Raw genomic sequence first — 56,405 nt, forward strand, 5'->3', positions numbered from 1 at the left:
GCGGGCTGGTCGACTCGTAGGCGATGTAGGACGTCCGGGTGTGGTCGGTCCAGCCGCCGAAGAGCACGACGTGGGAGCCGTTCTGCGGGTTGTCCGGGTTGTGGAACAGCAGCATGTCGCCGGGCTGGAGTTCCGCCTTGGCGATGCGGGTGCCGAAGGTGTGGAGAGAGCCTGTCCACTCGTTCTGCGGCAGGCTCCAGGCCATCGAGACGAAGCCCGAGCAGTCCTGCCGGTAACCGTCCGACCAGTAGGAGGTCATGCTGTACGGCACCTTCGCGTCGACCCATTTCTGGGCGCGCCTGATGATCTCCTCCCGGGTGATCTCGGGCGTCTTCCCCGCGTCCGACGGCTTGACCGGCGTCCCGGCCGGGCCGTGCAGCGGGGCCGTCCCGCCCTGGGGGGTCCCGGGCTCGTCACCTGCGGGAACGCCCGGCCGCAGGGGAGCGTGGACGGCGGCGACGGCGGGCGCGACCTGCCCGGCGCCGAGAGCGGCGGAGGTCATGGCGGCGAGGGCGAGGGCGCGACGGGCGGCGGGGTGGGCAAAGCGGCGGTGGGGGGCGGAACGCGGGAGCAGGCGGCGCCAGTGGGCACATCCGGGGCAGTCGCAGTCGCTCGCGGGATCGATTTCCTCGAATACCGGGGTCTCCATGCGATTCCCCTCACACTCCAGACGAGAATTTCCGGGCCTATGCACGTTGATCAGTTTCACAACTGTGTTCCGGGCGCGCATGTTGACGGTCCGAATGATGTACGGCCCCCCGCCCCGGGCCCGGCGGGCCGCCCCGTGGTGGTCGGGAGCACTCGCGAAGGTCATGTAGAGTTAACGATGTCAGCAGGCGCCGCTAGCTCAGTTGGTTAGAGCAGCTGACTCTTAATCAGCGGGTCCGGGGTTCGAGTCCCTGGCGGCGCACTCGACAAGCGAGGCCCCTCACATCGGTGAGGGGCCTTCTTCATGGGCGGAGGCAGGGTCCTCCCCGGTTATGGCCGGTTACCCTCTGGCCATGGCAGCGCGTGACCTCCAGGAGAGGATCAAGAAGCTCATCGTCGACCGCCGGCTTGCCTCCGGGGCGCCGCTGCCGACCGAGCCCGAGCTGATGGCGTTCCTCGGGGCCGGCCGGAACTCGGTCCGGGAGGCGCTGAAGGCGCTCCAGGCGATGGGGATCGTCGAGATACGGCACGGCTTCGGCACCTATGTCGGCCGGATGTCCTTCGCCCCGATGGTCGAGGGTCTCGCCTTCCGCACGGTCGCCGGGCACCACCGGGGCGAGGACAGCCTGCTCCAGCTCCTCGAACTGCGGGAGGCGATGGAGACGGGACTGGTGTCCCGGCTCGCGGGACGGCTCCCGGAATCCGACCTCGTCGCGCTGGAAGCGCTCGTGGACGGCATGGACCAGCGGGCCGCGCGGGGGGCCGGCCTCGCCGAGACCGACCGGGCCTTTCACGCCACCCTCTACCGGGGGCTGGACAACGTGCTCCTGAGTGAGGTGCTGGAGGCGTTCTGGGACGCCTTCCACCGGGTGAGCAGGGACCTCGTCGAGGTGCCGCGCGATCCGCGGATCACCAGCCGGCAGCACCGGGAGATCCTGGACGCGGTCCGCTCCGGAGATTCACGACGCGCCGAGCAGGCGATCAGAGACCACTTCCACCACATTCGTACGCGACTGCACTCAAGCGCCCCGACCGACGCCAACTTGCGTCCGAATGAGCCCGTATAACGGGTAAATACCGTGTATCCCGTCTTGCGATCATGCGGAACGGCGTAGAACCCTGGTCTCAAGCGGCTGCGGATACGCGCCAATTGGGGGGATAGGAACCGGTTGCCGGTGATGCGGGGAGGGGGCCCCGTTCATGAGGCGATGCCGAGGGGGCAGCCACGCGACCGGACGCGCGCCTGTGCGGGCCCAGGGGGGACCCGGGCAGGTGAAGGGACCGACAGACACGCGGTGCCGACCCGCGTGTGGGGGGATGACTCATGACGTCGACGCCGACGGGCGCACGGCAGAACTCCGACCCGTCACAGACCACCCGGCTCCGGGCGGGCTCGCACCGGACCGGCCACACGGGGACGTTCCGCCGGCTCAGGAGGAACCTGCCGCGCTACGACTACGAGCACTACAGCCGGCTGGCCGGCCCCCTCACCGAGCCCGATCCCGGTGTGCCGTACCGGGTGAGGTACCGCTCGCTGATCTCCCAGGAGCCGCACCGCGTGCGGGTGGCCCTGATGCTGGCCGCCGCTCCCCTGCTCTCGCTGGTGCTGCTGATCTGGCTGCTGCAACCCGCGCACTGGACCGAACGTGACCATCCGGCCCACGACTTCCTGCCCGCGCTCGACGTCGTGATGCTCGTGGCGATCGGACTGATCGAGTTCTTCCGCTGCATGAACGTGCTGTCCAACGCACACGCCACGCTCGTCGCCCGCGACCCGGTCCCGGTGGTGCCCGAGGCCGGCACGAGGGTCGCCTTCCTCACCTCCTTCGTGCCCGGCAAGGAACCGCTGGAGATGGTGACGAGGACCCTCCAGGCGGCCGTGCGGATCCGCCACCGGGGCCTGATGCATGTCTGGCTGCTCGACGAGGGCGACGACCCCGAGGTCAAGGAGGTCTGCGCCCGCCTCGGTGTGCACCACTTCTCCCGCAAGGGCGTCGCGAGGTGGAACCAGGCCAAGGGCCCGCACCGTGCGAGGACCAAGCACGGCAACTACAACGCCTGGCTCGACGCGCACGGCGACGCCTACGACTTCTTCGCGTCCGTCGACACCGACCACGTACCGCTGCCGAACTACCTGGAGCGGATGCTCGGCTTCTTCCGCGACCCGGACGTCGGCTTCGTGATCGGCCCGCAGGTCTACGGCAACTACGACACGTTCGTCACCAAGGCCGCCGAGTCGCAGCAGTTCCTCTTCCACGCGCTGATCCAGCGGGCCGGCAACCGCTACGGCGCCCCGATGTTCGTCGGCACCTCCAACGCCGTACGGATCAGGGCCCTCCAGCAGATCGGCGGGCTGTACGACTCGATCACCGAGGACATGGCGACCGGCTTCGAGATCCACCGGCACCGCAACCCCGCCACAGGCCGGAAGTGGCGCTCGGTCTACACCCCGGACGTGCTCGCGGTCGGTGAGGGCCCGAGCGCCTGGACGGACTTCTTCACCCAGCAGATGCGCTGGTCACGCGGGACCTACGAGACGATCCTCAAGCAGTACTGGAAGGGCTGGTACTCGCTGCCGCCGGCCAAGCTCTTCAACTACACGATGATGATCATCTTCTACCCGATGTCGGCCCTGAACTGGATACTCGCGGCGCTGAGCTGCGCGCTGTTCCTGGGGCTCGGCGCCTCCGGCGTGAACATCGACCCGGCGGTCTGGCTGATGCTCTACGGCAACGCCTCCGCCCTCCAGATCGGCCTGTACGTCTGGAACCGCCGCCACAACGTCTCGCCGCACGAACCGGAGGGCTCCGGCGGAGTGGCCGGCATGGTGATGTCCGCGCTGTCGGCGCCGCTGTACGCGAAGGCGCTGTGCGACGCGGCGCTGCGGCGCAGAAGCAGGTTCGTGGTCACGCCCAAGGGCGACTCGGCGAGCCCGGACCGCTGGTTCGGGACCTTCCGCTACCACTGGTACTTCATCCTGGTCTTCGGCGCCTCGATCGCCGCCGGCCACCACTTCGGGCACTCCCACCCGGCGATGATCACCTGGGCGTCGTTCGCGATGCTGGTCACCGCCACGCCGGTGTTCGCCTGGCGCTGGGAGCTGCGGAAGGCGAAGCGGCGGCCCGCGGCAGGCGCCCCCGAGCCGCAGGACGCGGTGCCCGCCCCGACGCCGGCGCACGGTGTGCCCGCGCCCACGCCGGTCCACGGAGTCGCCCGGTGAACGAGCGCGCCGGCCGCCGCCGCGTCCGCCGGCTAGCGATCGGTACGGCGGTGGTCCTCGCGGTGGCCGGGATGAACGGGCCGTGGCTCTATCGGGTCGGGAGCGAGAAGTACCACCGGTACCGGATCGACAGACCCGGGTACAAGGCGGAGAACGGCCGCTGGGAGATCGTGGAATTCCCCGAGGAGTACCGCCAGAACACCATTCACGCGGCGCTGCTGCACACCGGCAAGGTGCTGCTGGTGGCGGGTTCGGGCAACGACCAGGACAACTTCGACGCGAAGAGGTTCGACACCCGGCTCTGGGACCCGGTCAGGGGCACGGTGAAGAAGATCCCGACGCCCGCCGACCTGTTCTGCACCGGGCACACGCAGCTGGCGAACGGCAATCTGCTGATCGCAGGGGGCACCAAGCGCTACGAGAAGCTCGAGGGCGACGTGAAGAAGGCCGGTGGCCTGATGATCGTCTACAACGAGAACCCGGACAAGCCGATCACACTGCCCGCCGGTACCTGGTTCACCGGCAAGGAGAACGGCAGGACCTTCGTCTCCAAGGACCCGGTGCTGGTGCCGCGCGCGAAGAAGGTCTTCGACGAGGCGACCGGGCGGTTCCTGCGCAACGACCCGGGATTCGGGCGGATCTACGTCGAGGCCGCGAGGGAGGGCGCGAAGTACGAGACCGGCACCCAGGACAACTACCGCGTCCGGGGGCTGACCGGGCCCGACGCCCGGAACACGTACGGCATCGCGCAGAAGCTGGCGCTGGACAAGAAGGACTTCCAGGGGATCCGGGACGCCTACGAGTTCGACCCCGTCGCGGAGAAGTACGTGAAGGTCGATCCGATGAAGGAGGCCCGCTGGTATCCGACGCTCACCACCCTGGGCGACGGCAGGATCCTCAGCGTCTCCGGGCTGGACGACATCGGGCAGCTGGTGCCGGGCAAGAACGAGGTCTTCGACCCCGGGACCAAGGAGTGGAGCTACACCCCGAAGGAACGCCAGTTCCCCACGTATCCGGCGCTGTTCCTGATGCAGAACGGCAAGATCTTCTACTCCGGGGCGAACGCGGGGTACGGGCCGGACGACGTGGGCCGGGATCCGGGCATCTGGGACGTGGAGACGAACAGGTTCACCGAGGTGCCCGGCATGAGCGACGCGAACATGCTGGAGACCGCGAGCACCGTGTTGCTGCCGCCCGCCCAGGACGAGCGGTACATGGTGATCGGGGGCGGTGGGGTCGGGGAGTCCGGGCTGGCGAGCGAGCGGACGCGGATCGCCGATCTGAAGGCGGCCCGCCCCCGGTTCGTCGACGGGCCGTCGCTGGACAAGGGCACCCGCTATCCGCAGGCCTCGATCCTCCCGGACGACAGCGTGCTCGTCTCCGGGGGCTCGCGGGACTATCGCGGGCGCGACGGCTCCAACATCCTTCAGGCGCGGCTCTACGACCCGTCGACGAACGAACTCGACCGGGTGGCCGACCCGCTGGTGGGTCGGAACTACCACGCCGGGTCGATTCTGCTGCCCGACGGTCGGGTGATGTTCTTCGGGTCGGACTCGCTGTTCGGGGACGCGGCGAACACCAGGCCCGGGGAGTTCGAGCAGCGGGTCGAGATCTATTCGCCGCCCTATCTGTACCGGGGGTACCGGCCCTCGCTCGGTGGCGGGCCGCGGACCGTCGCGCGTGGGGGGTCGGCGACGTTCACCTCGCGGGACGCGTCGTCGGTGAGGCGGGTGCGGTTGATCCGGCCGAGTGCCTCGACACATGTGACGGACGTGGATCAGCGCTCGATCGCGCTGGACTTCTCCGTGTCCGGGGACGAGGTGACGGTGACGGTGCCGGGCAACAGGAACCTGGTGCAGTCGGGGTGGTACATGCTCTTCGTCACCGACACCGAGGGGACGCCCAGTGAGGCGCGGTGGGTGAGGGTGCCCTAGCTCGTCCGCGGCGTCGAAGCACGTGCCAGTCGCAGGGCGTACGCCGGCCACCAGGCGCCCGCCTTCGGGCCGCCCTTGCATTCGCCGTCGGATTCCCCGGGGCGCTTGATCCAGAGGTAGGCGTCCACCGAGGGGTCGGCCGTCTTCGTGGTCGGGGTTTCGCCCAGCCCCCTGCCCGGCGGGTTGCACCAGCGTTCGTCCGGGTCGCCCTGTGTGTAGGGGCCGTTGCCGTTGCGGCTGGTGTCGATGACGAAGTGCTTGCCGCCGACCTTGGCGGACAGTTCCTTGCCGTAGGCGACGGAGTCCGCGGTGGAGTAGAAGTTGGAGACGTTGACCGAGAACCCGTCGGCCTCGGCGACGCCCGCCCTGTTCAGCGGTTCGAAGATCTGGTCGGGGTGGCCCCAGCCGGCGTTGCCGGCGTCCAGGTAGACCTTGGTGTTCCGCTGGGACTTGAGCTTGCCGACGGCGTACGTCAGCAGGGCGTACCGCTCCTCGTGGAACTCGCCCGGCGTGCAGCCGTCCACCAGGTGCAGCAGCGCGTCGGGTTCCAGGATCACCGTCGCCGAGCGGTCGCCGATGCCCCGGGCCACGCCGTCGATCCAGGCGCGGTAGGCGTTGCCGTCCGCGGCGCCGCCTTGCGAGTACTGGCCGCAGTCGCGGTGCGGGATGTTGTAGAGGACGAGCAGGGCCGTGCGGTCGGCCCTGGTGGCGGCCTCGGTGAAGCCGCGCGCCTCCTGCTCCGGGTTCTCCGGGCCGATCCACTCACCGGTCGGCTGCTGAGCGATCTTCCGGATCTCGTCGGCCTCGGCACTCCTGCCGTCCCGCGCGTAGTCGGCGACCTGCTCGGCCGCGTTCCCGTGCGGGTTGACCCAGAACGGCGAGGTCTCCTTGGGCTGTTGGGTGATCGCGGCACCGGTGGCGCCGTCGCCGCCGTCCGTGCCGCCGTCGTCCTGGTCGCCGGACGCGCAACCCGCGATGAGCAGTGCCGCCCCCAGCACCACCGCGGTCGCACGCACTCCGGCCGCCCCCCTGCTGCCGTACATCCAACTCCCCCTTGGGTGCACCGGTCTGCAAGGCTCAATCCTGACATACGCCGCGTTGCTCCCACGAGGTCGCCTTCGGGCCTGGCCGCGAGCTGTTACAGAGCGGTTCCGGTGAGGTACGCCGAGACGACCACGTTCGCCGTGTAGCTGCCGGTGGCCCGGTCGAAGGTGCCGCCGCAGGTGATGAGCCGCAGCTCGGCACGCCCCGGCTGCCGTGCGCCGTAGGCCTGGTGGGCGTCGAAGTGGTCCCGGCCGAGGACCGTGACGTCCTCCACGGTGAACTCGGCGACCCTGCCGTCGTCCCGGACGACCCGGACGGTCTGGCCGGGGCGCAGGGCGCCGAGTCCGTGGAAGACGGCGGGGCGCGTCCCGGTGTCGGCGTGACCCACCATCAGCGCGGTGCCGGCCGTGCCCGGCTCGGCGCCGGCGCCGTACCAGCCGACGACTCCCGGCTGGTCGTACGGCGGCGGGTCGGGCGCCCCGTCCGCGTCGAGCCCGCGGGTCACGACCGGCGCCTGGACGCCGAGGCCGGGGATGTCGAGGCGCTGGGGCCGCGCGCCCTTCAGGGGCTCGGCCGCGGGCGGCAGGGCGGCGATGGGCGGGCGGCCCGCCGCCGCCATGTCGCCTGTGGCGGGCGTGGTGAATCCGTGCCGTACGTCGGTCACCTCACGGCCCCACAGCCACAGCCCGAGCAGCAGCAGCGCCCAGACCACGCCCGTGGCCAGCCGTCCGGTGCCGGTGACACCTTCCCGGGAGGACATGACCGGTCAACCCGTCCTGCGGTTGCGGCGGCTGCGCAGCCCCATGACGGCGACACCGGCCACCCCGGCCAGGACCAGTCCGGTGACGGCGTGCGCCGCGTTGGGGCCGGTCTGCCGGGCGTCCTCGGCGGCGAGCTCCGCGGTGCCGCCGCCCCCCGCCTTGACGGGGGCGACCGGTGAGGCGTGACCGGACGGGGGTGCGACGTCCGGCGGGGAGGCCGCGGCGCCGGCGAGGGTGAGCGGGGCGGTGATCGCCTTGGGCCCGTTCTCGCCTTCGCAGGTGACCTTGACCTCGTAGGAGTGCTCTCGGCCCAGCGCGGAGCGGATGCGGGTCTCGCCGGTCAGCGTCCCGCCCGAGCCGCTGAGCCGGGCGTCGCTGACGAAGGCCGCCGAGGTGGCGGCACCCGACCTGCCCGTGCAGCCGGTCACCCGAAGCCCCAGATCGCTGCCGGGGGACGGGACGGAGGGGCTGACCGAGACACCGTCGTCCGCCGCGTGTGCCGCCGGAGTGAGGGGTGCGGCGGCAGCCAGGACGACCGTACAGAGAGTGAGTCGCAGTGAACCCATCGTGAACCTCCAGACTCCTGGAGACTCCCCCGCACGATCCGCCCCCGCATCCTCAGCGGGGGCGGGGCTCCTCCGTCCGGGTGGTTTTCACCCCGAAACGACCGGCAGATGGTTTGGCGCGGCTACACCCGCTCCACGAGGTCGGCGATCGAGTCGACGATCTTCGACGGCCGGTACGGGAAGTCCTCGACCTGCTCGGGCCGGGTCAGGCCGGTGAGGACCAGGAAGGTCTGCATGCCGGCCTCCATGCCCGCCAGCACGTCGGTGTCCATCCGGTCGCCGATCATGGCGCTCGTCTCGGAGTGGGCGCCGATCGCGTTGAGACCCGTGCGCATCATCAGGGGGTTCGGCTTGCCCGCGAAGTAGGGCTTGCGGCCGGTGGCCTGGGTGATCAGCGCGGCGACGGCGCCGGTCGCGGGGAGCGGGCCCTCGGTGGAGGGGCCGGTCTCGTCCGGGTTGGTGCAGATGAATCGGGCGCCGCCCAGGATGAGCCGGACGGCCTTGGTCATGGCTTCGAAGGAGTACGTGCGGGTCTCGCCGAGGACGACGTAGTCCGGCTCGTGGTCGGTGAGGATGTACCCGATGTCGTGCAGCGCGGTGGTCAGGCCCGCCTCGCCGATCACATAGGCCGAGCCGCCCGGCCGCTGGTCGTCCAGGAACTTCGCCGTGGCCAGCGCGGACGTCCAGATGTTCTCGATCGGCACGTCCAGGCCCATCCGGCGGAGCCGGGCGTGCAGGTCGCGCGGGGTGTACATGGAGTTGTTGGTGAGTACCAGGAAGGGCTTGCCGGACTCCCGCAGCTTCTTGATGAAGGAGTCGGCGCCGGGGATCGGGACGCCCTCGTGGATCAGCACTCCGTCCATGTCGGTGAGCCATGAGTCGATGGGCTTGCGTTCTGCCATGTGCGTCGATCACTCCTGGCGTGGTGCGAAAAGGCGGGGGCGCCGGAACCGCGGCGTACCGACGCCCCCAGCGTAGTCAGGACTGGGTGATCCTGACCCCGTCGATCACCCAGTACCAGTTGTTGCCCGCGGTGTAACGGAAACGGACGCGGGCCGTCGTGGACAGGTTTGGGGTACCGGGCGATGCTGTTCGGTGGTGCGGGTCGGCTCAGCTGCCGGTCGCCGACTTCCAGGAGTCGACGTACTTCGTCAGGTTCTCGCCGATGTCGTTCCAGTCGGGCTCGAAGATCTCGACGCCGTCCATGAGCTTGGTGAGGGCGATCGCGTTGGCGTCGGTGGCCTTGACGTCCTGGCGGGCCGCGAAGCCGCCGCCGATCTCGCTGACCTGCGCCTGCGCCTTCTGGCTCAGCATGTAGTCGAGGAGCTTCCTGCCGTTCTCGCTGTGCGGGGCGTCGGTGACCAGGCCGCCGGCGTAGGGCAGCGCGAAGGAGGTGGGCTTGCCGCCCTCGCGGGCCGGGAACCAGATGCCGAGGTTGGGCATGGACTTGGACTGGGCGAAGTTCATCTGCACATCGCCGTTGGCGACGAGCAGTTCGCCCTTGTCGACCTTGGGCGCGAGCTTGCCGGTGGAGGCGGACGGGCCGACGTTGTTGGCCTGGAGCTTGCCGAGGTAGTCCATGGCGGCCTGCTCGCCGCCGAAGTCGTGCATGGCCTTGATGAGCACGGCGGTGCCGTCGCCGGCGACTCCGGGCGTGGAGTACTGGAGCTTGTTCTTGTACTTGGCGTCGAGCAGTTCCTCCCACGTGGTGGGGGCCTGCTTCAGCTCCTTCTTGTTGTGGATGAACCCGAAGTAGTTGTTGACGACCGACGTCCACGTGGCGTCGGCCGACTTGTCGGCGCCGCTCACTTGGTCGGAGCCCTTCGGGGCGTACTTCTGGAGCAGGCCCTTGCTGTCGGCCTGCTGGATGAACGGCGGGAGGGTGACGAGCACGTCGGCCTGCGGGTTGCGCTTCTCGCGGACGGCGCGCTGCACCATCTCGCCGGAGCCGCCCTCGACGTACTCGACCTTGATGCCGGTCTCCTTCTCGAAGTCCTTGAAGATCTGGTCGTACCAGCCGTCGCCGTTCTCGCCCTTGAGGCCGTCGGCGCTGTAGACGGTGACGATCTTCTCGTCGGAGGCGGCGGAGCTGCCGCCGCAGGCGGACAGGGAGGCGGCGAGGGCGAGGCTGCCGAGCACGGCGGCGATCGGCTTGAGCTGCTTTCCGGGCATGGCGAGGTGAACTCCTTGCATGAGTGACAGGGCGGGTCGCGGGGTTATCGGTAGGACGCTTTGGTGCGGATCCTGGAGACGGCGAGCAGGACCAGCAGGGTCGCCGCCATCAGGACCACGGCGATCGCGGACCCGGCGAACAGGGCGCCGCGGTCGGTGGCCGCGTAGACGAGGACCGGAAGCGGGGTCCAGTCGGGCGGATAGAGCATCATCGTGGCGCTCAGCTCGCCCATGGACAGGGCGAAGCAGAGGCCGGCGGCGGCGGTCAGGGAGGGCAGCAGCAGGGGGATCCTGACGCGCCACAGGACGTACGAGGGCCGGGCGCCGAGGGAGGCGGCGGCCTGCTCGTACGCCGGGTCGAGGCGGACGATCGCCGCGGACACCGACTGGTAGGCGAACGCGGTGACCAGGACGGTGTGGGCGGCGATCACGATCCAGCGGGTGCCGTTGAGCAGGAACGGCGGCTGGGAGAAGGCGACCAGGATCGCCAGGCCCACGACCACCGAGGGCACGGCGACCGGCAGCACGAACAGGGCGTCCATCACTTTGCGGTACCGCTTGTCCAGGGCGGCGGCGGCCAGCGCCGCCCAGGTGCCGGCGACGAGGGCGAGCACGCTCGCGGTGACCGCCGTCAGCAGGCTGGTGGTGAGGGCCCTCAGGGCCTCGCCGCGGGTGGCGGCGGAGTAGTGCCCGGTGGTGAAGCCGGAGGGCAGGACGCTCGACCAGTTCGTGGCGAAGGAGGCGCCGAGGACGACGAGCAGCGGCAGGGCGAACAGCGGCAGGAAGAGGAGGAGGAAGACCGCCCACACGGTCCACTTCGCCTTGCGGCTATGCACCAGCACGACGGCTCACCACCCGGTACAGGCCGTACAGGCCCACGGAGATCAGGACGTTGACGACGGCGACCACGCACGCGCCCGGGTAGTCGGACTCCAGGATCGCCTTGCTGTAGACGAGCATCGGCAGGGTCGTGACGCCCTTCGCCCCGGTGAACAGCACGATCCCGAACTCGTTGAGGCAGAGCACGAGGACGAGGCTGCCGCCCGCGGCGAGCGCCGGGAGCGCCTCCGGCAGGATGATCCGCCGGATGATCCGCGGCGCCCGGGCGCCCAGCGAACTCGCCGCCTCCAGCTGGGCGGTGTCCAGCTGGGAGAAGGCCGCGAGCAGGGGGCGGATCACGAAGGGCGTGAAGTAGGTGATCTCCGCGAGGAGCACCCCCCAGGGCGTGGTGAGGAACTGGAAGGGTCCCTGCGCCGAGCCCGTCACGTCGGTCCACAGTCCGTTGGCCATGCCGACCGAGCCGTAGATGAACAGCAGGGCGAGCGTGATCAGGAAGGACGGGAAGGACAGGAAGACGTCGATGAACTTCGACACCGCACGGGCGCCGGGGAACGGCACGAACGCGATGACCAGCGCGAGGACGAAGCCGAGGACCAGGCATCCGGCGGTGGCCGCGACGGCCAGCCAGACGGTGGTCCACAGGGCCTCGCGGAAGGCCTCCGAGGCGAAGACGTCGGCGTAGGGCTGCACGGAGGTGCCGCCGGTGTCCGGCTGGAGGGACTGCTGGACGACCAGGGCGAGCGGGTAGAGGAAGAACAGCGCCAGCAGGGCGACGGGGGGCAGGGCCCAGATCCAGGCAGCCGCCTTGCGGGGGCCGGCCCCGGTCCCGGCCGCCGAGGTCCTGATCGCCGCGCTAGCCATGGCCGCTCACCCCCGCCGGCAGCAGCACCGCGTCCTCGGGTGCGAAGTGCAGGGCGACGGTGTCCCCGAGGCCCGGCGGGTCCCGCAGCTCCCGCAGGTCCGCCAGCACCCGGTGGCCGTCGACCTCGACGTACAGCCGGTGCGTGGCGCCGCGCCACTGGATCTCGACGACGGTCCCGGCCAGCTGGTTGGGCCCGGAGCCGAGCCCGACCAGGTGGGGGCGTACGCAGAGCGTGGCCCGCGCGCCCGGCGCCGCGGAGGCGGTGTCGAGCTTGAGCTCGGTGCCCCCGAAGGCCACGCCGCCCTGTCCCACCGTGACCGGCAGCAGGTTGGCGTTGCCCACGAAGGACGCGGTGAACTCGTCGGCGGGCGCCCGGTACAGCTCGCGCGGGGTGCCGCACGCCTGGAGCCGCGCCTTGTCCATCACGGCGATCCGGTCGGCCAGCGTCAGCGCCTCGACCTGGTCGTGGGTGACGTACAGGATCGACACGTCGGGCAGTTCCCGGTGCAGCCGGGCGAGTTCGGCGAGCATGCCGGAGCGCAGCTGGGCGTCGAGGGCGGACAGCGGCTCGTCCAGCAGCAGGACGTCGGGCCGGATGGCCAGCGCCCGCGCGATGGCGACGCGCTGCTGCTGGCCACCGGACAGCTCGCGCGGGTAGCGGCGGGCGTATGCCGCCATCCCGGTCATCTCCAGCGCCTCGGCGACCCGGCCGCCGATCGCGGACCTGGCGGCCTTGCGGGCCTTCAGCCCGAAGGCGACGTTGTCCTCGACCCGCATGTGCGGGAACAGGGCGTACTGCTGGACGACCATCCCGATGCCCCGCCGGTACGGCGGCAGGCCGGTCACGTCCCGCTCGCCGAGGAAGACCCGCCCGGAGACCGGCTGCACGAACCCGGCGACCGCGCGCAGCGCGGTGGTCTTGCCGGAGCCGGACGGCCCGAGCAGCGCCATCACCTCGCCGGGGGCGACGGTGAGGTTCAGGGAGTCGAGGACGACGTTGCCGTCGTAGGCGACGGTGACCGAGTCGAAGCGGATGCCGCTGCTCACGTGAGCACTCCCGGAAGGTCCGCCACGCTGTCCAGGACCTGGCCGGCCCCGGCCGCCCGCAGCGCGCCGGCGTCGTGCGCTCCGGTCAGGACCCCGGCGACGAGGCCCGCTCCGGCGCGGACGCCGCTGAGCATGTCGTACGAGGTGTCGCCGACGACCGCGACCTGCTGGACGTGCTCGGCGGCCTTGGTCCGCAGGAAGGCTTGGAGCACCATGTCCGGGAAGGGCCGCCCGCGCCCGCCCGCGTCGGCGGGGCACAGGGTGAGCGGGACCAGGTCCTGCCAGCCCAGCGCGGCGAGGACGGCGTCCTGGGTGACCCGGGCGAAGCCGGTGGTCAGGACGACGGTGCGGCCGCCGGCCTGGAGCTCCTCGACGGCCTCGCGGGCGCCGGGGACGGGGGCGATGTGCCCGCCGTCGACCAGCTCGCCGTACGCCTTCTCGAAGGCGGTGTTGGCACGCCGGGCGAGGTCCTCGGTGCCGAACAGGTGGCGGAAGACGGAGATCTTGGACTCGCCCATGGTGGCCCGCACGTAGGCGAGCTTGCCGGCGTGGCCGGGGGTGCCGGGCTCGACACCCAGCTCACGGGCGGCGGTGTCGAAGGCGCGCTCGACGAGGCCGCCGTCGGCGACGGTGGTGCCGGCCATGTCGAGGACGACGAGGCGTATGTCGGTGGTCGGGTTCGTCATGGTGTTCACCAGTCAAGTTCGTTCGCGGTGGTTTCGGCGATCGCGGGCGAGCAGGTCATGCCGCGCCCACCGGGCCCGGTCACCAGCCACACGCCGTCGCGCACCTGCTGCCGGTGCACGACCCGGGTGGTGTCGGTGCACTGGGCGTACACCCCGGCCCAGCGGCGCCGGATCTTCGGCAGCGGGCGCCCGAGCAGGGACTCGACGACACCGGTGAGGTGGTCGTAGGGGTCCTCGAGGGTGTCGAAGGCGAAGGGGTGCTCGTACTCGTGGGTGTCGCCGATGGTGAGGCCGCCGTCGGCGCGCTGCACCATGAGCAGTTGCATACGGTGCTCCGCCGCCGTCTCCGGCTGCGGCTGCCCGGCGTTGAGTTCGTCGAGGGCGGCGCCGCGGTAGGCGGGGTAGTAGCGGAAACTGTCGGCGTCGGCGATCGAGGTGGTGAGCGGCTCGCCGAGCGGCTCGGTCTGCATCATCTGCAGCCGGACCCGGCGGACCGGCAGGCCGGGTCCGGCCAGCTCGCGGACCAGCCCGCCGAGCCAGGCGCCGGTGCAGAGCACGACCACGTCGCCCTGGTGGACGTCGCCGTGGTCGTCGCGGACGGCGTTGGTCCCTATGACGTCACGGACCTCGCGGCCGGGCAGGAACTTGTAGCGCGAGGACTTCAGCAGCTCCTGACGCAGGGCGAGCTGCGCGGTGCGGGGCTCGACGGCCGCGTCGCGCTCGCAGTACAGGGCCGCGGTGAACGCGCCGCGCAGGGCGGGGTTCAGGGCGCGGGCCTCGCCGGGGGTCAGCAGCTTGTAACCGCGGGCCGCGGCGTCCGGGCGGGCCACGGCGGCCTCGGCGACGGCGAGTTCCAGGTCGCCGCGGACCGGGGTCAGGGAACCGTTCGGGCGGAAGCCGAGGGCCGGGACGCGGCCGCCGATCTCCTCCCAGAGCTCACGGGCCCGCAGGGCGGTCTGAAGTTCCTCGCCCCCCGCGCGGCCACTCACCCAGATCTGGCCGAAATTACGCAGGGACGCGCCGCGAGCCTCCGCCTCGCGCTCGATCTGTACGACCTCATGGCCACGGTTCACTGCATGCCAGGCGTGCATGGTGCCCACCACGCCGGCTCCGACGACTATCACTCTCACGTCCGCCACGCTCCTCGCGCTCGGGGAACCGGAAGGGTCCGGCTGACAACGAGAGCGTGAACGAGCCATCAAGTTTGGGCTAGACCCGTTATCTGTTCGTGATAATTCGAGAGGTCATCCGGACGGGGCGGTTCAGCCCCTCAGATGCGTCGTGAAGGAGAACCGGTCGCCCCGGTACAGGGACCGCACGCGCTCCAGCGGCTCCCCTTCCGTGTCCCTGGACACCCGGTGGATCAGCAGCATCGGCAGCGCGGGCGGCGTACCGATGAGCAGCGCCTCGCGCGGCGTGGCCAGCACCGTCTCGATGCGCTCGTCGGCGTCGCCGAAGCCGATGCCCTGGTCCTTGAGCCAGGCGTAGAACGAGGAGTCCGGGTCGAAGTCCACGTCGAGCCGGGGCACCCGGGCCACCGCGACGTACGTGCTCTCCAGGCCGACCCTCTCGTCGTCGGCGAGCAGCAGGCGCTCCAGGTGCCAGACGGCCTCGCCGCGCCGCAGCCCGGTCTCGGCGGCGAGACCGTCCGGGCAGGGGAAGCGGTCGAGGGTGACGAGGTTTCGCCCCGGGGTGCGGCCCTGGCGCCGTACCCCTTCGGTGTAGCTGGCCAGGGACAGCGGCTGCTCCAGCTTGGGTCCCGCGACGACGGTGCCCCGCCCCTGCCGGCGCAGCTTGCCCTCCAGCACCAGCTCGCGGATCGCCTGCCGCACGGTCTCGCGGGCGACCTCGTACCGCTCGGAGAGATCACGCTCGGTGGGCAGCAGCCCGCCCTCCCCCAGGTCCTCGATCAGCCGGTCGAGCCGCGCCTTGACCGCGTAGTACTTGGGGATGCGGCCGTGCTCCGGGATGCCGTAGCGGACGGGGGCGCCGGGGGCCTGGTCGTTCGGGTAGTCCACGCAGGGATCGTCGCACGGGCGGCACCCGGGCTCAGCGGCGCCTCCGCACCATCACCAGGGCTCCACCGGTGACGATCAGCAGGAAGGAGGTCGCGGCGAGAGCGCCACGGGGCGTGGTGAGGCCGGTGCGGGCGAGTTCGTCGGCGAAGGAGAGACCGCTGTCGGGGGCGGTGGACGCCGCCGCGGAGGGGTCGTCCCCGTCCGGCTCGGCGCTGCCCTCCGTCTCCGTAGCCGACTCCGCCCGCACCCGGAACCGGTAGTCGTTCGACTGCCCGACCCAGTCGCCGTCGTCCTCGCGCCGCTGCACGACGGCCGCGTTTGCGGTGACGTCGTTCGCCACGGCGTCGGAGGTGAACGCCAGCCGTACCCGCACGGTGAGGGTCTGCCCCGGCTGCACGGCGAAGCCCGCGAACCCCTCGCCGAAGACCCCGACCAGCTCGTCCCGGTCGGTCCGCTCGAACCGCACCGCGCGGGGACGCGCCCCCTCGTAGAACTCCAGCCGCGGCTGCGAGGGCTTCAGCGCCCGCTCGCCGTCGACGAGGACGACGACCGGGTGGATGCCGGTGCAGGCGCTGCGGGTGGTGTTGCCCAGCTCGATGGACCAGGTCCCGAACCCGCCCCCGGCGTCGTAGGACCCCGGCCCGCCGACGATGCGCGTGGTGATCGGGAACTGCCGGTCGTCCGCTGCGGCGCACTGGGGCGCGGGGGCCGCGCGCAGGGCGCGCGCGGCGGGCTTGTGCGCCGGCGGGACGGACGGTGTGCGCACCGGCGGCACGGAGGCGGGGAGCGTGTGCACCGGCGATACCTCCGTGCGAACCGCGTGCACGGGCGAGGCGGCTCCACCGAGGAGGGTGGCGGCTGCGGCAAGGCAGAGGGAGACGGGCGTGCACAGTCGCATGTCTCCATTGCGCGCCACCCGCCTGCGGCTCGGCGAGAACACCGCGCCGTACGGCCCAACAGGTCCGCCCGATCGGGCAGATCGGCCACCGCGCCCCTGCGGCTACGACGGCGTCGGCAGCGTGAGGATCTCGGCTCCGTCCTCGGTGATGGCGATCGTGTGCTCGCTGTGTGCCGTCCGGCAGCCCGTCGCGCTGCGCAGCGTCCATCCGTCGGCGTCGACGACGAGCTCGGCGGTGTCGGCCATGACCCACGGCTCCAGCGCCAGCAGCAGTCCGGGGCGGAGTGTGTAGCCACGGCCGGGTCGCCCGGTGTTCGCGACGTGCGGGTCCTGGTGCATCGTCGACCCGATGCCATGGCCCCCGAATTCGGTGTTGATCCGGTACCCGGCTTTTCCGAGCACCGTGCCGATGGCGTGGGAGATGTCGCCGACACGGGCTCCGGGGCGGGCGGCGGCGATCCCTGCGGCCAGTGCGCGCTCGGTCGCCTCGATCATCGCGATGCTCTCCGGGGGCCGCGCATCGCCCACGACGAAGCTGATGGCGGCGTCCGCCGCGGTGCCGCGCCTGGAGACGGCGAGGTCGAGGGTGAGCAGGTCGCCGTCGGCGAGCGTGTGGTCGTAGGGGCGTGCGTGAAGCACCGCGTCGTTGACTGCCGTGCAGATGTGGTGGCCGAACGGGCCGCGTCCGAAGGACGGCGCGTAGTCGACGTAGCAGGACGAGGCCCCCGCCTCGGCGATCATGGCCTTGGCCCACCGGTCGATGTCCAGGAGGTTCGTGCCGGCCACGCACCGGCCCTTCAGTGCCTGCAGGATGTCTCCGACCAGGGCGCCGGTGTCCTTCGCCCGGGCCAGCGGGGAGGGGTTCAGGATCTCGATCATGTGCCACTTTCCTCGCGGAACCAACAACTATACCGGTAAAACTATACCGGTATTTGAATGGCGTCCGTGCGCCGGCGGCGGGGCCGTCGGCGGTCCGCTCCGCAGGCCGGGACGGTGGCGGTGGCGGCTCCGTGAGGGCCGGTGCGTGGCCGGGAGGGGTGAGGCCGGCGACGGCCTTGGGCGCAGCCGGCCTGCCGAGGGCGCGCCGGCCGGCCCCTCACATCCCACCCCGCCCGAACAACGGCGCCAGCAGCAGCTGTGCCGCGCCCTCGGCGACCACGCGCCGCCCGCCCCCCGCGATCCGGACCGGCACCGCGTCCTCCCCGGTCCGCTGGGCGCGTTCGTCCAGGACTCCGGCGACGCCGCGGACGAACAGCTCCGGCTCGGCCGCGACGACGCGGCCGCCGAGCAGCACGAAGTCCACGTCGAGGAGTGCGACCAGGTTGCTCGCGCCGACCCCCAGGACGCGCGCCGCCTCCGCCACGTCCCCGCGTGCCACGGCGTCGAGACACAGCGCCTCGAGGCAGCCGCGGTTGCCGCACCCGCACACCGGCCCGTCCAGCTGCACGACCTGGTGCCCGAACTCCCCCGCCAGGGTCCGCGCCCCGCGGTGCACCGCGCCCCCGATCACCAGCCCGCACCCGAGGCCCGCCGCGAAGTGCAGGTACGCGAAGGATCCGCCCCCACCCGCCACGGCCAGCCGCAGGGCGGCGGCGTTGGTGTCCTTGTCGACGACCACCGGCAGCCCCAGCCGCCGCCCCAGCACCTCGCGCAGCGGAAAGCCGTCCCACTCCGGGAACCCGGTGACCCGGTGCAGCACCCCGTGGACATGGTCCAGCGGACCGGGCAGGGCGATTCCGGCCCCGAGCAGCGAGCACACCCAGGCGGCCCCGGCACCGCCGAGAACCTCCGTGACGAGCCCGGCCACGTCCCCCACGACGACCTCCGCCCCCGCCCCGAGGTCCATCTCCGTGCGCCGCTCCTCCACCACCGTGCCGGCCAGGTCGACCAGCACCACGCGCAGTTCGTCCCGGTCCAGGTGCACCCCCACGGCATGCCCGGCGCCCGGCACCAGCCGCAGCACCGTCCGCGGCTTGCCTCCGGTGGACACGAGGCGCCCCGCCTCCGTCAGCAGCCCCTCGTCCCGCAGCCGGGCGGTGATCTTGCTGACGGCCTGGGGTGTCAGTCCGGTCCGCTCGGCGAGCTCCAGCCGGCTGACCCCCTCCGTCCCTGCCCTGCGCAGGAGTTCGAGGACGAGCGCGGCGTTGTGACTGCGCACCGCCGGCAGGTTCGCCCCCAGTCGCACATCGGGCCGCGCGCCCCGCCCCGCGCCCGCTCCATTGGTGGTGTTCGGCCTGTTCACGTTCCTATTGTCCCCTCCGCTTGCACTTTGGCAACAGCGTTGCGAAAGTGGATGCATGACTGGCACACCCCCTGGCCCGCCCCTCCGCGCCGGCCTCGTCGGCTACGGCCTCGCGGGCTCCGTCTTCCACGCCCCGCTGATCGCCTCCACCGAGGGCCTCGCCCTGGACACGGTGGTCACCTCGAACCCGGAGCGGCAGCAGCAGGCCCGCGCCGAGCACCCGGGCGTGCGGGTCGCCGCCAGCCCGGACGAGCTCTTCGCGCGCGCCGGCGAACTGGACCTCATCGTCATCGCGTCCCCGAACCGGACGCACGTCCCCCTCGCCACCGAAGCCCTGAAGTCCGGCCTGCCGGTGGTCGTCGACAAGCCCGTCGCCGGCACCGCGGCCGAGGCCCGCGAGCTGGCCGCCCTCGCCGACGAGCGCGGCCTGCTCCTGTCCGTCTTCCAGAACCGCCGCTGGGACAACGACTTCCTGACGCTGCGCCACCTCCTGGCCGAGGGTGAGCTGGGCGACGTATGGCGCTTCGAGTCACGCTTCGAGCGGTGGCGTCCGCAACCCAAGGGCGGCTGGCGGGAGTCGGGGGACCCCGCGGAGATCGGAGGTCTGCTCTACGACCTGGGCAGCCACGTCGTCGACCAGGCCCTGGTCCTCTTCGGCCCGGCCACCTCCGTCCACGCCGAGGCCGACATCCGCCGCCCGGGCGCCGAGACGGACGACGACACCTTCATCGCGCTCACCCACGCGAACGGCGTCCGCTCCCACCTCTACGTCTCCGCGACCACCGCCCAACTCGGCCCGCGCTTCCGGGTGCTGGGCTCGCGGGCTGGTTACGTCAAGTACGGCCTCGACCCGCAGGAGGCGGCGCTGCGTGACGGCCGGCGTCCCGGCACGACCGCCGACTGGGGCACGGAACCCGAGTCCCTGTGGGGCCGCGTCGGCTCCGGCGAGTCCCCGCTGAGCGGTGGCGGCCGACCCGTGCGCACGCTGCCAGGCGACTACCCCGCCTACTACGCGCGGATCGCCGCCGCCCTGCGCGACGGCGCCCCCAACCCGGTGACCGCCCTGGAGGCGGCCGCCGCCCTCGACGTACTGGAAGCGGCCCGCCGTTCGGCCCGCGACGGAGTGACGGTGACCCTGTGACACACAGCCGCGCGAGCGCGACGACCCCGAAGCTCACCCCCGAACTCACGCCCACCGTCGAGGAGCTGGAAGCCCAGGAACGCCGCCTGGTGTTCCGGCGTTTCACCTTCGACGACGCCTGGGCGCTCGGCTCCCTGCTGGTGGAGCTGGCGCGGGAACGGCAGGCGCCGGTCGCCATCGACATCCACCGCGCCGGCCAGCAGCTCTTCCACGCCGCCCTGCCCGGCTCCACCCCGGACAACGACGCCTGGATCGCCCGCAAGCGCCGCGTGGTGGAGCGGTACGGATCCGCGTCGTACCTGGTGGGCGCCCGCTTCCGCGCCAAGGGCACGACGTTCGAGGAGTCCTCCCGGCTGGACCCGGACACCTACGCGGCGCACGGCGGCTCCTTCCCGATCACCGTGGAGGGCGTGGGCGTGATCGGCTCGGTGACGGTGTCCGGCTTGCCGCAGCTCCAGGACCACCGCATCGTGGTGGAGGCGCTGGAGCACCTTCTGGGCGATCAGGCCTGAGTCCGCGGGATTATCCCGAGCGGCCCTCCGGTTGGCCCAGCTGTCACGGCCGTCACGGCAACCGGAGGGATCGCACCATGGACGTGGACAACCCCGCAGCCTCGCTGAAGGAACGGGTGGGACGGTACGGCATCTGGAGCGTCGGCCTGCGCGCGGAGGACCCCTCCCGGCGCGGCGAACTGACGGACGCCGCCGCCGAACTGGAGGACCTCGGCTACGGCGCCGTGTGGCTCGGCGGCAACAGCGCCGCCCGGCACGCGGCCCTCCTCGTGGGCGCCACGTCGCGGATCACCGTCGGGACCAGCATCCAGAGCATCTGGCAGTACGAGGCGAAGGACAGCGCGGCGGCCTTCGCGGACCTCGAGGCCGCCCACCCCGGCCGCTTCGTCCTGGGTCTCGGCGTCAGCCACGCGAAGCTCGCGGAACAGTACCGGCGCCCCTATTCGGCCCTCGTCACCTACCTCGACGCGCTGGACGCGGCCGGCGTACCCGCCGAGCGCCGCCTGCTGGCCGCGCTCGGCCCGAAGACCCTGGAACTGTCCCGGGACCGCGCGGCCGGCGCGATCCCCTACCTGGTCACACCGGAACACACGGCGTACGCCCGCGAGATCCTCGGCGAGGCCCCGCTGCTCGCTCCCGAGCTGAAGGTCGTCCTGGAGCGGGACCCGGACCGGGCCCGCGGTGTGGCCCGGGACTACCTGGCCATGTATCTGGCGCTCCCGAACTACACGAACAACTTCCTGCGCCACGGCTTCACGGAGCCGGACCTGGCGGACGGGGGAAGCGACCGCCTGATCGACGCGGTGTTCGCGTGGGGCGACGAGAACAGCATCCGGGAGCGCGTCGCGGCGTTCCACGCGGCGGGCGCGGACCACGTGGCACTCCAGGTGGTCGAAGCCGGGCCCAGGGAGACGCTCCCGCGGGAGGGCTGGCGGAGGCTGGCCGGCCTGCTGGCGTAAGGCGCGGGCTCCGGCGGCCGGGGGGCGGCGACCCAGCCGGGGGGCGCCGCCCCGGCGAGGGTCCCCCGGACGGTGCGTCACCCCCGCATGAGGGTGCGCCACCGCCGGCGCAAGGGTGCGCCCCCACCGCGCAAGGGTGCGCCCCCGCCCTCAGGCGTCCTTCAGCTCCTGCCGCTGCCGCCCCAGCCCTTCGATCTCCAGCTCGACCACGTCCCCGGCCCGCAGATACGGCTTGGGCTCGGGCTGCCCCATCGCGACACCCGCGGGCGTACCGGTGTTGATCACATCGCCCGGATACAGAGTCATGAACTGACTCACGTACCGCACGACCTCCCCCACGGAGAAGATCTGCTCCGCGGTCGTCCCGTCCTGCTTCAGCTCCCCGTTGACCCACAGCCGCAGCGACAGCTTCTGGGGATCGGGGACCTCGTCCGCCGTCACCAGCCACGGGCCCAGCGGGTTGAACGTCTCGCAGTTCTTGCCCTTGTCCCAGGTGCCGCCCCGCTCGATCTGGAACTCCCGCTCGGACACGTCGTGCGCCACCGCGTACCCGGCGACATGCGCGAGCGCCTCCCCGGCCGACTCCACATAGCGGGCCGTACGGCCGATGACGACCGCCAGCTCCACCTCCCAGTCGGTCTTCCGGGACGCCCGCGGCACGAGCACCGTGTCGTTCGGGCCCACGACCGTGTCCGCGGCCTTGAAGAAGACCACCGGCTCGGCGGGCGGCTCGGCGCCGGTCTCCCGGGCGTGGTCGTGGTAGTTCAGGCCGATGCACACGATCTTGCCGATGCGCCCCAGCGGCGGCCCGATCCGCAGCCCCGCCGCGTCCAGCGCGGGCAGCTCCCCGGCGTCGGCGGCCGCACGGATCCGGTCGAGCGCCGCGTCGTCGGCGAGCAGCGCACCGTCGATGTCCGGCACGAGTCCGGACAGGTCCCGCAGCACGCCTGTGGCGTCGAGCAGCGCGGGCTGTTCCGCCCCGGCCGTTCCGACTCGCAGCAGCTTCATGGTCACAATCTCCCTCGATCGTGGGGCGCCCGCCGACGTGTGCAGCCATCGGAGGACTGGTCGATCCTCCAAGGTGGCGGTCCAGTCCGCAATACCCCGTTCACGTACTGGACCGTAGGGAGGGCGCCCTCACCGGTACAGCACGGCCCGCTCCACCGCGCTCCACGTCGTGCTGGTGACCACGTAGAGTGCGGCCGCCAGCGGCACCACCGCCACGGTGACCAGCGTGAAGAAGGACATGAACGGCATGACCCTGGTGACGGCGCCCAGGCCCGGCAGCTGCTCACCCTCGTCCGGCACGGGACGGCCGGCGGCCATCGTCCGCCGCGTACGGCGGTAGGTGAACACCGCGACGACCGCGACGAGCGCGAACAGCGTGACGTAGACCAGGCCCGCCGCCCCGAACACCCCGCCGTCGCCCAGCGCGTCCAGCCACCGGTCCCCCAGCGGCGCACCGAGCAGCTGATGGCCGAGCAGGGCGTTGGCCTCGCCGCCGATCGTGGGGTTGGAGAACAGGTGGTAGAGCAGGAAGAACGCGGGCAACTGCAGCAGACCGGGCAGGCAGCCGGCCAGCGGCGACACCTTCTCCTTCGCGTGCAGCTCCAGGACGGCCTGCTGAAGGCGCTCGGGGTTCTTCCGGTACTTCTTGCGCAGCTCGGCGATCTTCGGCTGCAACTCGGTGCGCGCCTTCTGCCCGCGCGCGGACGCCCGGGACAGCGGCAGCACCAGCAGCCGTACGAACGCGGTGAACAGGACGATCGCGGCGGCGGCCGCGGAGGCGTGGAACAGCGGCTGGAGCAACTCGGCGAGCTGCCCGACCAGGTCGGCGAAAACGGACATGGGTGAGCCCTCCGTCAGGGGTCTCGTCGTGCCGGAACAGGGAATGGCGGCATGACGACCCGCGCGGGGTCACGCTGTGGTGCGGGTGGGTGGTGCGGCGTGCCCTACGCGACGGTCGTCAGGAGGGCGTGTCCGGGCGCTCGGGGACGGGTGCGCCCCTTGGCGTCGGGGTCGCACTGCGGCAGGAAGGCCGTACGGCGGTCCCGGTCGCGGATGGCGGTGCGCACCCGCGTGGGGAGCACGGCGGGCGCGCAGCGTGCGGCGAGCAGCGTGCACACGGCGAGCGCCGACCCGGCCGCGGCGGTCGCGGCGAGCGCGACGGTGGCGGAGAGGGAGCCGACGTCCAGCAGCGCCAGGTCGAGGAAGAGGATCAGGAGCAGGACGGCGGGGCGCGGCCTCGCGCACTTCCGGATCATCCCGGCTCCCCTCCCTCGCGCTGTCGCCGCTGTTCGCGTGTCCGTTCGTTTATACCTCACCGCGGGCGCATGGACAGGAGCGTTCCCCACACGACCAGGCGGTACTTGGACGTGTACTCGGGCGTGCAGGTGGTCAGGGTGATGTAGTACCCGGGACCGCGGTAGCCCCGGCCGGGGTGGACGAGGCTGCGCGGCACGGGCCGTATCACCGCGGTGTCGCGGGCGGAGGTCTGCGGGAGGGTCTGGTCGACGGCGTACGTGTACACCGCGGACCGTGTCTCCACGACGATCCGGTCGCCGTCGCCGAGCCGGTCGAGGTGGCGGAAGGGCTCGCCGTGGGTGTTGCGGTGCCCGGCGAGCGCGAAGTTCCCGGCCCGTCCCGGCTGTCCGGTGCCGGGGTAGTGACCGGCGTACCCCTTGTTCAGTACGTCGGGCTTGCCGATGCCTTCGGCGACGGGGACGCGGAGGTTCAGGCGGGGGACGGCGAGGATCGCGTAGGCGTGGGAGGGCACGGGTCCCGCGGGGACGTGCGGCTGGGCCGGGGCCCGCCCGCGGGCCGGGGGTTCTCCGGCCTCGGCACCGGCACCGGCACCGGCCGGGTCACTCTCCCGACCCCGCCCGGGCGTGCCGCCTCCCCACTCCCGCTCCAGCGCCGCCACCTCCCGCTCGGCTCCCTGCCGGGCCTGCCGGTTGGTCCACCACAGCTGGTGGACCACGAGAAGCAGTACGACGACCCCGGCGGTGACCAGGACCTCCGCACCCGTCCACAGCGCACGCCGGCGCCGGGCGCTGCGCCGCCTGCCGGTGTGCTGCACGACGGGCACGCGCATGGGCGGACGCCTCCTCCACCGTCGTACGGGACGGGCCGCCCGCACGATAAGCGGCGGGGCGTGAGGTCTCCAGACCCGTGGCGGGCCTTTCGCCCACGGTATCCGGGCGGCTCAGACGACGGGCTCCCCGATCCCGAGCAGGTTCCCCTCACTGTCCCGGAACCATGCGGCACGCTCCCCGCGCGCTCCCTTGCTCGGGTAATGCCCCTCCACCTCGGCGATCCCGTCCGGCGACGTCCGCAGCCCCGGCAGGTCGACGACCTCGAACACGACACCGCGCCGCTTCAGAGCCGCAACGACGCTCTCGACGTCGTCGACCTGCCAGCCCATCTGCGTGAAGGTGCCCGGCGAGGCCCCCGCCGACTCGAACAGGGCGAATTCCACGCCCCCGCACCGGTACAGCAGCCCACCCGGCCGCTCGTCGACGGGGTCGAGCCCGAGCTTGTCCGAGTAGAAACGGCGGGCCCGCTCGAGGTCCTGGGCGGGCAGCCGAGTGGCCGGGCGGCCCCCGGCGAGGCCGGTGTCCCTGTCATCCATACCTTCACTGTGCCGCAGCCGGGCGGCGAGGTCCTGCGGGCGGCCGGGGACCAGACTCTCCTTTGTCACCGCTCGGCAGTACGGTGTCCCCCATGCGCCCCGACACGCCTGCCGAAAACGTCGACCACACCACCGAGGCGGCCCGCCTGGAGCGAACCGCCGGCCTGTACCCCGAGGACGCCGAAGCCCTGCTGCTGCGGGCCGCGGCCCACCTCGAACTGTCCGGCGACCGCCCCGCCGCGACCGCGCTCTACGACCGCCTGCTCACCTCCGGGGACAGCCTGGAGTACCCGTACCTGGTCCGGGCCCTGAAGGCCTCGAACCTCTGGGAGTACGGCCACGAGGCCGAGGCCCGGGCGATCATCGACGGCATCCGCACGGCGGCCCCGCGGGACGCGGCCCCCTGGGTGATCGTCGCCGAGGCCCTCGAAGCGCACGACGAGCTGGAGACGGCGCAGGAGGTCTTCACCGAGGCCACCCGCCTCCTCACGACGGACGGCGCGCGTCCCCCGCAGCCCGTCCATCCCCTCTTCTTCGGCCGCCACCGGGTACGCCGCATGCTGGGCCTCGCCCACGACGAGTGGGACACCCTGGCCGACACGCTCCACTCGATGCCGGTCTCCCTGGACGAACTCCACGACCCGAAGCGCGTGTGGTCCCTGGGCTCGGACAACCCGGCGGAGCTGGAGGCGGAGATCTCCCGCCTCCGCGCCGAACTGGGCGCCTACCGGGAGGCCCTGTCCCGCCCCTTCCCCGTGGCGGTCCTGCACTGGCCGGCGGGCGAACTGACCGAACTCCTCTCGGCGTACCCCGCCCTGTCCGCGGAGTACCCGTCCCACGAGGAACACCTGTCGACCATAGAGACGTCCCTGCGGGAACTGTCCGCCTCCGGCACACCCAACCTGGGCGTGGTCACCGGCACGGTCCCCTCCTACGAGGCCTTCGCGGCATCGGAGGGCACGACCCCGGACGACGCGACCCTGCTTCCCCAGTACGCGACGACCCTGGCGGCGCGGGGACGGGCGGTGGCCTGGCCACCGGAGACGGGGGCGGGTTGCTGGTGCGAGTCGGGGCGGGCGTATGGGGAGTGTCACGGCGCGGAAGGCTGAGAGCTGAGGACGCTGAGGACAGGAAACCCGCAACGGCGGAGCTGAACGGGACCACAAAGCTCATCCCCTCTCGCGGCCCCTCACCCCACCCACCGGCACCCGGCGACGGTGAGCACCCCAGCCCCGCCGGTCCCCGCCACCCCGCCCCTGGGCCGCCCGGCCGCATGCATCCCCGCGGTGGAGGGGCGAGTGTCAAGAGTGGAGCGAAGCGGAATCGGCGAAGCCGACGCCCGAAGGGCGCTCTTGACCCTCGCCCCGGAACCGCCGCCCTCAAAACAACCGGGCGGCCATGGGCACCTTGCGGCCAACGCTCATTCCAACGCCCTGGAACGGTTACAGGACCAACGTCACCGAGACGCCGGCAGAATGAATCCGTGCCAGATGCCGTCCCCTCCTCACCCGCCGTCTCCATCCGCATGAGTCGCCAAGGTCGCCGCGACACGGCACCCGAGGTCGCGGTACGGCGGCTACTGCACGCATCCGGGCTGCGCTACCGCGTGAACGCGCCAGTTCCCGGCATGAGCCGTCGCACGATCGACATCGTCTTCCCGAAGGCCAAGATCGCGGTCTTCCTCGACGGCTGCTTCTGGCACGGCTGCCCACAGCACGCCACCCGACCCAAGTCGAACGCCGACTGGTGGCGCACAAAGCTCGAGAAGAACATGGCCCGCGACCGCGAGACCACGGGGCACCTCACCGAGGAGGGGTGGACGGTACTGCGGTTTTGGGAACACGAGGCGGCCGAGACTGTGGCACTGAGCATCGCAGCGGCGGTGCAGCGAAAGAGGGCCGAGCCGGCGCGGGGAAATCGATGAGCGGGCTGACCTTCGTGGACGTGTGCTCGGGCGCGGGCGGGCTCGCCCTGGGACTGGAGCAGGCCGGCTTCGAGCCGAGGTTGCTGCTCGACCAGGACGACGACGCCTGCCGAACCCTTTGGGCCAACCGTCCGCACTGGACCGTGCTCCAAGCGGACCTTCTGGACTTCGACCCGAGTGAGCACCCGCAGAGTTACGACGTGGATCTGCTGTCCGCGGGACTGCCGCGGGTGAAGTCCAACGCGACGGCTACCCGTGCCGAGTCGGGCGAGGAGGAAGGGCTGCTGAGGGCCGCCGTTTACCTCGCCCATGCGGTAGGACCGCGCGCGCTGCTCGTCGAGAACGTGCCGACACTGGCCCACTCGGACAGGTTCCGCGGTTTCCGAGAGTTCGCCCGGGCGGAACTGGAGCACCTCGGTTACGAGTTCAGCTGGTTCGTGCTGAACGCCGCCGACTTCGGAGTGCCGCAGGATCGCCGGCAGGGGGTCCTCGTGGCGATCAAGAAGCAGTGGTTCCCCTCGTTCCGGCCACCGGCCCCCACCGTGACGGACCATGTCTCGGTCGGAGAGGCGCTGGCGTCCTCCATGCGGTCGCGCGGCTGGAAGGACGCCGACCGTTGGGTGGCCCAGGCGACCACCGTGGCTCCCACGCTGGTCGGTGGATCGAAGAACCGCGGCGGGGCGGACCTCGGACCGGCCGGATCCAAGAGGAAGTGGGAGCGGCTGGGGGTGAACGCCCACTCATTGGGCGACGAGATCCCGGGGCCGGACTTCGTGTGGGCACCGGAACTCGGAAAGGACGGCATGGTGAGACTCACCGTGGACCAGACAGCCGTGTTGCAGAGTTTTCCCCTGGACTGGGAGATCACCGGCAGGAAGACGGCCCGGTACCGGCAGGTCGGCCACGCCTCTCCGCCGCCGGTGGGCGAGGCACTCGGCCTGGCCCTCGCCCGGGCACTTCGCTCCTGATGGGAGAATCGCCAGTTCACATCGGGAATTGCGGTCTCGCGACCGACCGCACGCCTTGGACGGTACCCGGGATGCCACGCTGGCTACACTTCCACCTCATGACCCGAGCACCTCATCCGGACGCAAACCAGGAAAAGCCCGTAATCGCGGACCTCTTCGCGGGACCGGGTGGCCTGGACATCGCGGCCGAGATGCTCGGCTTGCCCGCTATTGGCGTGGAATGGGACGAATCAACCCGAGCGACGCGTCGCGCCGCGGGCCTGCGCACCACCAGGGAACCAGACGTTGCGAAGGTTAACCCTCTCGACTCCGAGGTCGCCTCGGCACGCGTCCTCACCGGCGGTCCGCCCTGCCAGACGTACTCCGTGGCGGGCAACCGTGAGGGCCACAAGGCTCTGGAAGAAGTGAAGGACCTTGCCGAGCGCGTGGGACAGAGTCAGAGTGTGAAGGCTCTGGAGCGTGCCTGGGCGGAGGTGAACCGGAGAGCCGAGGAACTGTCGTGGGCCGACGAGCGCACCGGGCTCGTCCTCCAACCCCTGCGGTGGATCGTCGAGAAGAAGCTCAAGGCCGCTCCTTACGAGGCGGTGGTGCTGGAGCAGGTGCCCACCGTTCTGCCCGTCTGGAAGAAGTACCGCGACATCCTTCGCGAGCTGGGCTATGACGCCGGCTGCCACATCCTGCACACCGAGGAGTACGGGGTGCCGCAGACCCGGCGCCGGGCGGTGCTGATCGCCCGTTACCGGGGGACCAGAGGCGAGGACATCGAGTTCCCTTTGCTGACGCATCAGCGCTATCGCAAGGGAGTGGAGCGCCTCCCCGCTCAAGACCCCGCAACGCCGAGCCGTGATGTCCAGCAGAGCACTCTCTTCGAGTCTCCGGCCCGGCGCCGCAGACCGGATCCATGGGTCTCCATGCGCGACGCGCTCCAGGAAACCCGATCCACGGACTTCGTTGTTCGCTCCAACTACGGGTCGGGAGGCGACCCCAAGAAGCGAGGGCTCCGCACCTCCGACATGCCGGCCGCCACTGTCACCGGCAAAGTGCGCCGCAACAAGGTGTTCGAACTCAAGGGCATCGACGACGACGGCGAACCTGAGCTGGGTCCGGAGCAGGAGCGTTTGACGCTCACCGAGGCAGGACTGCTGCAAACTTTCCCAGCCAAGTACCCCTGGCGAGGGACCGACCGCGCGCAGCAGATCGGCAACGCGATTCCGCCGCTCCTGGCCGTCCATGTCCTGTGCACGGCGCTGGGGCTCGACGAGGAGCGCAAGAAGCGTGCCATCGAGGCGCTGAGGTCCTGGCGCCCTACCCGCCCATAGGGGCAGCGATCAGTCCTCCTCCGCCTCCACCTGGCTCTCCTCCTTGCCCCGGACGGGCGCGTCCGCGAACAGCTCCGCGAAGTGGTCCGTGAGACGCTCCACCGAGTCCTGCGGAGCGCCTTCCTCGGCGGGTCCGACGGGAAGCGGGCGGTGCTGCACCGAGATGCCGGCCTCCGCCTCGTCGATCCATCTCCGCAGAGCCCCGGCGTCCCGTTCCACGTCCGGCGCGATCACGTCGTACATCAGGGTCGCGGCCGCCGTGTTGACGGCCTTGCCCAGTGCGTTCGCCTCCCGGCCCGTCCGGACGACCTCCCGGCGCAACAGCCCGACCAGGGCCTGCGCGGTGGGCCGGTGGTCGATGACGTCCAGTCTGAGCACCGTGTTCAGCATGTCCTGGTTGCCGCAGGCCACGACGACCGGTTCGTAGTCGGACCCGTTCCGGAACAGCTCGGCCGACCACCAGAGACGGGCGAAGGCCTGCTTGTGGTACGGCCCCTTGAAGTACCGGGCGTTGACCATCTTCTTCGATTCGGAGCGGTGCCGCCAGACCACGAAGTCGGGGGCGACGCCGAGTGCCAGGTAGTTCCACAGCGAGGGGTCTGCGGCCTCCGCCCGGGTCAGGCGAAGGATCGCGTGGAGGCGTGGGGCGAGCCAGGCGTCCGCCTGCGTCGGCCTGTCGTCCCGGTAGATGTACATCGCGTCGTCGATCAAGTCACGCAGCGCGCGAAGTCGCAGGCGAGGACTCTCGGGCAATGGCTCGGCCGCCTGGTTGAGGGCGATCGCCGGGACACTGTCCTTCCCGGACAACAAACCGTCGCCGATGAACCGCGCCGCGTTCTCGTCGGCGAGGCGAGCCAGGTACTCGGGCAGGTGATCGGGTCTCTCGGTCATGCCTCGTCCTCACGCTTGAGCTTGTCCAGGCCGCGTACCGTCTCCGTGAGCGCTGCGGGCACACCGGCCCTGCGCATGGCCGCGTATTGGATCCGCGGCTGCAGTTCGGTCCATCCGGTCGCCCCCACTCGCCGGCGGTGCACCTCACGCAGGGCGTCCTCGAGAGTCCGGTCGGGCACGACGTCGGGCAGCATCTCCCTGAGCACCTCGCCCCGCCAGCCGTACGGGTAGAGCGGGGTGCCGTCGTCCTCGATCTCCAGGTCGCCGATGGCCGAGTGGAACACCGCGATCCACACGTCGGCGGCCATCTGGGACACCATCAGCTCATTGACCAGGCCCTCGGGCCCCCGACCCTCGGCGTTCAAGACGTCCGTCATGCCCTCGAAGTCGGTGTTGATGTGGACCGTGGGGAGCTTGCCCGAGGCGTTCACGATCCACGGGACGTCCACGAAGTTCTGCAGCCAGCGCGGCCCCTTGGCGAACCCGACCTCCTTGATGTCGAAGGTCTCCTCGCGTACGGGCGCATCGCTCCTGGCGTCGACGACCCAGTCGTCGGTCGCCTCCGCGATGATCCGCCCGGGTACCCCGTCCACCGTGGCCACCACCTGGACGGTCAGCGTGCCGCGCTCGAAGAGATCGGCGCGGAGCACCCTGAGTTCGCCGCGCCACTCGCGTCCGCCTTCCGACTCGGGGACGAGCCGGGACGTGACACGCGTGTTGGTCGTCCGGTCGGCCAGCACGGCGACCACCACGACGTCGGACCACGGGCCACCGGGCTCGGTAGCCTTCGAGGGAATCGTCGCCGAGACGGTCAGCGTGGCAGTCTCCCAGTCCTCCGTCTCCGCCAGACCGAGCGCGACGACTCGCTCCGTCACGGAGCGCGCACGGGAGTCGAGCTGTTCGCGCGGCTGCTGAGGCGCCTTGACCTTGACAGCATCCACACGCAGGGAGACCGTGCCGCGCAACCGCGGGTACGGAAAGACTTTCACGACAGCGACTCCCCTTCACCGGTGCGCAGTTCGACGACCAGACCGCTCAGCTTCGAGCTGACGGCATGTGTTGCGGGATCGGTCGTCCCGCGGAAGGTCGCTGAGCGGGCCTTCTCAGCGAAACGCAGAGTGCCGTCCACCACCTGGCAGTTGTCCACCCCCACCAGCTCGGCCCACGCAATGGTGGGACGCGGCCCGGAGCGCACGTCGAACTTGGCCACGGGGGCCAGGCGCCACGTGTGTCCACCGGCGGGGATCCTGATCTCGCCGATCACCTGCCAGGCCCCGCCGTCGAGTACCTGGGCGTCCAGCTCCTCCAGGACGGGCAGCGTCGCGGCCGACAGACGAGGTTTTCTGGTCTTCCCCGTGCCGACGGTCACCTTCTCGGCAAGCCGGCCTCCCCCGGCCTTGGCCCGCTTCTTGGGTCGAGCCACCAACTCCCTGATCGCCGCGTTGGTCTCCCGAGTGAGGGAGGCGATCCGCCGGTAAGCCGAGGGCGAGTAGGTGAGCGTCAGCTCCTCGGTCTGACCCCACTTGTTGTGCTCCGGGGGCTCGGCGGCCCGCAGGAACTCCTCGGCTTCGGCGGCGAACGGAGCCTGCGGACCCGCCGCCGCACCGGTGAGCAACACCGCTTGGAACGGGTTGGTGGACAACGGCAGGCCGGGAACGGTGGTATCCCGCACCGTCATACGATTGCCGCGCATCGCCGTGACACGGTTCGGCTTGCCGTCCGCGTCCTCGGCGTCCGTCACCAGGAGTACGGCACAGTGTTCTCCTTGAGAGGCTCGTCCGCCGTCCCTGGCGGGGAGGTTGAGGGACACGGTGGTCTGGGCGACCTGTCCGGACTCCGTGAGCCGTTCCACAGTCGTACCGTCCAGGAACGCCTTCAGGGCGCGGGTCCGGGAGGGTTGGGCGACCGCGGGATCCACGCGCTGCTCGGCGATGACCACATCGCCGTTGCGCAGGGTGCGCACGGAAGCCTCCAGCAGGGGTAGTTGGTCCCCCCCGCCCGTCATTGCGGCCCAGAAGTTCTTGCCCAAGGCTCGGACGAGCCGTCGATGCATCCGCTGAATGCTGTCGTCGTCCTCCCCCTCGTCGCCCTCGAGTGCGGCATTGTCGTCAACGAGGCTCGCCACGTCGTGGGCCCCCACGATCAGGAACGACGTCCCTGGCTCGCCGCTCTCTCGTGTCAAGTGAAGGGATGCGACCGTCTCCTCGTCCGCCCACCAGGAGCGCACCACGCGGGCTCCTGGTGATTCGGGGTCAGGTCGCCCGAGCCACGCGGGGCCGGCCCACGGCTCGCCGTCGACCAGACGCCACGGAAGATCCAGGCGGCCGATGAGCCGTCGCTCGGTTCGGCCCTCGTGCGGCTCGGACAGCGTGGAGTTCATGAGCACCAGCCCGAGTCGGCTGGTGGCCCACAGGGTGGCCTTGCCCAGGCCGTACGAACCACCTGCCGACGTATCGGACTTGTGGCTGTCGAGCTGACGCCGCACCACCGCCGCGAAGCGCCCGTCGTCGTAATCGTCGCCCGTCAGACCCGCCGCGTTGTAGTCGTCCACCCGCAGCAGAACGAGTCGGTCGTGCTCGTACATGTCACGCAGCCCCGCGTCGATGACCCGGCCGACCTTCTGGTCCTGCGCGCGGGCTGCCTCGTAGTGCGGGTACAGCTCGTCCCACTGGATGGCCTCTCGGAACCTCGCGAGGGTCTCCCCGGTGAGTTCGTGCAGGGTGTAACGGACCCGCACGGGACGCCCGTTGGCCGCGAGTCGCTCGTCGAGGCTGTTCTGGCAGGTCTCCCGCGCCAGCACCGACACGTCGGCATCGAAGGCGAACGCGGCTGCGTTGCCCAACTCCCGCCCGCCGTCCGCATGTCCGGGACGGTGGTACCAGCCCACGGGGAGGCCGGCCTGGGTGTCGGTGGTGCGGGTGTGCACCGTGGCCAGATCGGTGTTCAGGGCGCGGGCGATGCGTTCGATCGTCTCGGTTCGCGGGGTCGCCCGTCCGGTGATCCACGCCGAGACGGCCGCGCGCGTCACGTCCACTGCCTGGGCCAACTCGGTCTGCGTCATGTCGGCGAGCTTCAACTGCCGCGCCAGCCATGGACCGAAGTCCTCGCCTGCTTCCACGGTCACCTGCTCTCGGGTCCTGCTCCATGTGCGATCGGACGGCACCACCCTACCCGCCCGTTTGACAGCACACCCCCTGTCAAACGAGCTTTGACATGCATCCGGGTCGTCGGAACTTGACCTCATGGAAGATTCACCCCTAATGCGCCCCATTGCCCCTTTCGCCAGTCGTGAATTCGACGCTCGAACCCCCTTGCGCATGCTCTCCCCGGCCGGGTACGGTCCCTTCAGCGGCCCCACCCGCCTCGGAAGAAACAATTCTCCGACGTCCTGGTAGAAGTGCGCCGTCTTCTTTTCGTCACCTTTTTCGACGGCATCACAGACATTGGCGTGCGGGTCCGCTTCCGCGTGCCTGATTCCGTTTTCCAGCCCTCTTCCAGTCGCCGATACCGGCTACTCGCTGACCGGAAAGTGCAGGCCGCCTTGCAGAATGCTGACGCCCCGCCCGACGTAGACATTCGGTTTCGCCAGGAAAACGCGGCACGTCTCCGGAACCGTCTCCACTGAGGCCGCGTCACTGTCATCACCCGCATGGAGTTCGGTACCTGACATACCGTCACTTCGGCACCGTCCGACCGTGCGGCCCTCTCTTCGTCCTCTTGCCCACCAGGTCGTCGCCCCAGGATCGGAGCCCTGTGTCTCCCGAACTGACCCCCGTGCTCAAGACCGTGATCGAACAGTCCTCCCGCGTTCTCCAGACCTACGCGGTCGATCCCGGCCTCATTCCGGAGCACGCGAACGGAGAAAGACGAATTACGCAGGGCGGATACGGTGACCGGCAACTCTTCGAGCTGGTCCAGAACGCCGCCGACGAAATCGCCGCCGAGCCCGGTGGTAGCACACACGTCGTTCTCACGGAGACCCATCTCTACTGTGCCAACGAGGGAACGCCGGTCACCCCCGAAGGGGCCGAGACAATCCTCCGGATGAGCATGTCGCGGAAACGCGGCGGCCAGATCGGACGTTTCGGGGTCGGCGTGAAATCCGTGCTTGTCGTGACCGATGCCCCGCAATTCTTCAGCCGCACAGGCTCGTTCGGTTTCGACCGCGAGTGGGCGTACGCGCAGATCCGTGCCGTTCCCGGGGTCACGGCACGCCTCGGTGGGGAGTTCGAGGCGCCGGTGCTGCGCATGGCCCGTCCGTTGGACGAGGCAGCGGGGCGCGCCGCCGACCCCGTGCTCGATGAGCTTCTGGGTTGGGCCACCACGGTTGTCCGCCTCCCGCTGCTCGACGGGGCCGCCGATCGGCTCGGCCAGGACATGCACGGCGGGGCGTCGGCCACCGGCCGGGAGGAATTCCCGGTCGGCTTCCAGCTCTTCTCGCCACACGTGGCCAAGGTGGTCCTGGAGGACCGCCGCCCCCGTCCCGTCATACGCCGCACCCTCACCGTCGAACGCGAACGGGAGCTGCACACCGTACGAGAGGAGCGCCCAGGCCGGCACCCCTCGTCGAGCCGCTGGCGGGTGTTCACCCTCACCCACGAACCGACCACCGCCGCGCGCTCCAGTGCCGGCGAGTTGCACGACCGGGTCGCCCTCGACATCTCGTGGGCCGTGCCCGAGTACACGAAGGACGGCAAGTCCGGTCTCCTGTCGTACCAAAGGGGCCGGGGCAGGTTTTGGTCGTTCTTCCCCACCAAGTACGAGATGACGCTGAGCGGAATCCTCAACGGAGCCTGGAAGACCAACGAAGACCGGCAGAATCTGCTGGACGCCTCTCCGTTCAACCGGGAGATGATCCGTGTGGCCGCGCGCCTGGTGGTCGAGTCGCTGCCCGAACTGGCTCCTGCCGAGGACCCTGCTGCGTATCTCCCGCTGCTTCCCGGCCGTGACCGTGAGTCGGAGACGGTCAGTTGGGCCGACCTCTATCTCACCGAGCGGATCTGGGAGGCCACGTCCCATCGTCCGTCGCTGCCGGACCAGGACGGCCGGCTGCAGGTGCCGCGCGATCTGAACATCCACCCCTCGCTCGGCAAGGACAACAAGTCGCTGGTCCGCTGGCTGACGCTGTGGAACTCGTACCCCGGCCGGCCCACGAACTGGCTGCATCCGTCCGTGGAGGCCACGGACCTGCGCTCCGGCAAGGTGGAGCACATCCTCAAGGCCGCCAAGCGCGGACGCGCCTCGGTGCGGAACTGGTTGGAGGCGTTGGTTGCCGACGGCACGGCGGAGGCGTCCGCCACCGCCGTCCGTATCGTCGCCGACATGATCCAGTCGCACTCGCCGTACGCGGACGAGGCCCGCGCCGCACGGTTCGTGCTGACCGAGGAGCACGGCATGGTGGCTCCCGTCGCCGGCAAGGTGTTCCGCCGCACCGACCAGGACGGGCTGCGCGAGTCCCTCGTGTACGTCGACTCCGCGCTGTCCGACGACCACTCGCTGGCGGGCGCCCTGACCGTGCTCGGCGTCCGCGACGCCGACGTCCGCGGTCGCTTCGTCAGCGTCCTGGACCAGGGCTTCACCGCGTACGGCCCGCAGGAATGGACCCGGTTCTGGGAGCTGTTCCACCAGGCCGGCAGCAGCCACCTCTCGCACGAGGTGATCCGGCGCGTGCCCGAAACCCTGTCGACGCTGCACGTGCGCACCTCGGACGGGCGCTACCGGCCGATGCGGGATTGCCTGCTGCCCGGTCCGGTCGTGACGTCCGAATCGGACCCCTCCGTCGCCGTGGACACCCGGTTCCACTCCGACGACATGGCCTTCTTCCGGGAGGTGGGGTTGCGCGACCGGCCGACGGGGGGACACCGTCCCGAGAGCGAACCGTGGTTCGGGCAGTACCGGGAGGTCATGCACAAGGCGTACTGCGCGACTCTGTCCGACCAGGCCGCCCGCCCCACCCTCGCCCGAATCAAGCTGGAGGGCGCGGCGATCGGTGGACCCCTGCACCTGCTGCCCCAGCTCTCGGACGAGGCCCGGGCCAACTTCCTGAAGGTGCTGCCCGAGGACGCCCTCGTCGACAATTGGACGCTGCAGGTCGGGGCGCAGGTCAGCACACGTCGGGCCGTGGCCTCACCGATGCGCTGGATGCTCAAGCGGCACGGCCTGTTGCCGACCTCGCAGGGACTGCGCCCTGTCAACGAGGCGGTCGGGCCCGGACTCGCGGACTACAGCGACGTGTTGCCGGTCGCCCGCATCAGCGCCGAGAAGGCCCGCAAGCTGCGCCTGGCCGCGAGCGTCGAGGAGGTTCCCGACTCCTTCTGGGACCAACTCCTGGAAAAGCTTCAGCACAGCGAGGACGACGTCTTCGTCGGCAACACGTACGTACTGCTGACGCGTCTGGAAGTGGCCTTCCCCGACGACTCGCTCACCCGGTGCCGCATCGGCGACGAGTGGGCCACGCGGCCCGACGGCGAGATCGCCGTCGCCGCCTCCGAGGAGGAGTACCGCGCGTTGCGCGCAGAGGGGCTGCCCGCCCTCCTGGCCGCGTCGGCCGAGGACGCCGCGCTGCTCGTCAAGCGATGGGGGATGCTGCCGTACGCGGACGTGATCAGCCGTGAGACGCGGCACGAGCCCGCGGGCGAGCCGGTCCCGCTCAAGGAGGCGTATCCCGCGCTGCGGGTGCTGCGGGGCGGTTCCCAGGTGGACCAGTACACGCTGCAGCGGTGCAAGGTTCTCGAAGAGGTGACGCGCACCCCCAACGGCATGCGTCCCAGGACGCTGAACAGCAGCCTGCAGGGGTCCACGATCCTCGTGCTCGAGCCCGCCGACGCGCTCGAGGCCCTGATGGCCGTGGACCGTGAACTTCACTGGCGTATGGGGGAGGCCGGGTGCCGACAGGTTCTGGAGGCGCAGCAGCGTCAGGAGGAGGACCAGAAGGTCAAGAACGCGCTGAAGGCCGTACGCGAGGCCGACGACGTGGTGGCCAAGCTCCTGCTGTTGCTGGGAGCCGAGACCCTGCGGGACCGCCTGCCGGCCGGACTGATGGACGGTGAGCGCACGGAGAACGGCGGAGCCGAGCCCGAGGGTTACCGCATCGCGCAGATGGCGTTCAACGCGCACGGAGATGGCATTCTGCAGGTCCACGCCCGTGACCTGCAGAGCCTCTACCCGACGCATGCCCCGTCGTCGTTCACCGGTGCCTCCACCGCGGTGGCCTTCGTGGCGGATCTCCGTTTCCCCGACGCCTTCGCCGGATTCCGTGCGCCGTCGTTGGAACCCCGGATCGACGTGGACGGGCCGCGGCACTTCCCGCGACTGCACGACTACCAGGAGCGCCTGGCCGCCAACGTCTTCACCATGCTGGACCGGATTGTCCCGCAGCGCGGCATGCTGTCCCTGCCGACCGGCGCCGGCAAGACGCGCGTCACGGCCGAGGCGGTGATCCGCTGGGTGAAACAGGTGGGCCGGCTCGACGGGCCGATCGTGTGGATCGCTCAGACCGAGGAGCTGTGCGAACAGGCCGTACAGAGCTGGAAGTTCGTGTGGGAAAAGGTCGGCGCCGAGACGCCGCTGGCGATCAACCGGTTGTGGTCGACGAACGAGGCAGGCCCCGTCACCGACCGACCGCAGCTGGTCGTCGCCACGGACGCCAAGCTCCAGCAGCCCAACTGTCTCGCCGCCGAAGCCTACGCCTGGCTGCGTGACGCGGCGCTCGTCATCGTCGACGAGGCGCACACCGCCATCACGCCTCGGTACACGGAGATCCTCGCGCACCTGGGCCTGACGGCTTCCCGCACCGACCGTCACCTGCTGGGCCTCACCGCGACGCCGTTCCGCAACACCAACCAGGACGAGACGCGACGCCTGATCAATCGCTTCGGTGGCCGGCGTCTCGACGACGGTGTCTTCGCGGGCGGCGATGCGTACGGCGAGTTGCAGCGGCTCGGCGTGCTGGCCGAGGTAGAGCACCGCCTTCTCCAAGGCGGCACGATCACCTTGACCCGTGAGGAGAAGCAGCGCGCCGAGCAGTTGAGCATCCTGTCCAGGGCGGCCGAGCAGCGACTGGCCGACGACCACGACCGCAGCACCAGAATCGTGGCCGAGATCTCGGAGATGCCGGAGGACTGGCCAGTGCTGGTGTTCGCCACGTCGGTCGACCACGCCAAGTACCTGGCTGCGAAGCTGCGCGACCTGGACATCACGGCCTCGGCCGTCGACTCCACCACGTCGGCCAGCGACCGTCGCCGCCGCATCGACGACTTCCGGGCGGGCCGCACCCGTGTGCTCACCAACTATGGCGTCCTCACGCAGGGTTTCGACGCACCCGCTACTCGAGCCGTTGTAGTCGCCCGCCCCGTTTACAGCCCCAACGTGTACCAGCAGATGATCGGGCGCGGCCTGCGCGGCCCCCTCAACGGTGGCAAGGAGACCTGCCTGATCCTCAACGTCCGCGACAACGTCCAGAACTTCGACACCGCTCTCGCCTTCACCCAGTTCGAGCACCTGTGGAGCAGCAAGTGACCGACCCCTACGGCGACAGCCCTCCGCTCACCGAGGAGCAGCAGGCCGTCGTCGACCTCCCCTGGGACACCCGCCTCCTCGTCACCGCGGGGGCCGGCTCCGGCAAGACCCACACGGTCGTACGGCGCCTCGACGCCTTGGTGGGACACGAAGACCCCCAGGAGGCTCTCGAGGCCGGTGACATCGTCGTCCTGAGCTTCTCCCGCGCGGCCGTCCGCACCCTGCAGGACCGGATCGCCCGCCACGGCGACCGGGCCCGCAGGGTGCGGGTCCAGACCTTCGACTCGTGGGCATACCAGCTGCTCGTACAGGCCTACCCCGACGACGAGTGGGCGTCCCACAGCTTCGACGAACGCATCCGCGCGGCCACGGCCGCAATCGAGAGGGGCGCGGTGGAGGTCGGTGAGCTGGGCGCTCCCTCGCATGTGGTGATCGACGAGGCGCAGGACCTCGTGGGCGACCGCAGGGACTTGGTGGAGACCCTGCTCGATCGCTTCCAGCGTTCGTGCGGCTTCACTGTGGTCGGCGACTCCGCACAGGGCATCTACGGCTTCCAGATCGACGACCCGACCGAACGCGCCGGGGAGACGGACCGGTTCTTCGCCTGGCTCCGAGCGTCATACGACGATCTTGTCGAGCTCAGTCTGACTGAGAACTTCCGGGCCAAGAGCCCCGAAGCCCGCACCGCTCTCGCTCTCGGATCCCGGCTGCAGAACCTGGCTGTCGCCGGGAACCGCCAGGAGGCGACGGCCGCGAGCCTCCACGCCGAGCTGCGCGACCGGCTTCTCGACCTGCCGAACCTCGGTGACTTGGCCGGTGAGTTCGCGCTCGAGGCGTTGAAGGCGTTCCCGGACACCTGCGCGATCCTGACTCGCGACAACCGTCAGGCGCTCGCCGTCTCGGAACTCCTGCACGAGCACGGGGTGGAGCATGCACTGAAACGTTCCCTGCAGGATCGACCCGTGCCGTACTGGGTCGCCGAACTGTTGCGCTCTGCCCAGTCGTTGACCCTCACTGAGGAGCGCTTCCTGGAGCTGCTCGCGGAGATACCGCTGCCTCCGGGCGTGGAGCCTCAGCGGTGCTGGCGGTCATTGCGTGCCGCGACCCGACGCACCGGCCGCGGCGTCGTAGACGTGGCCGCCGTCGGACGGCTGGTGGCCGAGGGCCGCTTCCCCGACGATCTGGGCGACCCGGAGACGGCTCGGTTGATCGTCTCCACGGTGCACCGGGCCAAGGGCCTGGAGTACGACCGGGTGGTGCTGGTGTCGCCCCCGTCCGTCGCCGAGCTGCGGAAGGTGCACCAGGATCTCGACGTGCCGGCCGAGGCGCGGGCCCTCTACGTCGCCATGACCCGGGCCCGCGAGGACCTGTTTCACGTCGCGGCACCGGACACCTCCCGCATACGGCGCCACCGCCCCACCGGCCGGTGGTACCTGGGCGGTTGGAAGAAGTACGAGCGGTACGGCATCCAGGCCATGCCCCAGGACATCCACCGGGAGGAGCCTCCTGGCTCGGTCGACCCGGGCATGGGCGCCGTCGAGACGCAGACGTACCTGTTGGGGCATGTCCGTCCGGGTGACGCTGTGACGCTGCGGTTGCGTCACACGTTCCCCGGGGGCCCGGACCAGAGCCCGCCGTACGACTTGGTCCACCGCGACCGCGTCATCGGCGAGGCCTCCGAGCGCCTGCGTCGGGACCTTCACGCGGTGGAGATGATCTCTCGCTCGTGGGATGTCACCTGGCCCGCCGAGATCGCCGGCCTGCGGGTGGACACGCTGGAGACGGTGGCAGGCAGCACGGCGGCCGGAGCCAACGCGGGGCTCGGCGGCAACGGGGTGTGGATGGCCCCTCGAATCACCGGAATCGGAAGGTATCGACGCGGCGTACGCGCCGGGGAGGAACGAGGATGACGCACGGGACCAGCCCGCACGCCGAGCACTACCGGGTCCGCGAGGAACTGGTGTCCCGGCTGCGCCGCGAGCTTCTCGGACCGGACGTCGAGGCGGGTGACGACCCGGTCGAGCTCCTCACGCAGGACGCCCCTATCACCCGCTACCCGATCGGTGTGCTGTTTCCTCGGGCCGCGGACCGCGAGGCCCGGAGGCGCCTGTCGGAGGACGCAGCCGAGGAGGAGGAACTCGATGCGGCCCCGCTGCTCAGCGGCGACAGTCCCGAGGAGGTCTCTGGCACCTTCGAGCCGCCCGTCTCCGGCGACCGACGCCCCTCGGCCATGGGCCTCACCTTTGCCGTGGCCACCGAGATCAGCGCCGAGATCGTGATCTCCGCACGAGCCGCCGTGTACCACCCGGTTGACGCCCAGGGCCGACCGATGTCCGCCCGGCGCGCGGAGGCAAGGACCACGGTCGACCAACGGGAGCACTGGCGGCGGCGGGAACTGGAGCTGCCGGACACACCGGTCGACGTCAAACGGCCCGGAGTCCGAGAATCGGATCTCGTTCCGGGTGAGGTGAAGCTGCACGTCCTCGTCCGACCGGTGGACGTGTCCACCGGCACGGTCACCGTCACGGCGACGCTGATCAACGCACAGGTCGTGGGCGAGCGGGAACTCCAAGACGCCTTCGCTCTGTTCCAGCCCGGCCTGCGGGTCCGGGCAGCCGACGGCGCGTCCGCCTTCGTCGAACGCCCCGCCGGTCGGTCGGCTGCCGACATCGAGGTGGCCGCGAGTCGCCTGCTGCACCGCCACGCCCCCACCTTCGCGGTGGGCCATGGTTGCTCCGCCCATTGGGACTGGACGCCGCCGCCGGTCGGTCTGACCGACATAGAGCGTGCTGCGATCGATGAGATCCGCTCCGAGTTCCTGCCCACGCATGAAGTGCTGCTGACCGACTCCAACCCTGAGATCGACAGCTCGGCGCTCGGCATGCTCGGCCTCGCCGAACGCTCCGACGCCGAGGTGCTCGCCGCGTTGCACGGGCTGGCGAGCGGCTACGAGCAGTGGATCGAGGCCAAGACCGCGGAGGCCGCCGCTCTCGCCGGAACCCCGTACGAGGAGGCCGCTCGCGCTCAGCTCCGTGCCTGCCGCGAGGCTCTCGGCCGGATGCGTGAGGGCATCGACGTCCTGGCGGACGAACCGGAGGTCATGGAGGCCTTTCGACTGGCCAACCGAGCCATGGCGGAGCAGCGTGCCCGCAGCGCCTGGGTGAAGGCGGGCAGGACGAGCACACCCAACCTGGCCACTCAGCGATGGCGGCCGTTCCAGATCGCGTTCATGCTCCTGTGCCTGCGGGGCATCGCCGACGAGAGCCATCCCGACCGCGGGATCTCGGACCTGCTGTGGTTCCCCACCGGTGGTGGCAAGACCGAGGCATACCTCGGCCTGATCGCGTTCACCACGTTCCTTCGCCGGCTGCGCCGCGGTGCCGATGGCGGCGGCGTCACCGTGCTCATGCGCTACACGCTGCGCCTGCTCACCCTCCAGCAGTTCGAGCGCGCCACGATCCTCATCTGCGCCATGGAGCTGATGCGTAGGGGCGCCCCCGACCGCTTGGGCGACGAGGGCATCTCCATCGGGATGTGGGTCGGTAAGTCAGCCACGCCGAACGATCTGAAGACAGCCTCAGAAAAGCTGCTCAAGCTGCGTGGCGGACAGAACCTGCAGACGGAGAATCCGGTGCAGCTCCACGCCTGCCCTTGGTGCGGCACTGCACTGGACGCCCACAACTACTCGGTGGACCAGGACGAGGTCTGCATGGATGTGCGCTGCCCCGGCCTCGAATGTGACTTCGCCTCCGGGCTGCCGGTGCACCTGGTGGACCAGACCGTCTACAAGGCCCGCCCGACCCTCGTCATCGCCACGGTCGACAAGTTCGCCTCCATGCCGTGGCGCAAGCAGACCGCCGCGCTGTTCAATCGGGACCGCCACGGTGACGCGACTCCGCCCCCGGAGCTGATCGTCCAGGACGAACTTCACCTGATCTCTGGTCCGTTGGGTACCCTGACCGGCCTGTACGAGACGGCCGTCGACGCCCTCGCCGACCGGCCGAAGGTGATCGCCTCCACGGCGACCATCCGCCGCGCGGCCGATCAGGGGCGGAACCTGTTCGACCGAAAGGTACGGCAGTTCCCACCGGCCGGTCTGGATGCCCGGGACTCCTGGTTCGCCGTGGAGACCGACCGCAAGACCAAGGCCAGCCGCCGCTACGTGGGCCTGCTCGCTCCCGGTACCAGCCAGTCGACCCTTCTCATCCGCACGTACGCGGCTCTGCTTCACCAGGCGATGCGCACGCAGACGAGCGACGAGGTCCGGGACGCCTACTGGACCTTGGTGGGCTACTTCAACAGCCTTCGCCTTCTTTCGGCCGCCGAACTTCAGGTGAACGACGACGTCGAGGACTACCTTCGGCTCCTTGCCGAACGTGACGGCAGCAAGGTGCGCACGTCCAATCGTTACTCGGAGCTGACCAGCCGTGTCGATGCGAGTCTGATCCCTGCACGTCTGAAGGAGATCGAGAAGCGCTACCCGGACCCCGACGTGCGCGACGTCCTCCTGGCCACCAACATGATCGCCGTCGGTGTCGACGTCGACCGCCTCGGCCTGATGGCCGTGATGGGTCAGCCCCAGACCACGGCCGAGTACATTCAGGCCACCAGCCGTGTGGGCCGTGCCCATCCGGGCCTGGTAGCCGTGATGCTCAACGCGGCTCGTTCCCGGGACCGTTCGCACTACGAGAACTTCCTGCACTTCCATTCGGCGCTGTATCGCGAGGTGGAGTCGACCTCCGTGACGCCGTTCTCCGACCGGTCGCGCTACCGCGGTCTGCACGCCGTTGTGGTGGCCCTTGCCCGCATCCTCATCCCCGAGGCCCGGGAGAACGACGACGCCGGGCGCATCCAGGCATACGAGGACCGCCTCTACGGCGAGATCAAGCCGCTGCTGACGCGTCGCGTCGAGCGGATCGCGTCGGAGGAACTGCAGGACACCTCCGACCGCTTCGACGAATTCGTCCAGTGGTGGAAGGACATGGCGATCGGTCACGGCGGACTGATGTACGAGCCCCGCCGCGGCAATCCCACCCCCGCACTGCTCACCCCCTTCGACGACGAGTCCGAGAAAGCCGGCCCCTGGTCCACCCTGTGGAGCCTGCGCGACGTGGACGCCGAGTCCGCTCTCTTCCTGGAGGCATCCCGATGACCCCGCCCCCCGCGCGTCGCCGCCGACGCACCGACGGCGACTCGGCCGCACCCCGCCTGGCGCTTCCCCGCCGTGGTTCCGTCCGCCGCTCGCAGATGATCACGACGTACGGCGTCGGGGCACTGATCGCCGTCGACAACGAGTCGTTCATTGTGTCCGGCATCGACGACGCCCACCGGAGCTGGCCCCTGGACGAAGCTCCGATCATCCACGAGCACCGCCTCGCCCGAGTCCTGGGTGTCAGCCACTTCAGGCTGCCCCCGGCCTCCGAGGACACGAGCAAGGACGGCGTGCGCGTTCGGCGATTCCCGCTCTGGCACTCGTGCCCGAAGTGCCAGTCACTGCAGCACGTGCGGGACTTCAACCCGCCCGCCGGCAAGAACGTCTGCACTGACTGCGACGACGAACCGCTCGTGCCGTCTCGATTCGTCGTGGCCTGCGCGGACGGGCATCTCGACGACTTCCCCTACTGGAAGTGGCTGCACCGCAAGAACCGCGAGGACGGCGTGACCGGACGCTGCGGCGGGCAGCTCGGTATGCGCTTCTCCGGCCAGAGCGCGTCGTTGCGGTCCATCCTCATCTCGTGCACGTGCGGCGTGCCGGAGGTGTCCATGGAGGGAGCCTTCCGCCGCTCGGCCTTGACGGACCTCGGGGTGCGCTGTGAGGGCAGGCGTCCCTGGCTCAAGGACGCCCCCGCCGAATTCTGCACGCAGGCACCCCGTACGCTCCAGCGCGGTTCGTCGGCGGTCTGGCAGCCGGTGCTGAAGTCCGCCCTGTCCATCCCGCCATGGAGCGACGGTCTCGCCGACAGGCTGGCGGACCACTGGGAGAACCTCCGCGCGTACTCGTCACGCATGGAGATCGACATCTACCTCAAGGGAGCATTCCGGGGCGACGACTCGGTCTCGGCCGACGCCGTCATGGAACTTCTGGAGGCCGAGCAGGAAGTGGACCCGACCTCGGGGGGCGGCTCGGACACCGGCGTGGTGAACCGCTACCAGGCGCTCCGCCGGCAGGAGTACGAGCGGCTCAGTTCCGGCAACGCACTGCGGGACAAGGGACGCGAGGAACAGTTCGTCTGTGAACCGCCGGCCTCGAACCCAGCAGTTCTCGCTCCATTGGGCGTGAACAGGCCGATGCTGGTCAAGCGCCTCCGCGAGGTACGGGCGCTCAAGGCATTCACCCGCATCGCGGACCCGGAGTCGAGTTCCGAGGGCCACGAGGCCGCCCTGTCCCTGACGCCGACCGACTGGCTCCCGGCGATGGAGGTGCACGGCGAGGGCGTCTTCGTACGTCTCGACGAGGACCGGCTGGACGAGTGGGCCGAGTCGGTCGCAGTGGCTGCTCGTGTGGAACTCATGCGTACCAACCACGACCGCATGCTGAGGGAACGCGCAACCGACCCCGCTGAGGCACCCCCCTCACCCGCCACACCTCGCATGGTGTTGCTGCACACCCTGGCGCACCTGCTGATCAACGAGTGGAGCCTGCAGGCCGGTTACCCCTCCGCGGCTCTGCGCGAGCGTCTCTATACGGACGCCACCATGGCCGGCTTCCTCATCTACACGGCGACCAGCGACTCTGCCGGGAGCCTCGGCGGCGTGGTGGCCCAGGGCGAGCCCGCTCGTCTCGCCGACGCACTTCGTTCGGCCCTGCGGCGTGCCACCTGGTGCTCCGCCGACCCGCTGTGCGTCGAGTCGCGCTCCTCCGGCACCGGAGGCGCGAACCTGGCCGCATGCCACGCCTGCGCGATGCTCCCCGAGACGAGCTGCGAGCACAACAACATCCTGCTGGACCGGGCGCTGCTCATCGGCACCCCGGAGGAGCCGCAGGTGGGCTTCTTCAGTCACATACTGGACGACTGACATCCGGCCTGCCGTCGGGCACCGCAACGGGGAGTCCAGGCGTCGAGGTAGTGGAGCGATATCGCGAGGGCAGCCCTGTGGCCCGCGCGCCACGTTGTGCATCAGCTCATGTGAGGCGTGTGGCCGCTGCATCAGCGGTTCAGGCCTGCCCCACTGGGTGTGGGCCCGACCCGGGCTTCCACTTCGGCGGAAGCCGCAATGGGATCCCGCTCGGAAGTCGCGTTAGCGCTCCCCGCATGGCGCTGCGCGGAGTGCCGACTTCAGCTGAGCCAGGGCTCGGTCTCCGCCTCGAAGTGTGTCTGTGCCCGGTCGAGAAACTCGTCCGGGTCACAGCCATGTGCCCGTAGCCAGTGGAGCACGCCGGCGATGATGTCGACGGCGGCCTTCTCGACCAAGGCCAAACCGAGCGGACCTGGGTCGCCGCTCATCATGTCGGGCAAAGCAAGACTGCCCGTGGGCAGAGAGCCGGCGGCAGGGCCCGTAGCCAACTCACACCACGTCACCTTCCGATCGGCTCGCAGTTCGACTCCCCAGCGGTCCGCAGTCGCTGCGACAAGGGCCATCCCGCGACCGCCTTCGCAGTCGACTCCTGCCTGAACCAGGGTGGGCAGAGCCCGGGTGTCAGGGTCGTGGACCTCGATGCGCAGGTAGGAGTCGTTCATGGAGACCGCCAGCGTGGCGGGCGTGCCGTGGCCAACGTGCGTGATGACGTTGGCCACGAGCTCACTGACACAGAGTTGGGCCTCATCGGCGACTTCGTGCAGTCCCCAGATCCCCAGGTGCAACTTCATGATGCGACGTAGGGCTGCCACTTCCTCCGGCTCGGCCGTGAACGCCACGTCCCACGGCTTTCGCTGCATGCACGCTTCCTGGATCACGAAAAGCCGACCCCTTTCACCCCATGACTCCTTCGCGACGCGAGCAACTCAGCGTCATGAATGTTCACGGTGAGTTGCATCGCTGGCTAGCATGAGGCCTGCCCATCCCGCCGTGCAATGTGCACCACGGGATTCCCACGTTTGAGTGATTGGCAAGCACAGCCCTTGGCGCGAGACTGAACGCCGGTTACGAGAAAGAGGTTTGAGATGGCCGGCTCACCGACGGCACGCCGTCGCCGTCTCTCGATCGAGCTGAAGAAGCTCCGCGAGAAGAGCGCCCTCACCTGCGCCCAGGTCGGCGAGGCTCTGGACTGGAGTGGCTCCAAGGTCAACCGGATGGAGACGGGGAGCGGCCGGGTCCAACCATCCGACATCGACGCCCTGTGCCGGTTCTACGGCACCAGTGACGAACTGCGCGACTTCCTCAAGTCGCTGGCCCGACAGGCCAAGACTCGTGGTTGGTGGCAGGTGCACGGCGCCGGCGTTCCCGAGTGGTTCAACATCTACATCGGTCTGGAGCAGGACGCCTCCACCATCCGCCAGTACCAGTGCGAGCTGATTCCCGGCCTCATGCAAATCGGGGCGTACGCCCGCGAACTCCACACGACCGGCGCGCACATGTCCGCTCAGGACATCGACAGAGCCGTGCGTGTGCGCCTGGAGCGCCAGGCCATGCTCACGGGACCAGATGCTCCCGATACGTGGTTCATCGTGAATGAAGCTGCTGTGCGCAACGTCATCGGCGATCGGTCACTGATGCGGGACCAACTCGAACGCGTCTTGGATGCAGCGGAGTTGCCGAGTGTCACGGTGCAGGTGCTTGCCTTCGACTCGGGCACCTATCCGGCCACGGGCTCGTTCACCATGCTCGGCTTCCCTGCTCGGGAAGACCCGGAACTGGTGTACCGCGACGGAATCACAGATGCCGTTTACCTGGAGGGCGAGCATCATGTTCGTGAGTACGCAAGGGCATTCGACGGCTTGCGGGCCGCGGCTCTGAGTCCACAGCGGTCCGCCCAGCTGATCAAGTCCGTTCTGAAGGAATACGCAGGATGAGCAGTGCGAAGTCGCGTAACGATGGCCGTCCGGTGTGGTTCAAGTCGTCGTACAGCAACGGTGCCGGAGGTGAGTGCGTGGAGTGCGCGCTGACTGATGCAGACGCTCTTGTACGCGATTCCAAGAGGGCTGAGCGTTCCGTGGTCACGGTGGGACACGAAACGTGGACCTGCTTCGTGCGCGCCTTGAAGAGCGAGAGCCTCTCTCAGAGGTGATCTGCCTTGCCTGAGCCGAGCCCGCTCGCAGTCTTAAGTGTGCTGGCCGACTTCCGCGAGCGCATCGCCCAAGACGACCGCGCCGACCGTCTCCTCGACCTTGCGCTCGCGCGCCTGAAGGAGGCCGGACGCGTACGCGAGCGCACCACCCAGCGCACCGACTCCACCCACGTCCTGGCCGCGGTACGCGACCTGACCCGGCTGGAACTGGTCACCAGGGCCGTCCGTGCCGCGCTGGAAGAAGCCGCCCGCACGGCCGGGCACCTTCTGGTCGGCTTGGTGGACGAGGAGTCGGGGGCGCCGCTACGGCCGTCCGGTCCGTCTGGGCAAGAACCCCACCCGGCCCAGGACCAGGATCCTCGCCGCCCTGCGTGAAGCCGTGGGGCCACTCGTGCTCCGTACACGGCGATCGATCCGAGCTGACTCCCTGAGGTCCCGTGAACTGACCGGAGGCGACCCCCTCCAGAAAGCGGAGCCTGAGCAGGCTGCCGCGCGCGTACAGCATGAGGGGTAAGGACGACCGCCCCCGGTGTGCGCCGCGGCCGTGGCCGTGACGGGAGGACGAGCGGGGCTCCCCGCCCGTTTCCTCCAGGTCGGGGACCTTTCCCGGTGTCGGGGGCCTGTCCCGGCCCCGCCGGGCCCGTACGGTTGGCGCCGGTCTCCTCCCCGGCGGGCCGGGTGCGCGGCGTCAGCACCGGGGAACCGCATCCGCGTGACTATCCGCGCGTGTCACGGTTACGCCGGTCATGCATGCTTCCACTTCGAGCAGACCGGCTGCCGTAGGCGCCGTCATGTCACTCCTCCTTCTCCTCGTCACCGTCCTGAACGGTCCCCCAGCCACCGCCGGCAGCCACGCGCTGCCCGCGGCGGACCCCGACGCGATCCGTGAATGGAACGCGATCGCCACCGACACCATCAGCGCCAACCTCGGCGCCACCCGCCCCTCAGGCCAGGTAGTCATCTGGCACGGGTTCGTCTCGGCCGCCGTCTACAACGCCGTGGTCGGCATCCGGGGCGACTACGCCCCGTACAAGTGGCGGGTGCGCGGTCCCTCCGGCGCGTCGCCCGAGGCGGCCGCCGTGGCCGCGGCCCACCGGGTGCTGGTCACCTATTTCCCCGCCTCTCAGGCGCCGCTCGACGCCGCCTACGCCGAGTCCCTCGCCAGGATTCCCGCGGGCAGCGCCAGGACGCAGGGCGTGGCCTTCGGGGAGCGGGCCGCCGAGCACCTCATCGATCTGCGCGAAGGCGACGGCCGGGGTGCACCAGTGCAGTTCACCGCCCCGCCCGCGCCCGGCGTCTGGCGGCCCACCCCACCCGGCCACCAGCCCTTCATCGATCCCTGGCTCGGCAGGCTGCGCCCGATGCTGCTCAAGTCCCCGACCCAGGTCCGTCCTGGCCCCCCGCCCGCACTGTCCTCGGCCCGCTATGCCCGGGACGTGCACGAGGTGAAGGCCATGGGAGCGAGGACCGGGTCGTCCCGCACCGCGTTCCAGACCGAGACCGCCCTGTTCTTCGGCGGCAATCTGGCGGTGCAGGTCCAGGCGGCGCTCCGGGACTACACGGCTCGGCACCGCCTGGGGATCGCCGAGACGGCACGGCTGTTCGCCGCGGCGAACACGTCGGCCACCGACGCCGTCGTCGCCTCATGGGACGCCAAACTCCACTACGGACGCTGGCGGCCGATCACCGCCATCCACCTCGCCCACACCGACGGCAACCCCGCGACTGCGGCCGACCCGCAGTGGCAGCCGCTGCTCGTCACACCACCGCACCCCGACTACGTCAGCGGCCATGCCGCGGTCGCAGGCGCCGTGACCCAGACCCTGAGCGGACTGCTCGGCACCCTTCGCCTCGACCTCACCTTCTTCTCCGAGGCCACCGGCACGACACGGCACTACGACCACGCCCACCGGCTCAACGAGGACATGATCGACGCCCGTGTCTGGGCGGGGATCCACTTCCGCTCCGCGGACGTGGCCGGGTGCCGGGCCGGCAGCCGCATCGGCGTCTGGGCGGTCACCCACTACTTCCGGCCGCTGCGTTCTTCGCACGCCCAGGCCTCGCCGACGGCACGGTCCGCGTGCCCGCAGACCGGTACGCGCTGATGCTCTGAAACTTTCCCACCAGTGAGGCGGCGACCAGGACTGTCGGCGGGTACGTGCCGAGGCGTGCACCCGCCGACGGTCTGTCCCCATGGGGTGCTCTGTCATGATTTCCCAGCGGGCAGTGCCAGTTGGGGGGAGCCAAGTCATGCGTATCGGGGTGTATCTCGCGCATCCGCGGGTCGGGAGTCTCAACCACGCTCTCTTCGGGGCCGTCGTGGAGGAGTTGCGCGGGCGGGGGTGTGACGTCGTCGCGCATGATCTCTGCGCTGAGGGTTTTCCGGCCTTGCTGGACGCGGAGGAGACCGAGACCGTGCAGGCAGCCGCACAGGCGGGGGATCCTCGGGTCGCGGCGCACCGGCGTGAGGTCGGCACGCTCGATGCCCTGGTGTTCGTGCATCCCAACTGGTGGGGCATGCCGCCCGCCGTGCTGGTCGGGTGGGTGCAGCGGGTGCTCGCGCCCGGTGTTGCCTACAAGTTGGCGGCCGCGGAGAACGAGCCCGTGGGGCTGATGCGGGCCGGGCGGGCGCTTGTGCTGAACACGTCCGACACTCCCGCCGAGCGGGAGGCCAGTGCGTTCGGGGACCCGTTGGAGCGGATCTGGGCGGCCTGTGTGCTGCCGTACGTCGGAGTGCCAGACGTGCGTCGTGTGGTGTTCCGTACCGTCAGCGACTCGAGCGAGGGCGTGCGGGCCGAATGGCTGGCGCGGGCTCGGCGGGAAGCCGCCGCACTCGTCGGGTGAACGTCGTGCGGGCCGTCGGGACCGGGCCGGGGCTGCGGCCAGGTGGCCGGCTGACGGCCACCGCACCCGGGTGGCCGCCGGCAGGGTCCTACGGCCTCGGTACCAGCTCCGCACGGCCGAACAACAGGGCGTAGCCCTGCGGGAGTTGACGTAGGACGTCGTCCACCAGGGTCTCGCCGAGCAGCGGCGGCAGGACGCCGAGGACCGAGCTGACGTCCCAGCGGGCCGTGGCCGGGGTGGCGCCCGCCGTGCGGTCGGCCACCGCCTCGACGAACTCCGGGGCGGTGAGCGGGTGGGGCGCCGGGATCTCGGAGGCGATGGCCCGTGCCGCCTCCTCCGGGAGGGCCTGGGCCAGGGCCACTCGTTCGTCGCCCGTGACGTGGCGGCCGAGGGCGGACAGGACGGTACGGGTGATGCGCTCCGCCTCGGTCCGCGTCGGGTACTGCCCCGCCCTCTGTACGGCCGTGATCAGCTCCGTCCAGGTCACGGTGCGGGCCGGCGTGGTCGTCAGGGGCGGCATCGTGGGTGCGGTCATCGTGCGGCGTTCTCCTCCAGGTGGGCCAGGTCGGTCGAAGAGTCCAGGTGGGCGCGGGGGCGTCCCGCAGGCGGGGTGCGGTGCCTGCGGGACGCTTACCGTCGGGTGCCGCGCTCAGGTGCTGAGCTGCCTGCGGCTGTCGCCGCCGGTGATCTGGATGCGGCGCGGCTTGGCCGCCTCCGCCACGGGGATGCGCAGCGTGAGGACACCGGCCTCGTACGAGGCGTCGATGCGGTCCGTGTCGAGGGTGTCGCCGAGGAAGAGCTGGCGGGTGAAGGTACCCGTGGGGCGTTCGGCGACGATCATCTCCGCGCCCTGGGGGGCGGGGACGCGGCGCTCGGCGCGGACGTTCAGGACGTTGCGTTCGACGTCCAGCTCGATCGTCTCGGGGTCGATGCCGGGCAGGTCGAAGTGGACGACGAAGTCGTCCCCGGACCGGTAGGCGTCCATCGGCATGGCGGCCGGACGGGTGGGGCCGAAGACCTGCTGCGCGAGGCGGTCGAATTCGCGGAACGGGTCGGTGCGCATGAGCATCACGGGTCACTCCTTTCGGAAGAGGCTGGGTGCGATGCCCTACGGCTTCTTATATAGCTCGCCCGAGGAAAGTTGACAAGTCCCGACTCAGGTTCGCTGCTTCGGTGAGTATGAGCGTTAGTCTCACAGCAGGTAGGGGCCGTATTGAGGAGGCAGGACATGGCCAGGGTTCCCAGCGCACTCGTCGCCGCGAGCGGGCTCGTCGGCGGGTACGGCGTCGCACGCTGGACCGGGCAGCGGCAGCTCGGCGGGGTCGTACTCGCCGCCGCCGGGGCGGCCGCCGCCCAGCAGTGGCGGCGGCGGGCCGGCGGGAAGGCCGCCGGGGCGCTGGGCGCCGCATACGTCGCCGCCTTCGCCGGGTCGCACCCGCTGGCCAAGAAGGTGGGCGCCTGGCCCGCCGTGTTCGGGGTGGCGGGGGCCGTCGCCCTCGCGTCCTGGGCGGTCGCCGACCGGCGGGCGTGAGCCTCGCGCGCCGCAGGGCGGCTACGCCTGCGGCCTGAACGCCCGGCGGTACCCCTGCGGACTCGTCCCGACCACCCGCCGGAAGCGCTCCCGGAAGGCCGTGGGCGAGCCGAAGCCGGCCTGGGCCGCGATGCGTTCGACCGGATACGACGTCGTCTCCAGCAGGTACTGGGCGCGCCGCACCCGCGCCCGGTGCAGCCACTGCAACGGCGTCGTCCCCGTCTGCTCCCGGAAGCGCCGGTTGAGCGTACGCGTGCTCATCCCGGCCCGCGTCGCGACCTCGTCCAGCGTCAGATCCCGGTCGCAGTGGTCCTCCAGCCAGGCCAGCAGGGGCTCCAGCGTGGCGCCCGCCGGGGCCGGGGGCTGGTCGTGGACGATGAACTGGGCCTGGCCGCCCTCACGTTCCAGCGGCATGACCGACATCCGGGCGGCATGAGCGGCGACCGCCGAGCCGTGGTCCTTGCGGACCATGTGCAGGCACATGTCCATCGCCGCGGCGGCGCCCGCCGACGTCAGGAACTGGCCGTTGTCGACGTAGAGGACGTTCGGATCGACGGTCACCTTCGGGTACCGCCGGGCCAGATCCGCCGCCGCGATCCAGTGCGTCGTGGCGCGCAGGCCGTCCAGCAGGCCCGTCGCCGCGAAGAGGAACGCGCCGACGCAGATCGACGCGATGCGCGTGCCGCCCGCGGCCGCCTCGCGCAGGGCTTCGGTGACGGCGGGCGGCAGCGTCGGCGGCGGGTCCCCGACGCCGGGCAGGATGATCGTGTCGGCCTCCGCCAGCGCCGCGAGGCCGTACGGCGCCCGCACGGTGAACGCCCCCGCGTTCACCTCCTCCCGCTCCGCGCAGACCCGCACCCGGTAGGCCTCACGGCCGTCCGGCAGACGGGCCCAGCCGAAGGCGTCGATCGGGGCGGCGAGGTCGAAGGGGATGACGCCGTCCAGCGCCAGTACGGCCACGGTGTGCATGGCGAGATCGTAGGCATACGACGGAGTTTCGCCAACCGGCCCTTCGCTCAGCCGCCGACCCGCCTTCGGTCAGCCACCGCCCACCCGCCTTCGGTCAGTCCCCGACCCCGACCTGGGCCGCAGCGGCCACGAAGAGCCCTGCCCAGCCCTCACCGGACCCCCGGCCCAGCCCCTGGCGAGAATCCGTCGAAGCCTGTCACTATCGCCACTTCCCCGTGATCCATCGCCCCCATAGCGTCGACGCCCGTGACCAAGTTCCTTCTCGCCGTCCACGTCCTCGCCGCGATCGTCGCCATCGGCCCCGTCACCGTCGCCGCGAGCATGTTCCCGCCCGCCGCGCGCCGGGCGATGGCCGCGCCCGACGACCCGAAGGCCACCGGGACGGTCCAGTTGCTGCACCGCATCTGCCGGGTCTACGCCACCGTCGGCGTGGTCGTGCCCGTGTTCGGGTTCGCCACGGCGGGCGCCATGGGGGTGCTCGGCGACGCCTGGCTGATCGTGTCCATCGTGCTGACCGCCGTGGCCGCGATCGTGCTCGTCGCCCTGGTGCTGCCCCGTCAGGGAGCCCTCGTGGAGGGCGGCGGCACGCGGGAGGCGACCGTGCGACTGGCCATGTTCACCGGGATCTTCAACCTGCTGTGGGCGGTGGTGACGGTGCTGATGATCGTCCGCCCGGGGTCGACGACCGGCGCGTGAGCCCTATCGCCGGTGCGTGAGCACGTTCACCACGCGCCCGTTCGGGTCCCGTACGAAGAAACGCCGTACGCCCCACTCCTCGTCCCGCAGTTCGCGTACGACTTCCGCGCCCGAGGCAAGCACGCGCGCGTACACCGCGTCGACGTCCTCGACCTCCACGCTCAGGTCGGGGACGACGGGCGCGGTCCGTTCCTCGGTGAGGAAGATGAGCTGGGCGGTGGGGTTCGCGGGGGACGCCAGCGTCATCACCCAGCCCAGGTTCATGACCTCCTCCAGGCCGAGCAGGCCGTAGAAGTCCCGGTTGCCCTCCATCGCGGCCTCGGACGGCACCTGGCAGTCGGGGACGATTCTGCGGACGGCCATGGCTTCGACTCCCGGGTTGTCAGGCGGTGACGTCGGACGTGTCGGCCGCCGTCGTCACGGACAGCGGTGTGGCGATGTCCTCCAGGGACCGCCGCTCCGCCCGTACCGCCAGGAAGACCGCGACCAGGCCGGCCGCGCACATCAGGCCCGCGCCGATCTGGAAGGCGAGCACGGTGTCGGCGACGACGCCCGACTCGGTCAGGTCGGCGAAGATCAGCGGGCCGCTGATGCCGCCCGCCGCGGTGCCGAGGGCGTAGAAGAAGGCGATGGCCATGGCCCGGGTCTCCATCGGGAAGACCTCCGAGACGGTGAGATAGGCGCTGGAGGCGCCCGCAGAGGCGAAGAAGAGCACCACGCACCAGCATGCCGTCATCGTCGTCGCCGTCAGGGAGCCTCGGTCGAAGAGCCAGGCCGTGCCGAACAGGAGCAGGCCGGAGAGGATGTAGGTCGAGGAGATCATCACCCGGCGGCCGACCGTGTCGAAGAGCTTGCCGAGCAGCAGCGGGCCGAGGAAGTTGCCGGCCGCGATGACGGCGAAGTAGTAGCCGGTGCTGCCCGTCGGCACGTCGAAGAACGTGCTGAGGATGGTGCCGAAGCCGAAGGTGATGGCGTTGTACAGGAACGCCTGGCCGATGAAGAGGGACAGCCCGAGGATCGCCCGGCGGGGGTAGCGGCCGAAGACGGTCCTGGCGATCAGGCCGAAGCCGATGCTCTTGCGTTCCTGGATGGTGATCTCGCCCGCGGGCGGCGGCAGCGGCTCGCCCTTCTCCTGCTCGATCTCCCGTTCGACGGACGAGACCAGCGCCTCCGCCTTCTCACCCCGGCCATGGATGAACTGCCATCGTGGTGACTCCGGGACATGACGGCGTACCAGCAGGATGACCAGACCCAGGACGACGCCCAGCGCGAAGCTCAGCCGCCAGCCCAGGTCCTTCGGGAAGATCGCGGTGTCCAGCATGACGATCGACAGCAGTGCACCGCCGATCGCGCCGAGCCAGTAGCTGCCGTTGATGATCAGGTCGACCCGGCCCCGGTACAGGGACGGGATCAGCTCGTCGATCGCGGAGTTGATGGCCGCGTACTCGCCGCCGATGCCGAAGCCGGTGAGGAAGCGGAAGAGGAAGAACCACCACGACTCGAAGGACAGGGCCGTCATCGCCGTGGCCGCCAGGTACACCGCCAGCGTGACCATGAACAGCTTCTTGCGGCCGTACCGGTCGGTCAGCCGGCCGAAGAACAGGGCGCCGGAACAGGCGCCCGCCACGTACAGCGCCGCCGCGATACCGGTGACCTGGGCGGCGCTGATGTCGAGGCCGCTGCCCTCCTCCGCCAGCCGGCCGGCGACGTTGCCGACGATGGTGACCTCGAGGCCGTCCAGGATCCAGACGGTCCCCAGGCCGATCACGATCATCCAGTGCCACCGGGACCACGGCAGCCGGTCCAGCCGGGCCGGTACGGAGGTGGTGATGGTTCCGGTGGAGGCGGGCACAGAGTCCGGCGACGACGATGCTGCTGCTGTCATGGCTCCCTCTCCGTCGAGCGACCCCCTCCCGTATGCCCGGAAGGCGGGAGGTCACGCCCGCCCGGAAGCGGGAGGTCACGCCGGTACGGTCCCGGTCACGCCCCCAGCATGCCGGAGACCGTGTAGATCAGCAGCCCGGCGAGCGAGCCGACCACCGTGCCGTTGATGCGGATGAACTGCAGGTCACGGCCGATGTGGGCCTCGATCTTCCGGGTGGTGTGCTCGGCGTCCCAGCCCGCCACGGTGTCGGTGATCAGCAGCGTGATCTCGCTGCGGTAGGTCGTCACCACGTGCACGGCCGCGCCCTCGACCCAGCTGTCCACCTTGTCCTGGATCTTGGGTTCGGTGGCCATCCGGGCGCCCAGCGAGAGCAGGGAGGCCCGCACGCGCAGCCGCAGCTCGCTGCGCTCGTCCTCGGCCGCGGAGACGATCATGGAGCGTACGGCCGTCCAGGCGGAGGCGATCAGGTCCTGGACCTCGCCGCGGCCGAGCACCTCGCCCTTGAGCCGTTCGA

51 protein-coding genes and 1 tRNA gene (2 of these 52 cut by a window edge) are annotated in these 56,405 nt (G+C 70.5%); 22 read left to right on the forward strand and 30 right to left on the reverse strand.

Annotated elements, in window-relative coordinates:
- A protein-coding gene (locus tag ACIHCM_RS18570; protein WP_399896737.1) for a peptidoglycan-binding protein crosses the window boundary here: on the reverse strand, positions 1-649 show its 5' portion. Its footprint begins 473 nt before the window's first position; 649 of the gene's 1,122 nt are visible here — the first part of the coding sequence; its start codon is at positions 647-649; its stop codon lies beyond the left edge, outside the window.
- A gap of 187 nt (positions 650-836) precedes the next feature.
- Between ACIHCM_RS18570 and ACIHCM_RS18575 the strand changes: the two genes are divergently transcribed.
- The 4 genes from ACIHCM_RS18575 (at position 837) to ACIHCM_RS18590 (ending at position 5,802) form a co-directional block, all read left to right on the forward strand.
- Positions 837-910 (forward strand) — tRNA-Lys (locus ACIHCM_RS18575).
- Positions 911-1,001: 91 nt separating this feature from the next.
- On the forward strand, positions 1,002-1,715 hold the full coding sequence (locus ACIHCM_RS18580) for a FadR/GntR family transcriptional regulator (protein WP_399896740.1): 714 nt from the start codon (positions 1,002-1,004) through the stop codon (positions 1,713-1,715).
- Between the two features lie 257 nt (positions 1,716-1,972).
- On the forward strand, positions 1,973-3,868 hold the full coding sequence (locus ACIHCM_RS18585) for a glycosyltransferase family 2 protein (protein ID WP_399896744.1): 1,896 nt from the start codon (positions 1,973-1,975) through the stop codon (positions 3,866-3,868).
- On the forward strand, positions 3,865-5,802 hold the full coding sequence (locus tag ACIHCM_RS18590; RefSeq protein ID WP_399896747.1) for a galactose oxidase-like domain-containing protein: 1,938 nt from the start codon (positions 3,865-3,867) through the stop codon (positions 5,800-5,802). The genes ACIHCM_RS18585 and ACIHCM_RS18590 overlap by 4 nt, the downstream gene beginning before the upstream one ends.
- On the opposite strand, the gene ACIHCM_RS18595 is transcribed toward ACIHCM_RS18590, so the two are convergent.
- From ACIHCM_RS18595 to ACIHCM_RS18660, 14 genes are all read right to left on the reverse strand, one after another.
- The gene (locus ACIHCM_RS18595) at positions 5,799-6,845 is read right to left on the reverse strand and encodes a glycoside hydrolase family 6 protein (RefSeq protein WP_399896751.1); all 1,047 of its coding nucleotides are present in this window, start codon (positions 6,843-6,845) and stop codon (positions 5,799-5,801) included. The genes ACIHCM_RS18590 and ACIHCM_RS18595 overlap by 4 nt on opposite strands.
- A gap of 95 nt (positions 6,846-6,940) precedes the next feature.
- On the reverse strand, positions 6,941-7,606 hold the full coding sequence (locus ACIHCM_RS18600; protein WP_399896754.1) for a class F sortase: 666 nt from the start codon (positions 7,604-7,606) through the stop codon (positions 6,941-6,943).
- Between the two features lie 6 nt (positions 7,607-7,612).
- Positions 7,613-8,173, reverse strand: coding sequence for a hypothetical protein (locus tag ACIHCM_RS18605; RefSeq protein WP_399896757.1), 561 nt, complete (start codon positions 8,171-8,173; stop codon positions 7,613-7,615).
- A 122-nt stretch (positions 8,174-8,295) separates the two neighbouring features.
- Positions 8,296-9,075, reverse strand: coding sequence for an HAD-IIA family hydrolase (locus ACIHCM_RS18610; RefSeq protein WP_399896760.1), 780 nt, complete (start codon positions 9,073-9,075; stop codon positions 8,296-8,298).
- Positions 9,076-9,283: 208 nt separating this feature from the next.
- Entirely contained in the window at positions 9,284-10,345 is a 1,062-nt protein-coding gene (locus tag ACIHCM_RS18615; RefSeq protein ID WP_399896763.1) for a 2-aminoethylphosphonate ABC transporter substrate-binding protein, read from the reverse strand.
- A gap of 44 nt (positions 10,346-10,389) precedes the next feature.
- A complete protein-coding gene (locus ACIHCM_RS18620) occupies positions 10,390-11,187 on the reverse strand; it encodes an ABC transporter permease (protein ID WP_399896766.1) in 798 nt (265 codons plus the stop codon).
- On the reverse strand, positions 11,174-12,046 hold the full coding sequence (locus ACIHCM_RS18625; protein WP_399896769.1) for a 2-aminoethylphosphonate ABC transporter permease subunit: 873 nt from the start codon (positions 12,044-12,046) through the stop codon (positions 11,174-11,176). Before ACIHCM_RS18625 ends, ACIHCM_RS18620 begins: the two co-directional genes overlap by 14 nt.
- Positions 12,039-13,094: an ABC transporter ATP-binding protein gene (locus tag ACIHCM_RS18630; RefSeq protein WP_399896772.1), complete on the reverse strand. Its 1,056-nt coding sequence runs from the start codon at positions 13,092-13,094 to the stop codon at positions 12,039-12,041. Before ACIHCM_RS18630 ends, ACIHCM_RS18625 begins: the two co-directional genes overlap by 8 nt.
- Positions 13,091-13,780: an HAD family hydrolase gene (locus tag ACIHCM_RS18635; protein ID WP_399896775.1), complete on the reverse strand. Its 690-nt coding sequence runs from the start codon at positions 13,778-13,780 to the stop codon at positions 13,091-13,093. Before ACIHCM_RS18635 ends, ACIHCM_RS18630 begins: the two co-directional genes overlap by 4 nt.
- Positions 13,781-13,785: 5 nt before the next feature.
- On the reverse strand, positions 13,786-14,910 hold the full coding sequence (locus tag ACIHCM_RS18640; protein ID WP_399896778.1) for a TIGR03364 family FAD-dependent oxidoreductase: 1,125 nt from the start codon (positions 14,908-14,910) through the stop codon (positions 13,786-13,788).
- Positions 14,911-15,042: 132 nt separating this feature from the next.
- Complete coding sequence (locus ACIHCM_RS18645; RefSeq protein ID WP_399896781.1) at positions 15,043-15,798, reverse strand: GntR family transcriptional regulator; 756 nt, start codon at positions 15,796-15,798, stop codon at positions 15,043-15,045.
- Between the two features lie 31 nt (positions 15,799-15,829).
- Entirely contained in the window at positions 15,830-16,696 is an 867-nt protein-coding gene (locus ACIHCM_RS18650) for a hypothetical protein (protein ID WP_399896784.1), read from the reverse strand.
- Positions 16,697-16,798: 102 nt separating this feature from the next.
- On the reverse strand, positions 16,799-17,575 hold the full coding sequence (map, locus tag ACIHCM_RS18655; protein WP_399896787.1) for a type I methionyl aminopeptidase: 777 nt from the start codon (positions 17,573-17,575) through the stop codon (positions 16,799-16,801).
- Positions 17,576-17,792: 217 nt separating this feature from the next.
- On the reverse strand, positions 17,793-18,875 hold the full coding sequence (locus tag ACIHCM_RS18660; RefSeq protein WP_399897174.1) for an ROK family protein: 1,083 nt from the start codon (positions 18,873-18,875) through the stop codon (positions 17,793-17,795).
- Between the two features lie 118 nt (positions 18,876-18,993).
- On the opposite strand from ACIHCM_RS18660, the gene ACIHCM_RS18665 reads away from it, so the two are divergent.
- From ACIHCM_RS18665 to ACIHCM_RS18675, 3 genes are all read left to right on the forward strand, one after another.
- Positions 18,994-20,079, forward strand: a complete 1,086-nt coding sequence (locus ACIHCM_RS18665) for a Gfo/Idh/MocA family oxidoreductase (RefSeq protein WP_399896790.1) — start codon at positions 18,994-18,996, stop codon at positions 20,077-20,079.
- Positions 20,076-20,591: a heme-degrading domain-containing protein gene (locus ACIHCM_RS18670; RefSeq protein ID WP_399896793.1), complete on the forward strand. Its 516-nt coding sequence runs from the start codon at positions 20,076-20,078 to the stop codon at positions 20,589-20,591. Before ACIHCM_RS18665 ends, ACIHCM_RS18670 begins: the two co-directional genes overlap by 4 nt.
- 77 nt (positions 20,592-20,668) lie before the next feature.
- A complete protein-coding gene (locus ACIHCM_RS18675) occupies positions 20,669-21,550 on the forward strand; it encodes an LLM class F420-dependent oxidoreductase (RefSeq protein ID WP_399896796.1) in 882 nt (293 codons plus the stop codon).
- A 150-nt stretch (positions 21,551-21,700) separates the two neighbouring features.
- Here ACIHCM_RS18675 and ACIHCM_RS18680 read toward each other — a convergent pair whose 3' ends face one another.
- The 5 genes from ACIHCM_RS18680 to ACIHCM_RS18700 all read right to left on the reverse strand — a co-directional run bounded on the left by ACIHCM_RS18680 (position 21,701) and on the right by ACIHCM_RS18700 (position 25,181).
- On the reverse strand, positions 21,701-22,558 hold the full coding sequence (locus ACIHCM_RS18680; protein ID WP_399896799.1) for a fumarylacetoacetate hydrolase family protein: 858 nt from the start codon (positions 22,556-22,558) through the stop codon (positions 21,701-21,703).
- A 129-nt stretch (positions 22,559-22,687) separates the two neighbouring features.
- Positions 22,688-23,398 carry a YidC/Oxa1 family membrane protein insertase gene (locus tag ACIHCM_RS18685; protein WP_399896802.1) on the reverse strand — a complete coding sequence of 237 codons (711 nt, stop codon included), beginning with the start codon at positions 23,396-23,398 and terminating at the stop codon, positions 22,688-22,690.
- Positions 23,399-23,502: 104 nt separating this feature from the next.
- The gene (locus ACIHCM_RS18690) at positions 23,503-23,814 is read right to left on the reverse strand and encodes a DUF6412 domain-containing protein (RefSeq protein WP_399896805.1); all 312 of its coding nucleotides are present in this window, start codon (positions 23,812-23,814) and stop codon (positions 23,503-23,505) included.
- A 56-nt stretch (positions 23,815-23,870) separates the two neighbouring features.
- Complete coding sequence (locus ACIHCM_RS18695) at positions 23,871-24,644, reverse strand: class E sortase (RefSeq protein ID WP_399896808.1); 774 nt, start codon at positions 24,642-24,644, stop codon at positions 23,871-23,873.
- A gap of 111 nt (positions 24,645-24,755) precedes the next feature.
- The gene (locus tag ACIHCM_RS18700) at positions 24,756-25,181 is read right to left on the reverse strand and encodes a VOC family protein (RefSeq protein ID WP_399896811.1); all 426 of its coding nucleotides are present in this window, start codon (positions 25,179-25,181) and stop codon (positions 24,756-24,758) included.
- 92 nt (positions 25,182-25,273) lie between these two features.
- Here ACIHCM_RS18700 and ACIHCM_RS18705 point away from each other — a divergent pair, with 92 nt between their 5' ends.
- The 4 genes from ACIHCM_RS18705 to ACIHCM_RS18720 all read left to right on the forward strand — a co-directional run bounded on the left by ACIHCM_RS18705 (position 25,274) and on the right by ACIHCM_RS18720 (position 29,392).
- The gene (locus tag ACIHCM_RS18705) at positions 25,274-26,290 is read left to right on the forward strand and encodes a hypothetical protein (protein WP_399896814.1); all 1,017 of its coding nucleotides are present in this window, start codon (positions 25,274-25,276) and stop codon (positions 26,288-26,290) included.
- Positions 26,291-26,706: 416 nt separating this feature from the next.
- Positions 26,707-27,105: a very short patch repair endonuclease gene (locus ACIHCM_RS18710; protein ID WP_399897177.1), complete on the forward strand. Its 399-nt coding sequence runs from the start codon at positions 26,707-26,709 to the stop codon at positions 27,103-27,105.
- Positions 27,102-28,073 carry a DNA cytosine methyltransferase gene (locus ACIHCM_RS18715; protein WP_399896817.1) on the forward strand — a complete coding sequence of 324 codons (972 nt, stop codon included), beginning with the start codon at positions 27,102-27,104 and terminating at the stop codon, positions 28,071-28,073. The genes ACIHCM_RS18710 and ACIHCM_RS18715 overlap by 4 nt, the downstream gene beginning before the upstream one ends.
- Before the next feature lie 98 nt (positions 28,074-28,171).
- Positions 28,172-29,392 (forward strand): DNA cytosine methyltransferase, encoded by a 1,221-nt coding sequence (locus ACIHCM_RS18720; RefSeq protein ID WP_399896820.1) that lies wholly within the window; start codon positions 28,172-28,174, stop codon positions 29,390-29,392.
- Between the two features lie 9 nt (positions 29,393-29,401).
- On the opposite strand, the gene ACIHCM_RS18725 is transcribed toward ACIHCM_RS18720, so the two are convergent.
- Genes ACIHCM_RS18725 through ACIHCM_RS18735 form a run of 3 tightly spaced genes read right to left on the reverse strand, consistent with a single transcriptional unit; the run spans position 29,402 to position 33,401 of the window.
- Positions 29,402-30,283 (reverse strand): DUF6339 family protein, encoded by an 882-nt coding sequence (locus ACIHCM_RS18725; RefSeq protein ID WP_399896822.1) that lies wholly within the window; start codon positions 30,281-30,283, stop codon positions 29,402-29,404.
- Entirely contained in the window at positions 30,280-31,272 is a 993-nt protein-coding gene (locus ACIHCM_RS18730; protein ID WP_399896825.1) for a hypothetical protein, read from the reverse strand. Before ACIHCM_RS18730 ends, ACIHCM_RS18725 begins: the two co-directional genes overlap by 4 nt.
- Positions 31,269-33,401, reverse strand: coding sequence for a helix-turn-helix transcriptional regulator (locus ACIHCM_RS18735; protein ID WP_399897180.1), 2,133 nt, complete (start codon positions 33,399-33,401; stop codon positions 31,269-31,271). Before ACIHCM_RS18735 ends, ACIHCM_RS18730 begins: the two co-directional genes overlap by 4 nt.
- 635 nt (positions 33,402-34,036) lie before the next feature.
- Here ACIHCM_RS18735 and ACIHCM_RS18740 point away from each other — a divergent pair.
- Genes ACIHCM_RS18740 through drmB form a run of 4 tightly spaced genes read left to right on the forward strand, consistent with a single transcriptional unit; the run spans position 34,037 to position 45,817 of the window.
- Positions 34,037-38,800, forward strand: coding sequence for a DEAD/DEAH box helicase (locus ACIHCM_RS18740; protein WP_399896828.1), 4,764 nt, complete (start codon positions 34,037-34,039; stop codon positions 38,798-38,800).
- Positions 38,797-40,710, forward strand: coding sequence for a UvrD-helicase domain-containing protein (locus ACIHCM_RS18745; RefSeq protein WP_399896830.1), 1,914 nt, complete (start codon positions 38,797-38,799; stop codon positions 40,708-40,710). The genes ACIHCM_RS18740 and ACIHCM_RS18745 overlap by 4 nt, the downstream gene beginning before the upstream one ends.
- Positions 40,707-43,952 carry a helicase-related protein gene (locus ACIHCM_RS18750; RefSeq protein WP_399896833.1) on the forward strand — a complete coding sequence of 1,082 codons (3,246 nt, stop codon included), beginning with the start codon at positions 40,707-40,709 and terminating at the stop codon, positions 43,950-43,952. The genes ACIHCM_RS18745 and ACIHCM_RS18750 overlap by 4 nt, the downstream gene beginning before the upstream one ends.
- The gene (drmB, locus tag ACIHCM_RS18755) at positions 43,949-45,817 is read left to right on the forward strand and encodes a DrmB family protein (RefSeq protein ID WP_399896836.1); all 1,869 of its coding nucleotides are present in this window, start codon (positions 43,949-43,951) and stop codon (positions 45,815-45,817) included. The genes ACIHCM_RS18750 and drmB overlap by 4 nt, the downstream gene beginning before the upstream one ends.
- A gap of 260 nt (positions 45,818-46,077) precedes the next feature.
- Here drmB and ACIHCM_RS18760 read toward each other — a convergent pair whose 3' ends face one another.
- Complete coding sequence (locus ACIHCM_RS18760; protein ID WP_399897183.1) at positions 46,078-46,677, reverse strand: ATP-binding protein; 600 nt, start codon at positions 46,675-46,677, stop codon at positions 46,078-46,080.
- Between the two features lie 225 nt (positions 46,678-46,902).
- Here ACIHCM_RS18760 and ACIHCM_RS18765 point away from each other — a divergent pair, with 225 nt between their 5' ends.
- The 5 genes from ACIHCM_RS18765 to ACIHCM_RS18785 all read left to right on the forward strand — a co-directional run bounded on the left by ACIHCM_RS18765 (position 46,903) and on the right by ACIHCM_RS18785 (position 50,810).
- A complete protein-coding gene (locus ACIHCM_RS18765) occupies positions 46,903-47,751 on the forward strand; it encodes a helix-turn-helix domain-containing protein (RefSeq protein WP_399896839.1) in 849 nt (282 codons plus the stop codon).
- Positions 47,748-47,966 (forward strand): DUF397 domain-containing protein, encoded by a 219-nt coding sequence (locus ACIHCM_RS18770; RefSeq protein WP_399896842.1) that lies wholly within the window; start codon positions 47,748-47,750, stop codon positions 47,964-47,966. The genes ACIHCM_RS18765 and ACIHCM_RS18770 overlap by 4 nt, the downstream gene beginning before the upstream one ends.
- 39 nt (positions 47,967-48,005) lie before the next feature.
- Entirely contained in the window at positions 48,006-48,341 is a 336-nt protein-coding gene (locus tag ACIHCM_RS18775; protein ID WP_399896845.1) for a hypothetical protein, read from the forward strand.
- Positions 48,342-48,757: 416 nt separating this feature from the next.
- Entirely contained in the window at positions 48,758-50,071 is a 1,314-nt protein-coding gene (locus ACIHCM_RS18780; RefSeq protein ID WP_399896848.1) for a vanadium-dependent haloperoxidase, read from the forward strand.
- Positions 50,072-50,216: 145 nt separating this feature from the next.
- Positions 50,217-50,810: an NAD(P)H-dependent oxidoreductase gene (locus ACIHCM_RS18785; RefSeq protein WP_399896851.1), complete on the forward strand. Its 594-nt coding sequence runs from the start codon at positions 50,217-50,219 to the stop codon at positions 50,808-50,810.
- A gap of 88 nt (positions 50,811-50,898) precedes the next feature.
- Here the strand turns inward: ACIHCM_RS18785 and ACIHCM_RS18790 are convergent, their stop codons facing one another.
- Positions 50,899-51,345, reverse strand: a complete 447-nt coding sequence (locus tag ACIHCM_RS18790; RefSeq protein ID WP_399896854.1) for a DUF2267 domain-containing protein — start codon at positions 51,343-51,345, stop codon at positions 50,899-50,901.
- A gap of 114 nt (positions 51,346-51,459) precedes the next feature.
- The gene (locus ACIHCM_RS18795; RefSeq protein ID WP_399896857.1) at positions 51,460-51,879 is read right to left on the reverse strand and encodes an Hsp20/alpha crystallin family protein; all 420 of its coding nucleotides are present in this window, start codon (positions 51,877-51,879) and stop codon (positions 51,460-51,462) included.
- A gap of 159 nt (positions 51,880-52,038) precedes the next feature.
- Between ACIHCM_RS18795 and ACIHCM_RS18800 the strand changes: the two genes are divergently transcribed.
- Positions 52,039-52,341, forward strand: a complete 303-nt coding sequence (locus tag ACIHCM_RS18800; RefSeq protein WP_399896860.1) for a hypothetical protein — start codon at positions 52,039-52,041, stop codon at positions 52,339-52,341.
- A 21-nt stretch (positions 52,342-52,362) separates the two neighbouring features.
- Here ACIHCM_RS18800 and ACIHCM_RS18805 read toward each other — a convergent pair whose 3' ends face one another.
- On the reverse strand, positions 52,363-53,310 hold the full coding sequence (locus tag ACIHCM_RS18805) for a GlxA family transcriptional regulator (RefSeq protein ID WP_399896863.1): 948 nt from the start codon (positions 53,308-53,310) through the stop codon (positions 52,363-52,365).
- A gap of 246 nt (positions 53,311-53,556) precedes the next feature.
- On the opposite strand from ACIHCM_RS18805, the gene ACIHCM_RS18810 reads away from it, so the two are divergent.
- Positions 53,557-54,006: a hypothetical protein gene (locus ACIHCM_RS18810; protein ID WP_399896866.1), complete on the forward strand. Its 450-nt coding sequence runs from the start codon at positions 53,557-53,559 to the stop codon at positions 54,004-54,006.
- Between the two features lie 3 nt (positions 54,007-54,009).
- Here ACIHCM_RS18810 and ACIHCM_RS18815 read toward each other — a convergent pair whose 3' ends face one another.
- The 3 genes from ACIHCM_RS18815 to ACIHCM_RS18825 form a co-directional block, all read right to left on the reverse strand.
- Positions 54,010-54,369, reverse strand: coding sequence for a VOC family protein (locus ACIHCM_RS18815; RefSeq protein ID WP_399896869.1), 360 nt, complete (start codon positions 54,367-54,369; stop codon positions 54,010-54,012).
- A 19-nt stretch (positions 54,370-54,388) separates the two neighbouring features.
- Entirely contained in the window at positions 54,389-55,891 is a 1,503-nt protein-coding gene (locus tag ACIHCM_RS18820; protein ID WP_399896873.1) for an MFS transporter, read from the reverse strand.
- Between the two features lie 95 nt (positions 55,892-55,986).
- Positions 55,987-56,405: the final stretch of a DUF445 domain-containing protein gene (locus ACIHCM_RS18825; protein ID WP_399896876.1), read on the reverse strand. 973 nt of this gene lie beyond the right edge of the window; only the last 419 of its 1,392 coding nucleotides appear in the window; the start codon falls outside the window, past its right edge — the gene reads right to left on this strand; it ends in the stop codon at positions 55,987-55,989.

Source organism: Streptomyces sp. NPDC052023 (assembly GCF_044548465.1).
Lineage (GTDB): Bacteria > Actinomycetota > Actinomycetes > Streptomycetales > Streptomycetaceae > Streptomyces.

Bases quoted from the DNA above. Each gene is read 5' to 3' on its own strand.
- ACIHCM_RS18580 (WP_399896740.1), top strand. From the start codon at position 1,002: ATGGCAGCGCGTGACCTCCAGGAGAGGATCAAGAAGCTCATCGTCGAC.
- ACIHCM_RS18585 (WP_399896744.1), top strand. From the start codon at position 1,973: ATGACGTCGACGCCGACGGGCGCACGGCAGAACTCCGACCCGTCACAG.
- ACIHCM_RS18595 (WP_399896751.1), bottom strand. From the start codon at position 6,845: ATGTACGGCAGCAGGGGGGCGGCCGGAGTGCGTGCGACCGCGGTGGTG.
- ACIHCM_RS18600 (WP_399896754.1), bottom strand. From the start codon at position 7,606: ATGTCCTCCCGGGAAGGTGTCACCGGCACCGGACGGCTGGCCACGGGC.
- ACIHCM_RS18605 (WP_399896757.1), bottom strand. From the start codon at position 8,173: ATGGGTTCACTGCGACTCACTCTCTGTACGGTCGTCCTGGCTGCCGCC.
- ACIHCM_RS18610 (WP_399896760.1), bottom strand. From the start codon at position 9,075: ATGGCAGAACGCAAGCCCATCGACTCATGGCTCACCGACATGGACGGA.
- ACIHCM_RS18615 (WP_399896763.1), bottom strand. From the start codon at position 10,345: ATGCCCGGAAAGCAGCTCAAGCCGATCGCCGCCGTGCTCGGCAGCCTC.
- ACIHCM_RS18625 (WP_399896769.1), bottom strand. From the start codon at position 12,046: ATGGCTAGCGCGGCGATCAGGACCTCGGCGGCCGGGACCGGGGCCGGC.
- ACIHCM_RS18635 (WP_399896775.1), bottom strand. From the start codon at position 13,780: ATGACGAACCCGACCACCGACATACGCCTCGTCGTCCTCGACATGGCC.
- ACIHCM_RS18650 (WP_399896784.1), bottom strand. From the start codon at position 16,696: ATGCGACTGTGCACGCCCGTCTCCCTCTGCCTTGCCGCAGCCGCCACC.
- map (WP_399896787.1), bottom strand. From the start codon at position 17,575: ATGATCGAGATCCTGAACCCCTCCCCGCTGGCCCGGGCGAAGGACACC.
- ACIHCM_RS18665 (WP_399896790.1), top strand. From the start codon at position 18,994: ATGACTGGCACACCCCCTGGCCCGCCCCTCCGCGCCGGCCTCGTCGGC.
- ACIHCM_RS18675 (WP_399896796.1), top strand. From the start codon at position 20,669: ATGGACGTGGACAACCCCGCAGCCTCGCTGAAGGAACGGGTGGGACGG.
- ACIHCM_RS18680 (WP_399896799.1), bottom strand. From the start codon at position 22,558: ATGAAGCTGCTGCGAGTCGGAACGGCCGGGGCGGAACAGCCCGCGCTG.
- ACIHCM_RS18685 (WP_399896802.1), bottom strand. From the start codon at position 23,398: ATGTCCGTTTTCGCCGACCTGGTCGGGCAGCTCGCCGAGTTGCTCCAG.
- ACIHCM_RS18690 (WP_399896805.1), bottom strand. From the start codon at position 23,814: ATGATCCGGAAGTGCGCGAGGCCGCGCCCCGCCGTCCTGCTCCTGATC.
- ACIHCM_RS18695 (WP_399896808.1), bottom strand. From the start codon at position 24,644: ATGCGCGTGCCCGTCGTGCAGCACACCGGCAGGCGGCGCAGCGCCCGG.
- ACIHCM_RS18700 (WP_399896811.1), bottom strand. From the start codon at position 25,181: ATGGATGACAGGGACACCGGCCTCGCCGGGGGCCGCCCGGCCACTCGG.
- ACIHCM_RS18705 (WP_399896814.1), top strand. From the start codon at position 25,274: ATGCGCCCCGACACGCCTGCCGAAAACGTCGACCACACCACCGAGGCG.
- ACIHCM_RS18710 (WP_399897177.1), top strand. From the start codon at position 26,707: ATGAGTCGCCAAGGTCGCCGCGACACGGCACCCGAGGTCGCGGTACGG.
- ACIHCM_RS18715 (WP_399896817.1), top strand. From the start codon at position 27,102: ATGAGCGGGCTGACCTTCGTGGACGTGTGCTCGGGCGCGGGCGGGCTC.
- ACIHCM_RS18720 (WP_399896820.1), top strand. From the start codon at position 28,172: ATGACCCGAGCACCTCATCCGGACGCAAACCAGGAAAAGCCCGTAATC.
- ACIHCM_RS18725 (WP_399896822.1), bottom strand. From the start codon at position 30,283: ATGACCGAGAGACCCGATCACCTGCCCGAGTACCTGGCTCGCCTCGCC.
- ACIHCM_RS18750 (WP_399896833.1), top strand. From the start codon at position 40,707: ATGACGCACGGGACCAGCCCGCACGCCGAGCACTACCGGGTCCGCGAG.
- drmB (WP_399896836.1), top strand. From the start codon at position 43,949: ATGACCCCGCCCCCCGCGCGTCGCCGCCGACGCACCGACGGCGACTCG.
- ACIHCM_RS18760 (WP_399897183.1), bottom strand. From the start codon at position 46,677: ATGCAGCGAAAGCCGTGGGACGTGGCGTTCACGGCCGAGCCGGAGGAA.
- ACIHCM_RS18765 (WP_399896839.1), top strand. From the start codon at position 46,903: ATGGCCGGCTCACCGACGGCACGCCGTCGCCGTCTCTCGATCGAGCTG.
- ACIHCM_RS18770 (WP_399896842.1), top strand. From the start codon at position 47,748: ATGAGCAGTGCGAAGTCGCGTAACGATGGCCGTCCGGTGTGGTTCAAG.
- ACIHCM_RS18780 (WP_399896848.1), top strand. From the start codon at position 48,758: ATGTCACTCCTCCTTCTCCTCGTCACCGTCCTGAACGGTCCCCCAGCC.
- ACIHCM_RS18785 (WP_399896851.1), top strand. From the start codon at position 50,217: ATGCGTATCGGGGTGTATCTCGCGCATCCGCGGGTCGGGAGTCTCAAC.
- ACIHCM_RS18790 (WP_399896854.1), bottom strand. From the start codon at position 51,345: ATGACCGCACCCACGATGCCGCCCCTGACGACCACGCCGGCCCGCACC.
- ACIHCM_RS18795 (WP_399896857.1), bottom strand. From the start codon at position 51,879: ATGCTCATGCGCACCGACCCGTTCCGCGAATTCGACCGCCTCGCGCAG.
- ACIHCM_RS18800 (WP_399896860.1), top strand. From the start codon at position 52,039: ATGGCCAGGGTTCCCAGCGCACTCGTCGCCGCGAGCGGGCTCGTCGGC.
- ACIHCM_RS18805 (WP_399896863.1), bottom strand. From the start codon at position 53,310: ATGCACACCGTGGCCGTACTGGCGCTGGACGGCGTCATCCCCTTCGAC.
- ACIHCM_RS18815 (WP_399896869.1), bottom strand. From the start codon at position 54,369: ATGGCCGTCCGCAGAATCGTCCCCGACTGCCAGGTGCCGTCCGAGGCC.
- ACIHCM_RS18820 (WP_399896873.1), bottom strand. From the start codon at position 55,891: ATGACAGCAGCAGCATCGTCGTCGCCGGACTCTGTGCCCGCCTCCACC.